Annotated in this window: 48 protein-coding genes and 1 rRNA gene; 23 read left to right on the plus strand and 26 right to left on the minus strand. The window is 71.8% G+C overall.

Annotation, left to right across the window (positions count from 1 at the left end):
• Both ACH41F_RS17140 and ACH41F_RS17145 read right to left on the minus strand, forming a co-directional pair.
• A 16S ribosomal RNA gene (locus tag ACH41F_RS17140) occupies positions 1 to 85 on the minus strand; the annotation flags it as partial.
• 558 nt (positions 86 to 643) lie between these two features.
• Positions 644 to 1,651 carry a stage II sporulation protein M gene (locus tag ACH41F_RS17145; RefSeq protein ID WP_391231567.1) on the minus strand — a complete coding sequence of 336 codons (1,008 nt, stop codon included), beginning with the start codon at positions 1,649 to 1,651 and terminating at the stop codon, positions 644 to 646.
• A 130-nt stretch (positions 1,652 to 1,781) separates the two neighbouring features.
• Here ACH41F_RS17145 and ACH41F_RS17150 point away from each other — a divergent pair, with 130 nt between their 5' ends.
• Positions 1,782 to 2,789: an RDD family protein gene (locus ACH41F_RS17150; RefSeq protein WP_398836417.1), complete on the plus strand. Its 1,008-nt coding sequence runs from the start codon at positions 1,782 to 1,784 to the stop codon at positions 2,787 to 2,789.
• 31 nt (positions 2,790 to 2,820) lie between these two features.
• Here ACH41F_RS17150 and ACH41F_RS17155 read toward each other — a convergent pair whose 3' ends face one another.
• Both ACH41F_RS17155 and ahcY read right to left on the minus strand, forming a co-directional pair.
• Positions 2,821 to 3,435: a hypothetical protein gene (locus ACH41F_RS17155; RefSeq protein WP_398836420.1), complete on the minus strand. Its 615-nt coding sequence runs from the start codon at positions 3,433 to 3,435 to the stop codon at positions 2,821 to 2,823.
• Between the two features lie 208 nt (positions 3,436 to 3,643).
• Positions 3,644 to 5,101 carry an adenosylhomocysteinase gene (gene ahcY / locus ACH41F_RS17160; protein ID WP_398836422.1) on the minus strand — a complete coding sequence of 486 codons (1,458 nt, stop codon included), beginning with the start codon at positions 5,099 to 5,101 and terminating at the stop codon, positions 3,644 to 3,646.
• Positions 5,102 to 5,584: 483 nt separating this feature from the next.
• On the opposite strand from ahcY, the gene ACH41F_RS17165 reads away from it, so the two are divergent.
• Together ACH41F_RS17165 and lepB are read left to right on the plus strand one after the other, a co-directional pair.
• Complete coding sequence (locus tag ACH41F_RS17165; protein WP_398836424.1) at positions 5,585 to 7,687, plus strand: fructose-specific PTS transporter subunit EIIC; 2,103 nt, start codon at positions 5,585 to 5,587, stop codon at positions 7,685 to 7,687.
• Positions 7,688 to 8,065: 378 nt separating this feature from the next.
• Positions 8,066 to 8,746, plus strand: coding sequence for a signal peptidase I (gene lepB / locus ACH41F_RS17170; protein ID WP_391231573.1), 681 nt, complete (start codon positions 8,066 to 8,068; stop codon positions 8,744 to 8,746).
• A gap of 100 nt (positions 8,747 to 8,846) precedes the next feature.
• Here lepB and ACH41F_RS17175 read toward each other — a convergent pair whose 3' ends face one another.
• From ACH41F_RS17175 to ACH41F_RS17200, 6 genes are all read right to left on the minus strand, one after another.
• Positions 8,847 to 9,830, minus strand: coding sequence for a cation diffusion facilitator family transporter (locus ACH41F_RS17175; RefSeq protein WP_391231574.1), 984 nt, complete (start codon positions 9,828 to 9,830; stop codon positions 8,847 to 8,849).
• Between the two features lie 124 nt (positions 9,831 to 9,954).
• Complete coding sequence (gene manA / locus ACH41F_RS17180) at positions 9,955 to 11,106, minus strand: mannose-6-phosphate isomerase, class I (RefSeq protein ID WP_398836428.1); 1,152 nt, start codon at positions 11,104 to 11,106, stop codon at positions 9,955 to 9,957.
• 41 nt (positions 11,107 to 11,147) lie between these two features.
• Complete coding sequence (locus tag ACH41F_RS17185) at positions 11,148 to 12,275, minus strand: SIS domain-containing protein (protein ID WP_391231576.1); 1,128 nt, start codon at positions 12,273 to 12,275, stop codon at positions 11,148 to 11,150.
• Between the two features lie 125 nt (positions 12,276 to 12,400).
• Positions 12,401 to 12,571, minus strand: coding sequence for a Trm112 family protein (locus ACH41F_RS17190; protein WP_391231577.1), 171 nt, complete (start codon positions 12,569 to 12,571; stop codon positions 12,401 to 12,403).
• Between the two features lie 190 nt (positions 12,572 to 12,761).
• Positions 12,762 to 14,126: a phosphomannomutase/phosphoglucomutase gene (locus tag ACH41F_RS17195; RefSeq protein WP_391231578.1), complete on the minus strand. Its 1,365-nt coding sequence runs from the start codon at positions 14,124 to 14,126 to the stop codon at positions 12,762 to 12,764.
• 179 nt (positions 14,127 to 14,305) lie between these two features.
• Positions 14,306 to 14,728, minus strand: a complete 423-nt coding sequence (locus ACH41F_RS17200; RefSeq protein WP_391232324.1) for a DUF3499 family protein — start codon at positions 14,726 to 14,728, stop codon at positions 14,306 to 14,308.
• A gap of 291 nt (positions 14,729 to 15,019) precedes the next feature.
• Here ACH41F_RS17200 and ACH41F_RS17205 point away from each other — a divergent pair, with 291 nt between their 5' ends.
• Entirely contained in the window at positions 15,020 to 15,472 is a 453-nt protein-coding gene (locus tag ACH41F_RS17205) for a metallopeptidase family protein (protein ID WP_391232325.1), read from the plus strand.
• 4 nt (positions 15,473 to 15,476) lie between these two features.
• On the opposite strand, the gene ACH41F_RS17210 is transcribed toward ACH41F_RS17205, so the two are convergent.
• From ACH41F_RS17210 to ACH41F_RS17220, 3 genes are all read right to left on the minus strand, one after another.
• Positions 15,477 to 17,003 carry a DUF5719 family protein gene (locus tag ACH41F_RS17210; protein ID WP_398836432.1) on the minus strand — a complete coding sequence of 509 codons (1,527 nt, stop codon included), beginning with the start codon at positions 17,001 to 17,003 and terminating at the stop codon, positions 15,477 to 15,479.
• A complete protein-coding gene (locus ACH41F_RS17215) occupies positions 17,000 to 20,632 on the minus strand; it encodes a glycosyltransferase (RefSeq protein WP_391231580.1) in 3,633 nt (1,210 codons plus the stop codon). Before ACH41F_RS17215 ends, ACH41F_RS17210 begins: the two co-directional genes overlap by 4 nt.
• Positions 20,633 to 20,848: 216 nt before the next feature.
• Complete coding sequence (locus tag ACH41F_RS17220) at positions 20,849 to 21,112, minus strand: WhiB family transcriptional regulator (RefSeq protein ID WP_020137941.1); 264 nt, start codon at positions 21,110 to 21,112, stop codon at positions 20,849 to 20,851.
• A 594-nt stretch (positions 21,113 to 21,706) separates the two neighbouring features.
• Between ACH41F_RS17220 and ACH41F_RS17225 the strand changes: the two genes are divergently transcribed.
• The 4 genes from ACH41F_RS17225 (at position 21,707) to ACH41F_RS17240 (ending at position 25,601) form a co-directional block, all read left to right on the plus strand.
• Positions 21,707 to 22,213, plus strand: a complete 507-nt coding sequence (locus ACH41F_RS17225) for a cysteine dioxygenase (RefSeq protein ID WP_398836436.1) — start codon at positions 21,707 to 21,709, stop codon at positions 22,211 to 22,213.
• A gap of 33 nt (positions 22,214 to 22,246) precedes the next feature.
• Complete coding sequence (gene cofD, locus ACH41F_RS17230; RefSeq protein ID WP_391231582.1) at positions 22,247 to 23,206, plus strand: 2-phospho-L-lactate transferase; 960 nt, start codon at positions 22,247 to 22,249, stop codon at positions 23,204 to 23,206.
• Positions 23,203 to 24,504 (plus strand): coenzyme F420-0:L-glutamate ligase, encoded by a 1,302-nt coding sequence (locus ACH41F_RS17235; protein ID WP_391231583.1) that lies wholly within the window; start codon positions 23,203 to 23,205, stop codon positions 24,502 to 24,504. Before cofD ends, ACH41F_RS17235 begins: the two co-directional genes overlap by 4 nt.
• A gap of 92 nt (positions 24,505 to 24,596) precedes the next feature.
• Positions 24,597 to 25,601, plus strand: a complete 1,005-nt coding sequence (locus tag ACH41F_RS17240; RefSeq protein WP_391231585.1) for a DNA-3-methyladenine glycosylase family protein — start codon at positions 24,597 to 24,599, stop codon at positions 25,599 to 25,601.
• A 138-nt stretch (positions 25,602 to 25,739) separates the two neighbouring features.
• Here ACH41F_RS17240 and ACH41F_RS17245 read toward each other — a convergent pair whose 3' ends face one another.
• Positions 25,740 to 26,822 carry a sugar phosphate nucleotidyltransferase gene (locus ACH41F_RS17245; RefSeq protein ID WP_398836440.1) on the minus strand — a complete coding sequence of 361 codons (1,083 nt, stop codon included), beginning with the start codon at positions 26,820 to 26,822 and terminating at the stop codon, positions 25,740 to 25,742.
• Positions 26,823 to 26,976: 154 nt separating this feature from the next.
• Positions 26,977 to 28,413, minus strand: a complete 1,437-nt coding sequence (locus ACH41F_RS17250; RefSeq protein ID WP_391231587.1) for an N-acetylmuramoyl-L-alanine amidase — start codon at positions 28,411 to 28,413, stop codon at positions 26,977 to 26,979.
• Positions 28,414 to 28,541: 128 nt separating this feature from the next.
• On the opposite strand from ACH41F_RS17250, the gene ACH41F_RS17255 reads away from it, so the two are divergent.
• The 5 genes from ACH41F_RS17255 (at position 28,542) to ACH41F_RS17275 (ending at position 36,381) form a co-directional block, all read left to right on the plus strand.
• On the plus strand, positions 28,542 to 29,297 hold the full coding sequence (locus ACH41F_RS17255) for a TIGR03089 family protein (protein WP_391231588.1): 756 nt from the start codon (positions 28,542 to 28,544) through the stop codon (positions 29,295 to 29,297).
• A 170-nt stretch (positions 29,298 to 29,467) separates the two neighbouring features.
• Positions 29,468 to 30,811 (plus strand): LCP family protein, encoded by a 1,344-nt coding sequence (locus ACH41F_RS17260; protein WP_391231589.1) that lies wholly within the window; start codon positions 29,468 to 29,470, stop codon positions 30,809 to 30,811.
• A gap of 231 nt (positions 30,812 to 31,042) precedes the next feature.
• Positions 31,043 to 32,791 carry an LCP family protein gene (locus ACH41F_RS17265; RefSeq protein ID WP_391231590.1) on the plus strand — a complete coding sequence of 583 codons (1,749 nt, stop codon included), beginning with the start codon at positions 31,043 to 31,045 and terminating at the stop codon, positions 32,789 to 32,791.
• Between the two features lie 177 nt (positions 32,792 to 32,968).
• Positions 32,969 to 34,576 carry an LCP family protein gene (locus tag ACH41F_RS17270; RefSeq protein ID WP_391231592.1) on the plus strand — a complete coding sequence of 536 codons (1,608 nt, stop codon included), beginning with the start codon at positions 32,969 to 32,971 and terminating at the stop codon, positions 34,574 to 34,576.
• A gap of 260 nt (positions 34,577 to 34,836) precedes the next feature.
• The gene (locus ACH41F_RS17275; protein ID WP_391232326.1) at positions 34,837 to 36,381 is read left to right on the plus strand and encodes an LCP family protein; all 1,545 of its coding nucleotides are present in this window, start codon (positions 34,837 to 34,839) and stop codon (positions 36,379 to 36,381) included.
• 133 nt (positions 36,382 to 36,514) lie between these two features.
• On the opposite strand, the gene ACH41F_RS17280 is transcribed toward ACH41F_RS17275, so the two are convergent.
• On the minus strand, positions 36,515 to 37,543 hold the full coding sequence (locus ACH41F_RS17280; protein WP_391231594.1) for a glycosyltransferase: 1,029 nt from the start codon (positions 37,541 to 37,543) through the stop codon (positions 36,515 to 36,517).
• A 127-nt stretch (positions 37,544 to 37,670) separates the two neighbouring features.
• Between ACH41F_RS17280 and ACH41F_RS17285 the strand changes: the two genes are divergently transcribed.
• The 3 genes from ACH41F_RS17285 to ACH41F_RS17295 all read left to right on the plus strand — a co-directional run bounded on the left by ACH41F_RS17285 (position 37,671) and on the right by ACH41F_RS17295 (position 40,215).
• Positions 37,671 to 39,113: an LCP family protein gene (locus ACH41F_RS17285; protein WP_391231596.1), complete on the plus strand. Its 1,443-nt coding sequence runs from the start codon at positions 37,671 to 37,673 to the stop codon at positions 39,111 to 39,113.
• Between the two features lie 169 nt (positions 39,114 to 39,282).
• Positions 39,283 to 39,642, plus strand: a complete 360-nt coding sequence (locus ACH41F_RS17290; protein WP_391231597.1) for a four-helix bundle copper-binding protein — start codon at positions 39,283 to 39,285, stop codon at positions 39,640 to 39,642.
• 72 nt (positions 39,643 to 39,714) lie between these two features.
• Positions 39,715 to 40,215 carry a CbrC family protein gene (locus ACH41F_RS17295; RefSeq protein ID WP_391231598.1) on the plus strand — a complete coding sequence of 167 codons (501 nt, stop codon included), beginning with the start codon at positions 39,715 to 39,717 and terminating at the stop codon, positions 40,213 to 40,215.
• A gap of 72 nt (positions 40,216 to 40,287) precedes the next feature.
• On the opposite strand, the gene ACH41F_RS17300 is transcribed toward ACH41F_RS17295, so the two are convergent.
• Positions 40,288 to 41,580 (minus strand): LCP family protein, encoded by a 1,293-nt coding sequence (locus ACH41F_RS17300; RefSeq protein WP_391231599.1) that lies wholly within the window; start codon positions 41,578 to 41,580, stop codon positions 40,288 to 40,290.
• A gap of 119 nt (positions 41,581 to 41,699) precedes the next feature.
• On the opposite strand from ACH41F_RS17300, the gene ACH41F_RS17305 reads away from it, so the two are divergent.
• Positions 41,700 to 42,248 (plus strand): hotdog domain-containing protein, encoded by a 549-nt coding sequence (locus ACH41F_RS17305; RefSeq protein ID WP_391231602.1) that lies wholly within the window; start codon positions 41,700 to 41,702, stop codon positions 42,246 to 42,248.
• 61 nt (positions 42,249 to 42,309) lie between these two features.
• Here the strand turns inward: ACH41F_RS17305 and ACH41F_RS17310 are convergent, their stop codons facing one another.
• Entirely contained in the window at positions 42,310 to 43,467 is a 1,158-nt protein-coding gene (locus tag ACH41F_RS17310) for an acyl-CoA dehydrogenase family protein (RefSeq protein ID WP_391231603.1), read from the minus strand.
• Positions 43,468 to 43,658: 191 nt separating this feature from the next.
• On the opposite strand from ACH41F_RS17310, the gene ACH41F_RS17315 reads away from it, so the two are divergent.
• Entirely contained in the window at positions 43,659 to 45,002 is a 1,344-nt protein-coding gene (locus tag ACH41F_RS17315) for a nucleotide sugar dehydrogenase (protein ID WP_391231604.1), read from the plus strand.
• A gap of 216 nt (positions 45,003 to 45,218) precedes the next feature.
• Here the strand turns inward: ACH41F_RS17315 and ACH41F_RS17320 are convergent, their stop codons facing one another.
• Complete coding sequence (locus tag ACH41F_RS17320; protein ID WP_391231605.1) at positions 45,219 to 45,719, minus strand: CGNR zinc finger domain-containing protein; 501 nt, start codon at positions 45,717 to 45,719, stop codon at positions 45,219 to 45,221.
• A gap of 95 nt (positions 45,720 to 45,814) precedes the next feature.
• On the opposite strand from ACH41F_RS17320, the gene ACH41F_RS17325 reads away from it, so the two are divergent.
• Together ACH41F_RS17325 and ACH41F_RS17330 are read left to right on the plus strand one after the other, a co-directional pair.
• On the plus strand, positions 45,815 to 46,174 hold the full coding sequence (locus ACH41F_RS17325) for a VOC family protein (RefSeq protein ID WP_391231606.1): 360 nt from the start codon (positions 45,815 to 45,817) through the stop codon (positions 46,172 to 46,174).
• Between the two features lie 49 nt (positions 46,175 to 46,223).
• Positions 46,224 to 46,604: a VOC family protein gene (locus tag ACH41F_RS17330; RefSeq protein ID WP_391231607.1), complete on the plus strand. Its 381-nt coding sequence runs from the start codon at positions 46,224 to 46,226 to the stop codon at positions 46,602 to 46,604.
• Between the two features lie 24 nt (positions 46,605 to 46,628).
• Here ACH41F_RS17330 and ACH41F_RS17335 read toward each other — a convergent pair whose 3' ends face one another.
• From ACH41F_RS17335 to ACH41F_RS17355, 5 genes are all read right to left on the minus strand, one after another.
• The gene (locus ACH41F_RS17335; RefSeq protein ID WP_391231608.1) at positions 46,629 to 47,747 is read right to left on the minus strand and encodes a membrane dipeptidase; all 1,119 of its coding nucleotides are present in this window, start codon (positions 47,745 to 47,747) and stop codon (positions 46,629 to 46,631) included.
• A 100-nt stretch (positions 47,748 to 47,847) separates the two neighbouring features.
• Entirely contained in the window at positions 47,848 to 48,207 is a 360-nt protein-coding gene (locus ACH41F_RS17340; RefSeq protein ID WP_391231609.1) for a MerR family transcriptional regulator, read from the minus strand.
• A gap of 151 nt (positions 48,208 to 48,358) precedes the next feature.
• Positions 48,359 to 49,537 (minus strand): membrane dipeptidase, encoded by a 1,179-nt coding sequence (locus ACH41F_RS17345; RefSeq protein WP_391231610.1) that lies wholly within the window; start codon positions 49,535 to 49,537, stop codon positions 48,359 to 48,361.
• Between the two features lie 5 nt (positions 49,538 to 49,542).
• Positions 49,543 to 50,070, minus strand: coding sequence for a 5-(carboxyamino)imidazole ribonucleotide mutase (gene purE / locus ACH41F_RS17350; RefSeq protein WP_391231612.1), 528 nt, complete (start codon positions 50,068 to 50,070; stop codon positions 49,543 to 49,545).
• Positions 50,067 to 51,206, minus strand: coding sequence for a 5-(carboxyamino)imidazole ribonucleotide synthase (locus tag ACH41F_RS17355; RefSeq protein ID WP_391231613.1), 1,140 nt, complete (start codon positions 51,204 to 51,206; stop codon positions 50,067 to 50,069). Before ACH41F_RS17355 ends, purE begins: the two co-directional genes overlap by 4 nt.
• Before the next feature lie 162 nt (positions 51,207 to 51,368).
• On the opposite strand from ACH41F_RS17355, the gene ACH41F_RS17360 reads away from it, so the two are divergent.
• Positions 51,369 to 51,875, plus strand: coding sequence for a GtrA family protein (locus ACH41F_RS17360; protein ID WP_391231614.1), 507 nt, complete (start codon positions 51,369 to 51,371; stop codon positions 51,873 to 51,875).
• Between the two features lie 37 nt (positions 51,876 to 51,912).
• On the opposite strand, the gene ACH41F_RS17365 is transcribed toward ACH41F_RS17360, so the two are convergent.
• Positions 51,913 to 53,184, minus strand: coding sequence for an ATP-binding protein (locus ACH41F_RS17365; protein ID WP_391231615.1), 1,272 nt, complete (start codon positions 53,182 to 53,184; stop codon positions 51,913 to 51,915).
• A gap of 115 nt (positions 53,185 to 53,299) precedes the next feature.
• Positions 53,300 to 53,977 carry a response regulator transcription factor gene (locus ACH41F_RS17370; RefSeq protein ID WP_030603615.1) on the minus strand — a complete coding sequence of 226 codons (678 nt, stop codon included), beginning with the start codon at positions 53,975 to 53,977 and terminating at the stop codon, positions 53,300 to 53,302.
• Positions 53,978 to 54,368: 391 nt separating this feature from the next.
• Here ACH41F_RS17370 and ACH41F_RS17375 point away from each other — a divergent pair, with 391 nt between their 5' ends.
• A complete protein-coding gene (locus ACH41F_RS17375; protein ID WP_391231616.1) occupies positions 54,369 to 55,865 on the plus strand; it encodes an oligopeptide:H+ symporter in 1,497 nt (498 codons plus the stop codon).
• A 119-nt stretch (positions 55,866 to 55,984) separates the two neighbouring features.
• A complete protein-coding gene (locus ACH41F_RS17380) occupies positions 55,985 to 56,797 on the plus strand; it encodes an alpha/beta hydrolase fold domain-containing protein (RefSeq protein ID WP_391231617.1) in 813 nt (270 codons plus the stop codon).
• Positions 56,798 to 57,182: the final 385 nt, after the last annotated feature.

Raw genomic sequence — 57,182 nt, forward strand, 5'->3', positions numbered from 1 at the left:
CCACCGAAGTGGTTCATCGTTCGACTTGCATGTGTTAAGCACGCCGCCAGCGTTCGTCCTGAGCCAGGATCAAACTCTCCGTGAATGTTTACCCGTGATCGGGTGCACACATCACGAGAGCGGAACAACCACCGGAATAAGATGATCGTTCTCAGCGTCCTCGCTGTGTTTTTTCAAAGGAACCTCGTCCCAGCCAAGTGGCTGGAGACGGGGTATCAACTAAATCTGGCGTTGATTTTTGGCACGCTGTTGAGTTCTCAAGGAACGGACGCTTCCTTTGTACTCACCCTCTCGGGCTTTCCTCCGGGCTTTTCCCTTCGGTCTTGCGTTTCCGACTCTATCAGACCGTTTCCGGTTCCGATTTCCTCGGTGCTTTCCAGGTTCCCGCTCTCGCGTTTCCCTTTCCGGCGACTCCGACTTTATCAGAAGTTCCGGACCGGACTGACCGGCCACTCATTTCCGATTTCATCGGGAGGGGCTTCTTCGAAATCGACGTTTCGAGAAGCAGACAGACACTCACACTCGCCGACCGGATCAGATCCAGTTCCAGGCAACTGTTCGAATCTACCTCCCCGCTGGCACCGTGTCAACGGCTCCTGTGGGGCGAAGAGGACAGTAGCAGCTCAGCAGCCCCGGATGCACATCAGGCGGCCATGGGGACAGCCGCGCTGCGTTCGGCTGCCTCCAGGTCGCCCGTGTGCCCGGCGCGAACCGCTCGTCCACCGAGGACGTAGACGTAGGTGAGGAAGGCGAGTTCGGCGACGACTCCGATGGTGATGCGGGCCCAGGTGGGCAGGCCGGAAGGGGTGACGAAGCCTTCGATCGCGCCGGACACGAAGAGGACCAGGGCGAGGCCGATCGCCATGCCTATCGCCGCTCGGCCTTCCTCCGCGAGGGCGGCTCGTCGCGTGCGTGGCCCCGGGTCTATGACCGTCCAGCCAAGGCGCATGCCGGTTCCCGCGGCCACGAACACCGCGGTCAGCTCCAGCAGACCGTGGGGCAGGACGAGGCCCAGGAAGGTGTCGAGGCGGCCGGCCGAGGACATCAGACCGAAGCCGACGCCGAGGTTGAGCATGTTCTGGAAGAGGATCCAGAGCACCGGGAGCCCCAGGAAGACGCCGAGGATCAGGCACTGCGCGGCGGCCCAGGCGTTGTTCGTCCAGACCTGCGCGGCGAAGGAGGCCGCGGGATGGCTCGAGTAGTACGACTCGTACTGACCGCCGGGGCGCGTGAGCTCGCGCAGCTCGCTGGGGGCGGCGATCGTGGCCTGTACCTCCGGATGAGTCCCGATCCACCAGCCCAGGGCGACTGCCACCGCCGTGGAGAGAAGGGCGGTGGGGACCCACCAGTGGCGCGCTCGGTAGACCGCCGCGGGGAAGCCGTGTGCGAGGAAGTGGGTGACGTCGCGCCAAGAGGGGCGGCGGGTGCCTGTCACGGCACTACGCGCGCGTGCCACGAGCTGGCTGAGCCGGCCCGTGAGCTGAGGGTCGGGGGCGCTGGACTGGATCAGTGAGAGGTGGGTGGCCGTACGTTGATAGAGAGCGACGAGTTCGTCGGCCTCGGCACCGGTGAGCCTTCGCTGGCGTCGGATCAGGGCGTCGAGGCGATCCCACTCCGCGCGGTGAGCGGAGACGAAGACGTCGAGGTCCATCGGTTCGGCTGCTCCTCGGCTGTTCGTCGGCGACTCGTCGTGGTGGTCAGCTTGTCGTACTGCGACGCGATGCGTCCTCAGCTTGGCAGACTGGCCCATCTCAGGGCGGGTCAGGGGAAGGGCGGCGGGCGTGAGTGAGCTGGTGACGGGCGAGGCGGTGGCGCTGGAACTGCGTCCGGCGCGGCTGCCGAGCAGGGCGCTGGCCGTGCTGCTCGATCTGCTGGTGGGTGTGATCGTCTATGTGCTCGTGACCATCGCGCTGGTGGCTTCCACCGCCTCTCTGGACGAGGCGGCGCAGTTCGCGGTGTCTCTGGCGGCGTTCGTGCTGGTCCTGGTGGGTGGTCCCATCGCGGTCGAGACGCTCAGCCACGGTCGATCGCTCGGCAAGATGGCGTGCGGGCTGCGTGTGGTGCGGGACGACGGCGGGCCCATCCGGTTCCGGCACGCCCTGGTGCGGGGCGGGATCGGTGTCATCGAGATCCTGCTGACCTTCGGGGTCGTCGCCTGTATCGCGTCCCTTGTGTCGGCGCGAGGGCGGCGGCTCGGGGACGTGTTCGCGGGGACTCTGGTCGTACGGGAACGGGTGCCGGTCTCGCACGCCGGGTTCCTGCCTCCGCCGCCGCCTTGGCTGGCCGGGCGTTTCTCCGCGCTGGACCTGTCGGCCGTTCCGGATGGTCTGTGGCTCGCCATCCGGCAGTACCTCGGGCGTATGCAGCAGCTCGACCCGCAGGTCGGCGGGGCGATGGCCGAGCGGCTCGCCTCTGATCTGTCGGCGCGTACCGGCACCCCGGCGCCGCAGGGTGTGCCGGCGGCGGCGTATTTGGCGGCGGTGGTGCAGGAGCGCCAGGTCCGAGAGGCTCGGCGGTCCTTCAGCGGTGGCTCGGCGGGTGCGGGCGGGACGACTGCCGCGGTGGAGCCTGGGGTCGGTGCGGCGGGGGTCTATGGAGCACGGCCCTCTCAGCCGGTTCCGCCGGTTCCGCCGGTTCCGCCGGTCACGGCTCCGACCGCTCAGGCCGGCGTCCACGGCTCAAACCCCGTGTCCCAGGGGCCCTCTCCCGACGCCAGACCGGCGCCCGCCTCGTCCCGGGGTCTGCCTTCGTCCGAGCGTCCTGGCACCGGATTCGCGCCCCCCGCCTAGCCGTAGGGCGGCCGGGCCTTCTCCTCCTCCGCTACGCGAACGCGGACGGTGGTGATTCGAGGTCCTCCAGCTCGATGCCGGGGGCGGAGAGGACCACGTCCCCGGCGATGTGCACGATGTGCTGCTCGCCCGTGTCCAGGGCTGTGACCTGGTATTCGTCCACGGTCAGGGGGCCGTTGTCAGTGGCGTGTGCTTCGCTTTTCACCAGTGCCCAGGACTGGTCCACGGTGCGCGGGGCGAGGACCGGGTCGGTGAAGGCGACGAGTCGTACGCGGGTGGCGGACGCGGAAGGGGTGAGGCGTAGGAGACGGGCGGTGGCGATGAGGAAGGCGGGGGATGTGCCGGTGAAGGCGTGGGCGCGGACGTTGCCTTCCGTGGCGTGAGTCCCGGTGGGATCCGTGCGGACCCAGGTGACCCCGTCGAGGGCTGCTCCGCGTACCTGCCAGCTCGTGGCGTGCAGTTCGAGGCGGATGGGTCGGCCGAGTTCGTCGAGGGCGAGGTCGACGGAGCCGGAGTGGTCGCCCGCGGGGGTGGTCAGCTGGGCGACGTAGCGCCAGCCGGAAGGTCCGGGGGCGCAGTGGAAGTGCTCTTCTGCGAGGGGGGTGTGATCGTGCGGATCGTGGAGCGAATAACGGCCGCGGGGCATGGGGGTCCTGGGTCTTGACGGGGCTGGTCCGGGTGTGACGGCGCGGACTGGTCGGGTCGCGGCGGCCAAAGGGGCAGGCCCCCGGCACGGGGGTGCGGGGGCCTGCCTCGGAGGACCTGCTGGTGATGAGCGCGTCAGCGCACCGGCGCGCTCATCACGGGATCACTGCTCAGCGGGATCGGTACTCAGCGGGTGCTGAGCCGACTGCTCAGTAGCGGTAGTGGTCCGGCTTGTACGGGCCGTCGACGTCGACACCGATGTACGAGGCCTGCTCGGGACGCAGTGTCGTGAGCTTCACGCCGAGCGCGTCGAGGTGGAGCCGGGCGACCTTCTCGTCGAGGTGCTTGGGCAGCGTGTAGACGCCGATCGGGTACTCGGCCTGCTTGGTGAACAGCTCGATCTGGGCCAGCGTCTGGTCCGCGAAGGAGTTGGACATCACGAACGACGGGTGGCCGGTGGCGTTGCCCAGGTTCAGCAGACGCCCCTCCGACAGCACGATGATCACCTTGCCGTCGGGGAAGGTCCACGTGTGGACCTGCGGCTTGACCTCGTCCTTGACGATCCCGGGGATCTGCGCGAGGCCGGCCATGTCGATCTCGTTGTCGAAGTGACCGATGTTCCCGACGATCGCCTGGTGCTTCATCCTGGCCATGTCCGAGGCCATGATGATGTCCTTGTTGCCGGTCGTCGTGATGAAGATGTCGGCCTTGTCGACGACCTCGTCCAGGGTCGTGACCTGGTAGCCGTCCATCGCGGCCTGGAGGGCGCAGATCGGGTCGATCTCGGTGACGATGACCCGGGCACCCTGGCCCCGCAGCGACTCCGCACAGCCCTTGCCGACGTCGCCGTAACCGCAGACGACCGCGGTCTTGCCGCCGATGAGGACGTCGGTGGCGCGGTTGATGCCGTCGATCAGGGAGTGCCGGCAGCCGTACTTGTTGTCGAACTTCGACTTGGTCACGGCGTCGTTCACGTTGATCGCCGGGAACAGCAGGAGGCCGTCGCGCTGCATCTCGTAGAGGCGGTGGACGCCGGTCGTGGTCTCCTCGGTCACGCCGCGGATCTCCGAGGCGAGCTGGGTCCACTTCTGCGAGCCGTTGGTGATGGTGCGGTTGAGGAGCTCGAGGATGACGCGGTGCTCCTCGTTCTCCGCGGTGTCGACCGAGGGGACCTTGCCGTCCTTCTCGTACTCGACGCCCTTGTGGACGAGGAGGGTGGCGTCACCGCCGTCGTCGAGGATCATGTTCGGGCCGCCGGTGGGGGTGTTCGGCCAGGTCAGCGCCTGCTCCGTGCACCACCAGTACTCCTCCAGGGTCTCGCCCTTCCAGGCGAAGACCGGGACGCCCTGGGGGTTGTCGGGCGTGCCGTTCGGGCCGACGGCGATGGCGGCGGCCGCGTGGTCCTGGGTGGAGAAGATGTTGCAGGAGGCCCAGCGGACCTCGGCGCCCAGGGCGACCAGGGTCTCGATGAGGACGGCGGTCTGCACCGTCATGTGCAGGGAGCCGGTGACGCGGGCGCCGGCGAGCGGCTGCGCCTCCGCGTACTCCTTGCGGATCGCCATCAGGCCGGGCATCTCGTGCTCGGCGAGGGTGATCTCCTTGCGGCCGAACTCGGCCAGGGAGAGATCGGCGACCTTGAAGTCCTGTCGGTTGTCGACAGTCGTCATGGGGAGCTGCTCCTCCGGGTTGGGGCGAGTGGGTAGGGCTGGTCTGCGCGGCGACGGACACAGGGGTGCCCGAGAAGAGGGCACAGCATGCCCGCGTGCGCGCAGCGCAGTCCGTCGGAGGCCCTCTCTCCCTCGGCCGGTCCGCATCGGGACCGCCCGACCGCCATCAGCAGCGACGTCTGGCTCCGTCCCAAGCTACACCGGTACGCCCGGGCGCCCCCAGTCCACCGTCGAACCCGTCGAGCGGAGCACGAGGCGGTCACGAGAGGAGGACGTTGTGAGCATGACATCGATAACAGGACACCCACGATCGCCGGCCCAGGAGCCAACAGGTCATGACAATCCGGGAGGTTCGAGCCTTTGAGCACGGCAACGCGTGCTGCAGGATGCAGGGGATCGGCGCCGTGAATCGGCACCATCTGATCGGTCTTGCGGGGCGTCCGGGACGGCGTTCCGCGCGAACAACGGCGTTAGGAGATCGACGTGACCAGTTCGGCCGACCCTCCCCCCACGGGCGACGGCAGTGACGAGCAGCGGCGGTTGAAGCTGCTCGCGGTGACCGCCTGCCCCACCGGCATCGCGCACACGTACATGGCGGCGGAGAAACTCGCGCAGGCCGCCGAGAGCCGCGGCATCGACATGAAGGTGGAGACGCAGGGCTCCATCGGGGCCGAAAACATCCTCGATGACAACGATGTCAGCACCGCTGACGGCATCATCGTCGCGGCCGACAAGGATGTGGACCTGAGCCGTTTCGTGGGCAAGCGGGTCCTGACCGTCGGGGTGGCGGAGGGGATCCACCATCCCGAGCAGCTGATCGAGCGGGTGCGGTCGGCGCCCGTGCACGTGTCCGGCGGGGCCCCGAGGCCGTCGGCCGGCACCGGCAAGGAACGCGGCGTCACCTACAAGGCGCTGATGAACGGCGTCAGTTACATGATCCCGTTCGTGGTGGTCGGCGGGTTGCTGATCGCGATCTCGCTCTCGCTCGGCGGGCACACGGACCCCTCCGGCGGTCTGGTCATCCCGAAGGACTCCTTCTGGATGGATGTGAACAACATCGGCGTCATCGGCTTCACGCTGATGGTGCCGATCCTGTCCGGATACATCGCGTACGCCATCGGAGACCGCCCCGCCCTCGTGCCCGGCATGATCGGTGGCTGGATAGCCAATACCGGCTCGCTGTACGACTCCGAGGCGGGCGCGGGCTTCATCGGCGCCATCGTGACCGGGTTCCTCGCCGGGTACCTGGTGTTGTGGATCAAGAAGGTCAGGGTCCCGAGGTTCGTACAGCCGATCATGCCGATCATCGTGATCCCGATCGTGGCGACCACGGCGCTGGGACTGTTCTTCATCTACGTCATCGGCAGGCCCATCTCCTGGGTGTTCGAGCACCTGACCGACTGGCTGAGCGGGATGACCGGCACCAGCGCGATCCTGCTCGGCGCGATCCTGGGACTGATGATCGCGTTCGACATGGGCGGGCCGGTCAACAAGACGGCGTTCCTGTTCGGGGCCGGTCTCATCGCGACCGGCAACCAGACGGTCATGGGCATGTGCGCGGCCGCGATCCCGGTCATGCCGCTGGGTCAGGGCCTCGCCACGCTGGTGCGGAAGCGGCTGTACACCGAGCAGGAACGCGAGACCGGGCTCGCCTCGCTCTTCATGGGCTGCTTCGGCATCTCCGAGGGCGCGATCCCGTTCGCGGCGGCGCGCCCCGCGCAGGTCATCCCCGCCAACATGCTGGGCGGTGCGGTGGCCGGCGCGATCGCCGGGGTCGCCGGGGTCGAGGACGCGGTCCCGCACGGCGGACCGATCGTGGCGGTGCTGGGCGCGGTGAGCGGCGTGCCGATGTTCTTCGTGGCCGTGGTGATCGGTTCGCTGGTGACCGCGCTGACGACGGTCGCCCTCGTCGACCTCGCCGAGCGGAAGCGACGCGGGGAGACGGTCACCGGCGTGCCGTCGGCCGGGCCTGAGCCGGTGCCGGCCGGGACGGGCGCGGGCGCGGTGCCGACCGGGGCGGGCGCGGTGCCGGGTACGGGTACCGGCGTCGCCGTCGCGCAGAAGGTCGTACGAGAGCCTGCGGCAGTGGCCGTCGAAGGTGCGGCGCCCCGCGGCGAGGACGACCCGACTGAGGTCCTCTCCGGTTATCTGACCGAGGAGACCGTGAAGGTCGAGCTTGACGCGCGGGACAAGGAGGCCGCCGTCCGGGAGATGGCCGGGCTGCTGGCGCGCAGCGGCAAGGTCGCGGATGTGGACGAGCTGGTGGCGACCGCGCTGCGGCGTGAGGCGCAGGGGACGACCGGGCTCGGTGAGGAGATCGCGATCCCGCACGCCAAGACGGACGCGGTGACCGCGCCGGTCGTGGGGTTCGCGCGGTCCGCCGAGGGCATCGAGTGGGGCTCGCTGGACGGCACCCGGGCCAGGCTGGTGTTCATGATCGCCGTACCGGAGGCGGCCGCGGGTGACGAGCACCTGCGGATCCTGGCGCTGCTGTCGCGGAAGTTGATGGACGCCGGGTTCCGGGAGCGGCTGACGGCGGCCTCGGACGAGCGGGCGGTCCTGGAGGTGCTGGGCGAGATCCGGTAGGCCGACGGGACCCTGCGGGGCGTGTCCTTCGGGGCACGGCCCGCGGGGGCCGGTACCCGCGGGGGCCGGTACGCGCGGGGCCCGACACCCCGGGGGTCCGACGCCCGCAGGGCGGTACCCGCAGGGCCGGTATCCGCAGGGGTCGACGCCCGCAAGGGCCGGTACCCGCATGGGTCGACGCCCGCAGGGGCCAACACCTCCAGGGTCCGAGGCCCGCAGCGATCGGTATCCGCAGGACCCGACACCCCAGGGTCTGGGGCACCCCCAGGCTCTGGCACCCCAGCTCCGACGCCCCCAGGGCCCGACACCCGCACCGTCCGTTCACACCCCGCCGCTACTCTCTCCGCCGCAGGTGGTCCGCGTGGCGAAGGAGTGGTGATGGGCAAGGCTCGGGGGCTGGGGATCGCGGCTGTCGTGGTGGGGCTGGTGGGTCTGCTGTCGGTGCTGGGCGGGATCGGGTACGGGCGGTACGCGTTCGGCGGGACGGTCGTGTCGAGCGAGAGCATGACGCCGACGTACGGGCCGGGCGACCGGATCGTGTACGAGCGGATCGACGCGGGCGAGGTGCGGCGCGGCGACGTGGTGGTGTTCTCGGATCCCGAGCGGTACGGCTCCGAGGGGCTGGTGATGGAGCGGGTCGTCGGTGTCGCCGGCGACCGCGTCGTGTGCTGCACGGGGGAGGGCTCCGGCTCCCGGCTGTCCCTGAACGGGAAGCCGCTGCGGGAGCCGTACGTGCAGGACGGGGACGCCCACGGCGGTTACCCGGACTCCTACGACGTGCGGGTCCCCGAGGGGCGGCTGTTCGTGCTGGGCGACCACCGTGCCAACGCTCGTGACTCGCGGGCCTTCCCCGAGGACCACGGCGGCACGCTTCCGGCGTCCGCGGTCCGGGGCCGGGTGCTCGACGACCACACGGTGCCGACGGCGCTCGGGGCGGCGATGATGATCGGCGTGGTGCTGGTGCTGGTCGCCGCCGGGCTCGGGATCGCCGCCCTGGTCGTACGGCGGAAGGCGCGGGCCGCGGTGCCGCCTCCGCCGCCCTGGGCCTTGCAGGGCTGAACGACGCGGCAGAGCCCCGGGACGAGGACGCGTGTCGTACGGCGAAGGGGCCCGCCGGGATTCCGGCGGGCCCCTTTCGTGGCTGGCGGTGGTGTGCGGATCAGTGTCCGGCGGTGTCGTGCTGTGCCGGTCCCCCGGGCGTGGCCTCGCGGTCCGGGCCCTTGGCGGCCTCGGCGCGGCTGTAGATGTCGGGCTCGAGGTAGATGACGCGGGCGATCGGGACGGCCTCGCGGATGCGTGCCTCGGCGGCGTTGATGGCGTTCGCGACCTCGCTCGCGGTGTCGTCGTGCTCGACGGCGATCTTGGCGGCGACCAGCAGTTCCTCGGGGCCGAGGTGGAGCGTGCGCATGTGGATGACGCCGGTGACGGTGTCGCCGTCGACGATCGCGGCCTCGATCTTCCGGACCGCCTCCAGACCCGCGGCCTCGCCCAGCAGCAGGGACTTGGTCTCCGCGGCCAGGACGATCGCGATGACGATGAGCAGGACGCCGATGCAGAGGGTGCCGATGCCGTCCCAGACGCCGTCGCCGGTGGCGAGGGCGATGCCGACGCCGCCGAGGGCGAGGACCAGACCGACCAGCGCGCCGAAGTCCTCCAGCAGCACCACGGGCAGCTCGGGCGCCTTGGCGTGGCGGATGAAGTCCCTCCAGGACTGCTTGCCGCGCAGGCCGTTGGACTCCTTGATGGCCGTCCGGAAAGAGAAGCTCTCGGCGATGATGGCGAACACGAGGACGCCGACCGGCCAGTACCAGTGCTCGATCGCGTGCGGGTGCTTGATCTTCTCGTAGCCCTCGTAGATCGCGAACATGCCGCCGACCGAGAAGAGCACGATGGAGACGAGGAAGGCGTAGATGTAGCGCTCGCGGCCGTACCCGAACGGGTGTTGCGGGGTGGCCTCTCGCTGGGCCTTCTTGCCGCCGATCAGGAGCAGGCCCTGGTTGCCGGAGTCGGCGAGCGAGTGGACGGACTCGGCGAGCATCGACGACGAGCCGCTGAAGAGGAACGCCACGAACTTGGATGCCGCGATCGCGAGATTGGCGGCCAGTGCCGCCACGATCGCCTTGGTTCCGCCTGACGCGCTCATGAGTTCGCGTTGTCCCTTCCCTACGCTGTCCCGGGTGCCCCTCGTGGGCTTTGCCCGGCCTTTGCCGGGGGGCCATTGTTGCAGCCCTGGCCGCATCCGCCGCGTCAGCTGTCCACAAGTGCGGTCATACGATCACGCCGGCGCGGAAGACCGTACCGGTACCCGTCACCTCCGCCTTTTCACCTGCGGGAACGAAGACCGACTGACCGGGGCCGAGCCGGTGTTCGCCGGCCCGGACGGAACCGGCCGTGCAGAGCAGGATCTGCGGGGTCGGGCGGGTCAGGTCGTGGGCGGCTCCGCCCTCGGGCAGGACGTACCGCGACAGCCGGAACTCGTCGATGGGGGTCTCGTAGACCTCCTCGCCGTCCGGGGACGCCTCGGGGCGCAGCACCCCCGGGTCGGCGGCCTCGAAGCGGACGACGCGCAGGAGTTCGGGCACGTCGACGTGCTTGGGGGTCAGACCGCAGCGCAGGACGTTGTCGGAGTTGGCCATGATCTCGACGCCGAGGCCGCTGAGGTAGGCGTGCGGGATGCCGGCGCCGAGGAACAGGGCCTCGCCGGGCTGGAGTCGGACGTGGTTGAGGAGCATCGCGGCGATGACGCCGGGGTCGCCCGGGTAGTGGTGGGCGATGTCGGCGTACGGGGCGTACGCGCCGCCGAGGCGGGCACAGGCGGCCGCGGTCTCGCCGACCGTACGGGCCATCTCCTCGCGGTCCGCGCCGAGTACGGCCGTCAGGACCTCGCGCAGCGCCGCGTCCTCGGGGTGGGCGTGCAGCAGATCGACGTACGGCTTGAGGGAGTCGACGCCGAGGCCGGCGAGCAGGTCGGCGGTCTGGTCCGGGGCGCGGAAGCCGCACAGGCCGTCGAACTCGGTGAGCGCGCAGATGAGTTCGGGCTTGTGGTTGGCGTCCTTGTAGTTGCGGTGCCCGGCGTCGATCGGGATCCCGCGGCGCTCCTCGTCCGCGTATCCCTCCTTCGCCTGGGCGAGGTCGGGGTGGACCTGGAGGGAGAGGGGAGCCCCGGCGGCGAGGACCTTGAGGAGGAAGGGCAGGCGGGGGCCGAACCTGGCCACGGTCCGCGCGCCCAACTCCCCTTCCGGATCGGCCTCGATGACCTCGACGAGCGTCCCGCGCGCGGTGCGCGAGGGGGCGCCGGGATGGGCGCCCATCCACATCTCCGCCTGCGGCTCACCGCTCGGGGCGACGCCGAGCAGCTCGGGGATGGCCGTGGTGGAACCCCAGGCGTAGGGGCGGATCGTGTTGTCGAGGCGGTCCATGGGGTTCTTTCTGTACGGCGGTCAGAGCGTCCCGAGCATGATCAGGCGCCGGAGGCGAGCGCCAGGTAAACAGCGGCGAAATCCGTGACGGCGATCAGTTCCGCGAGGGTCTCCAGTTCGCCGCCCTCCTCCGGTTCCAGCTCGCTGATGGGGGTGTCGTGGCTCAGGGCCAGGTCACGGGCGGCGGGGGCGGCGCTGAGGCCGCCGAGGGGGCGGTCGCGCAGCAGCACCACGCGCGCGTGCAGCGCGGGTGCCTCCTCCACGCGGTCGCGGAAGAAGTCGTCGGGATCGGCGCTGGCGGCCAGCGGTCCGGCGAGCAGGGCGCTGTGCGCGGCGAGCGCCTCGGGCAGCTCGGCGACGAGCGCGGGGCGGCCGGCGAGCTCGGCGAGGGCGGCGGCGAAACGACGGCCCGCGGGTCCCGCCGAGACGCCCTCCGTCCAGACCACCGGGAGCGCGTCGGCGAGTTCGGCGGCCAGGGTCTTGGCGGGGTTGCTGTAGGTGGCGATGGCCGGCCCGCAGCGTTCGGCGATGTGGTCCAGGCGGTCGGCGACCTTCTCCAGGGCGTCCGGCGGCGCGGTCAGCAGACCGGTGCGGTCGAGGATCGCGAGCAGCGGGGTGAGCAGCGCCCACAGCACGCCGGGGGCGGACGCGGCGAGGGCTTCCCGCTGCTCGTACGGGGCCGTCGCCAGCGGTACGAAGAGGCCGTGGGCGCCTTGGACGGCCTCGCTGAGCGGGGTCCCGGCGGGGGCCACGGCGACGACCGCGCAGCCGCGCCGGTAGGCCTGGTCGGCGAGCAGGGACAGACCGGGTTCGGTGCCGTCGGGGGTGGCGATCAGGAGCAGGTCGACCGAGCCGGTCCAGCCCGGCAGCTCCCAGCGCAGGGCGCCGGCCGCGGGGGCGACGCCGGTGGGCGCCAGGCGGGTCACGGGGCTGCCGGCGCCGGCGAGGGTGCCGAGGAGGGCGGCGACGTGGGTGGCGGCGGCGCCGGGGCCCGCGATGAGGACCGCGCGCGGGCGGCCGTCGGGCTTGAGGTCGTTGACGCCGGCCTCGGCGGCGTGCCGGAGCGCGGTGCGGACGCGGGCGCCCGCCTCGGCGGCGCCGCGGAGCAGGCCTCGGCGGTCGGCCTCCGCGAGCGCCTCGGGGGTGTCGAGCAGCGATTCGTCGAGCATGGGCGGAAGCCTCCTGGGTTCGACGGGGTCGTCGGTACGCGGGTCTCGCGGTCGCCGGGGCGCGGTGGTGCCGGTTCGGCGGTGCCGTGGCGTCGGGTCGTGCGTAGCCGGGTCGCCGGTGCCGCTTACGCGGGGCGGCGGGCCTCGTCGACGAGGAGGACGGGGATGCCGTCGCGGACGGGGTAGGCCAGGCCGCAGTCCGTGCTGGTGCAGATCAGCTCGGTGTCCTGCTCCTTGAGCGGGGCGTGACAGGCCGGGCAGGCGAGGATCTCCAGGAGGCCGGCTTCGAGCGGCATGGGGTGTCCCTTCGGGGGCGGTGCGGATGCCTGTGCGTGCGTGTGCGGATGTGCCTGGTCAGGGTACCGCCGGTGAGGGGGTGGGCGCGGGGGGTCGGGGGGCGTGGGGAGTTGGTCGGGGCGCGGTGGGGCGGAGCGGGGCGCGGTGGGGTGTGCGGGCGCGGTGGGGCGAGGGCGCACGCCGGTCGCATCAGGCCCTGATGATCCCCAGCACCTCGTCCCGTACCTTCGCCATCGTCGCCTCGTCCCGCGCCTCCGCGTTCAGGCGCAGCAGGGGCTCCGTGTTGGACGGACGGACGTTGAACCACCAGTCGGTGGCGGAGACGGTCAGGCCGTCCAGTTCGTCGAGGGTGACGTCCTGCCGGCCCTCGTACGCGGAGCGGATCGCCGCCAGGCGGCCCTTCTGGTCCGCGACCGTGGAGTTGATCTCGCCGGAGCCGGTGTAGCGGTCGTACTCGGCGACGAGGGCGGACAACGGCCCCTCCTGGCCACCGAGGGCGGCGAGGACGTGGAGGGCGGCGAGCATGCCGGTGTCGGCGTTCCAGAAGTCCTTGAAGTAGTAGTGCGCGGAGTGCTCGCCGCCGAAGATCGCGCCGGTCCTGGCCATCTCGGCCTTGATGAAGGAGTGGCCCACACGCGTGCGCACGGGTGTGCCGCCCTTCTCGCGGACGACCTCTGGGACGGACCAGGAGGTGATCAGGTTGTGGATGATCACGCCTTCGCCGCCGTGCCGGGCGAGCTCGCGCGCGGCGACGAGCGCGGTGATCGCGGACGGGGAGACCGGGTCGCCCTGCGCGTCGACGACGAAGCAGCGGTCGGCGTCGCCGTCGAAGGCGATGCCGAGGTCGGCGCCCTCCTCGCGGACGCGCTTCTGGAGGTCCACGAGGTTGGCGGGGTCGAGGGGGTTGGCCTCGTGGTTGGGGAAGGTGCCGTCCAGTTCGAAGTACATCGGCACGACGTCCAGGGGCAGGCCCGCGAGGACCGTGGGGACGGTGTGGCCGCCCATGCCGTTGCCCGCGTCGACGACGACCTTCAGGGGGCGGATGGCGGTGAGGTCGACCAGGGAGCGCAGGTGGGCCGCGTAGTCGTCCAGGGTGTCCCGCCGGGTGATCGTGCCCCGCGTCGCCGCCGGGGCCGGGCCGCCCGACTCGCTCCAGCCCTCCGCCAGCTCGCGGATCTGGGCGAGGCCGGTGTCCTGGCCGACCGGGGCGGCGCCCGCGCGGCACATCTTGATGCCGTTGTACTGGGCCGGGTTGTGCGAGGCCGTGAACATCGCGCCGGGCAGGTCCAGGGCGCCGGAGGCGTAGTACAGCTGGTCGGTGGAGCACAGGCCGATCTCGGTGACGTCGACGCCCTGGGCGGCCGCCCCGCGCGCGAAGGCCCGCGACAGACCCGGGGACGAGGGCCGCATGTCGTGGCCGACCACGATCGCGCTCGCGCCGGTCACCTGGACGAAGGCGACCCCGAAGAGCTCGGCCAGCGTCTCGTCCCACTGGTCGGGTACGACACCGCGCACGTCGTACGCCTTCACGAGCTGTGACAGATCAGCGGCCACGGCCTAACCCTTCTCAACGTCCTGTCGGTCGCCCCAAACTACCCGCCCCCGCCGGCGGTCCGTGCCGGGCGCCCGGCGCTCGGCACCTGGGCAGGTCAGCACCCTGGCATGCGTAAGAACACAGGAAGTCGAAGAGGCCCGGCGAACCCGGTCGTTCGATGCCGCTCGGTCGGTCCGGCTCAGTTGTCCGGTGAGCGCAGCACCCGCAGATGGCCGCGGCGCGCGACCTCCATCGGGTCCGCCGAGCGGCGACCGCCGGCCTGGGCGGCGCGCTCCTGCGGGCGGGCCGCCTCGCGGACCGCGTTGGCCAGCGCCTCGAGGTCGTCGCCGCTGGGACGGGCGGGGGCCGAGCTGTCGAGCAGGCGGACGACCTCCCAGCCGCGCGGGGCGGTGAGGCGCTCGGAGTGCTCGGCGCACAGGTCGTAGCAGTGGGGTTCGGCGTAGGTGGCGAGCGGGCCGAGGACCGCGGTCGAGTCGGCGTAGACGTACGTCAGCGTCGCGACGGCGGGGCGGCCGCAAGCGGTGCGCGAACAGCGACGTACAGGGCTCACGACGTTGGACGGTACCGCACTCTTGAGCGGGCCGCGACGACTCTCTCTCAGGTCACTCCACTGTGTCGTGGCGTGAAACGTCCCACTCGCCCCCTTGGGCACACCTTGCTGACCTGCATGGACACCGCGTTCCGCGGTCTCGGGCGGCCTCCGGTCCGATCACCAGTCGGTACAAACAAGGTCAATTGACGGGAGATCGACGGTCTCGGAGAGATATGGAATCGAGTTCAACCTTGGCTGGAATGGTCATCCTGCGACATGCCGTGCGCGGTGGCCGAAGACCGCCCGCACCCCGCGTGGACCCGGGCACCCGGCCCCGCCGGGGACTACGCTTCACCGGTGATGGACAACCCCGTACCGCCCCGTGCCGCCGGCCCCGGGCCCCGCCGACGTGATCGCCACGGCCGGGGCATGCGCGGCCCGATCGCGCCACCCCAGGTCCCGCTCGCGGCGAGCCGTGCCGAGGCGTTCGCGGACCTGGTGCAGGACTCCGTGGAACGCCTGGAACGACGGTGGCCGCAGCTCGCCGACATCGATTTCCTGGTCCTGGAGGTCCCGCACCTGGGCAGCCCCGACGGCCGGACCTGGAACGACGAGGCGGTCCCGCTGGGCGGCGCCGTCGCCGCGCGCGAGGGCCGCCCCGCGCGCGTGGTCGTCTACCGCCGTCCCGTGGAGATCCGCACCAAGGGCCGCGAGGAACGCGCGGCCCTGGTGCACGAGGTGGTCGTCGAGCAGGTCGCCGAGTTGCTGGGGCTGACCCCGGAGACGGTCGACCCGCGCTACGGCGAGGACTGAGCGGCTACTTCAGCAGCACCGACAGGTCCTGGTCCGCCTCCGGCACCCGGACCATGCCGCGGTCGTCCGGCAGGGTCTGCACCGTGAAGCCGGGGGCGCCGTCCTCGGTGGCCGCCAGGGTCCGTGCCGCGTGGACGGGACCGCCCGACACCGGCTCGACGGTCAGCGCGAACGTGCCCTTCAGCCCGCTCGGGACCGGCAGTTCGACGTCCTGTGTGGTGCCGCCCTTGATCGTGTACGTCCTGGAGACCGCCTTGCCGCCGTCGCTGCCCGCCGACGCCGTCACCTTGACCTGTGCGGAGCGGCCGGGGGCGACGAGGGAGAGCGTGGCGCCCTTGGCGCTGTTGTCGGCGGCCGTGGCGCGCCGGCCGATCGCGTGCGTGGCGGGGATGAACGCGGTCTCCTGCTTGTCGCCCTTGCCGCGGGTGACCCGGACCGCGGCGACGACCGGCACGGACTGGTCGGTCGGCGTCAGCACCAGCGAGCCGGCCTCCCCGCGCATGACGTCACCCAGGTCGACGGCGGTCGTCATGCCCGCCTTGACGTGCAGCGTCTCGTTCCCGGCCGGCGTGATCAGACCGGAGGGGGAGGCGAGCCGCACCTTCAGGTCGGCGTCCGCGTCCCCGGGCGTGAAGGCGACCAGGCGTACGTCGGTCGCGTCCTTGGGGATGCCCGGCAGGACCAGGCTGGGCGCCGGGTCCGTGGCCGCGGCCAGCCAGTCGCCGCCGATCTTGTCGTCGAGCGCCTGGACGGCGGCCCCGACCCGTCCGCTGCGCACGTTGACGTGCACGGTGAGGTTGGTCTGCCGGTCGCTGACGAGCGTGGACAGCAGGATCGGCTCGCTGGAGTGCGGCGGGACGGTGATGTCCTCGCCGGCCGGGGCCGCCAGGGCGCCCTCCTTGCCGTACAGCTCGACGTCGACGACGGCCGCCGAGTCGTCGGGGTTGGTCAGGTGGACGTAGTCGGTGCGGTCCGCGTCGGTGCTGGCGCCGGGGAACCAGAACTCCGTGTCGGCCGGGGCGCAGGCGACGCCCTGGAGGCCGCGTCCGGTGCCCGCGGCGACCTCGGTGGTCTCCTGCACGGTCCAGCCGGGGGCGAGACTTCCCGTGGCGGTGCCGACGAGCGCGGGCGCGTCACCGCCGGAGGTGTCACCGGTGACGGGGGTGCCGGGCTTCTCGGGCGTGAGGACCGGCTTGGCGGTCTTCTTGCCGCCCTTGCCGCCCTTCTCGCCCTTGTCGTCCTTGTCCTTCGCGTCCCCGCCGTCCCCGGAGTCCTGTGCCGCGGCGGCGAGTTCGGCCTTGCCGGCGTTGCCCGCGCCCCGGGTGACGGGTGTGAAGGACGTGTACGAGGTCTCGGCGAGGTCGGAGATGCTCGGGCTCGGGCAGAGCAGGCTCGTGCGCTCCACGGGCAGCTCGGCTGCCGCCTTGGCGGTGTCCGGGCCGGACGCCTCGGGCGCGGTGAGCGTGGCGAACCCGGTGACGGCGGCGAGAGCGGTCGCGCAGGCGATCAGGGACACGGTGGTGCGGTTCACTGCTGGCTCCCGTCGGGACGCTCGCCGTGCTGCTGCGGCTGCGCCGGGTCGTACGTGGCGTCGTAACCCTGCTCGTACGGCTGCCCGTACTGGTCGTACGACGGCTGCTGTCCCTGGCCGCCGTAGGCGTAGGGGTCGTACTGGCCGCCCTGGTACGGGTCCGCGTAGCCCTGCTGGTCGTAGCCGCCCGCCGGGTACTGCTGGGCGGGCTGGTACGGGTCGCCGGCGTAGGAGGTGTACTCGGCGTTCGTGTGGCTCGCCTGCTCCCAGTCGCCGTAGGACTGCTGCTGCGGGACCGGCACCGGGGTCTCCCGCGCGTCGGGAGCGTCGGGCCGGTCGCCCTGGGGGGCCTCGTCGGCCTCCGCCTGGGCGCGCAGGCGGCGGGCGCGGCGGCCCTCGCCCTCCGTCGCCTGGGCGGGGATCGCCCGCTCCTCCTCGGGGAGGTCGTCGTCGATGTCGCGGCGGCGGCCCGGCAGGGCGAGGACCACGAGGACGAGGGCGAGGAAGCCCTGGGCCCACAGCCAGGCGGTGTGGGTGATCGGGTCGTCGTAGGTGACGTCCAGGGTGCCGCCGGAGGCGGGGAGTTCGAAGCCCTGGGCCCAGCCGTCGACGGTGGTCGGGGTGAGGGGCTTGCCGTCCAGGGTGGCCGTCCAGCCCTCGGCCGCGCTGTCGGCGAGGCGCAGGGTGCGGCCGTCGGCGCCGGCCGGGATCGTGGTGTGGATGTCGACGGGGCCCGCGGCGACCGGTGTCGGGGTGCCGGAGCCGGAGACGATGGTGGCGCGGGCGACGTCCTGGTCGACGCGCCACAGCGCGCTGCCGTGCCGCTGGCTGAGCCGGGTCAGGCCCGGGGTGGCGTCCAGGACGCGGGTCACCTCGCGCGGGGCGCCCTTGTGGATCAGCACGTACCGCACCGCGAACTTGCCGAGCTCGTCGGACTGGTCGGCGCCGGAGCCGGCGACCAGGTTGGCGACGACCTTGTCCAGGCGGCCGTTCTCCCCGTCGGAGGCGGCGAGTTCGGCGTCGCCGAGGCGGACGCCGGAACCGCGGACCAGGGTGTAGCCGACGTGGGCGGCGGAGTCGCTGTCGAGGACGAGGGTGCGGGCCCGGTCGCTGTTGCCCGCGTCCTCGGCGACGAACGCGGGCACCTGCACCGGGTCGCGCCGCTCCAGGGGGCCGTCGGCGCCGCGCAGCATCCAGCCGGCGGCGATGAGCAGCGGGCCCGCGGCGGCGGCGAAGGCGATCAGCGCGGCGACCGGCTGGCGCCAGCCGAAGCTCTGCTCGGCGACCCGCGCGCGTGCCCCGTCCGCGCCCAGGACGGCGGCGGCCAGCAGGGCGAGGCCGTAGACGAGGGTCGCCGGGCCTGCCCAGGTCGAGCCGTTGGACAGGACCGCGAAGACCAGGCCGACCAGGGCGACCGCCCAGGCCGCCCAGATGCCGGGCTGCCGCTCGGAGCGCAGCAGGGCGGCCAGCGCGGCCAGGACGACGCCGATCAGCATCAGGCCGCTGACCGTGCCGGGGCCGCCGGGGCTCGCGCCGAGCAGGTCGGTCGCGGAGGCCGCCGACGAGCCGTACTCCAGGCCCGCCTCGTCGAAGAAGCCGAACGGCAGCAGTGTCAGCGACCAGGGCGCGAGGATCAGCAGGGGCGTGCCGAGCTGGGCCAGGAAGCGCGGGCCGTAGGCGGCGATGTCGGCGCGGCGCACGGCCAGGACGCCGAGGGCGAGGATCAGCGCGATGGGCCACACGATCGGCGTGAACGCGGTGGTGATCGTCAGCAGCAGGGCGTAGGCCCAGGTGGCGCGCCAACTGCCGCGCGTGTCGGGCGACTTCGTGAGGCCGGCGGCCGCGACGCCCGCGCGGGCGATGAGCGGCAGCAGGATCGCGAGGACGGCGGTGCCGAGGCGGCCGCCGGCCAGCGCGCCGGTGGCGGCGGGCAGGAAGGCGTACACGACGGCCGCCCACGCGCGCAGGAGCCGGGACTCGACGAGCGGGCGGGAGGCGAAGTAGGCGGTGACGCCGGCCAGGGGGACCGAGCAGACGAGGAGGACGGTGATCGCGACGCCCGTCGAGCCGAACAGCACGGAGGCGAGCATCGCGACGAGCGCCAGGTACGGCGGGGCGGGGGTGGTGCCTCCGGTGCCCACCGCGTGCCAGGAGTCCAGGTAGCGCGACCACAGCTCGCCGGAGTCGGCCGGGGCGGGCAGCAGGGCGCCGCCCGCGAGCGCGCCGCCGCCGAGGAGCGCGCGGCAGGCGGCCAGCGAGACGAGCAGCAGCACCAGGAAGAGCACCGGTCCCGGCTTGCGGGCGATGCGCTTGACGCGTGCGAACTGCTCGATCTCCAGGAAGTCGGCGTCGTCGCCGCCGGGTCCCGACTCGACCGCGCCGCCGTGCCGCCCCGCGCCCGAGGTGGCCTCGGGGTCGGAGCTGCCGAACAGGTCGCCCGCGACCTGTTCGACGGTGGCCCGCACGGTCGCGCCGGGCGGCGGGAACAGCGGCCGCAGCTCGTCCTTGTCGACGACCGGCGTACCGCGGCTGCGGCGTCCGGCGATGATCCGCTCGGGCCGCAGCAGGGTGCCGAGCAGACCGCGGATCTCGTCGAGGGCCTGTCCGGGGACCTTGCCGACGAGGTAGGCGACCGTCCTGAGCACGGTGCCGACGACGAGCCGCACCAGGATCCAGGGCAGCAGGGCGGTACGGCTGTTGACGAGCAGGGTGTAGGCGGCGCCCGCCTTGTCGACCTTGTGCGGGGAGGCGGCGGTGCGGCCGACGCAGTCGACGGCGCGGCGCTCGCGGGAGGCCGCCTCGGCGTGCCGGACGACGGCCTCGGGGGCGACGAGGACGCGGTGGCCGGCGGACTGGGCGCGCCAGCACAGGTCGACGTCGTCCCGCATCAGGGGCAGCCGTCGGTCGAAGCCGCCGAGTTCCTCGAAGACGTCGCGGCGCACGAGCATGCCGGCGGTGGAGACGGAGAGCACGGGCCGTACCTGGTCGTGCTGGCCCTGGTCCTGTTCGCGGCGGTCCAGGCCGGTCCAGCGGCGGCCGGAGTGGGCGATGGTGACGCCGACCTCCAGGAGCTGCCGCTTGTCGTACCAGCCGCGGAGCTTGGGGCCGACGACGGCGACGTCGTCCCGGCCGAGCTCCAGCTCGTTGTCCACGACCCGCAGCAGCTGGGCCAGGGCGTCGGGTTCGGGGGCGCTGTCGTCGTGCAGCAGCCACAGCCACTGCACCGGCTCTCCGTGCGGGAGTTCCGGCAGGTCGTAGGCGTCGTCGCGCCACGTGCGCGTGACGGGGTCCCAGCCGCTGGGCCGCTTCAGATAGGGCAGCTCCTCCGGGGTCAGGAGGGGCGCGCTGCGGTTGGCCTCCTCGACGGCCTGGCCGAAGCCGGTGCGGCGGGCGAGGTGGAGGACGCGGTCGGGGCCGAGGGCCTCGGTGACCAGCCGCGCGGAGTCGTCGGCGCTGCCGGTGTCGGCGGCCACGGCGAACTGGACGGGGCGCTCCTGGCCGAGCAGCCCGGCGAGCGCCTCGGGGAGCCAGCGGGCGCCGTCGTGGGAGACGAGGACCGCGGTCACCACATGACGCGGGAACTCAGGAGTGGCAGCGTCGTGGGCTGCCGTGTGGCTGTGCACGGACATCGAGGTACGGGCCCCGGTTCGGTGGACTGCGGTGGACACCTGTGCCGTGTGGGGGCGGGGTGTCTCGGACGAGCGACCACACTATCGGCTGCCCATGACGACGGCCCGCCGCCTGTGGACAACCCACCCGCGACGGGCCGTAAGTCCCGTATGTGCGTGCGACGCCTTGCCGCGCTTCCCGCGCGACGTCCTGACGGCGTGCGCGTGCCGTCGGTCTCAGACGGCGGCCTTCTTCAGGCGGCGGCGCTCCCGCTCCGACAGACCGCCCCAGATGCCGAACCGCTCGTCGTTGGCGAGGGCGTACTCGAGGCACTCGGAGCGGACCTCGCACGACAGGCAGACCTTCTTGGCCTCGCGGGTGGAGCCGCCCTTCTCGGGAAAGAAGGACTCGGGGTCGGTCTGGGCGCACAGCGCGCGCTCCTGCCAGCCGAGTTCCTCGTCCGCGTCGTCGACCAGCAGTTGCTGCACCGTCTCGGTCATGTGCGCCCCTCGTCTGTTTCGCGTCCCCGTGCGGTGGCCGTTACCGATTTCGGCTGAACGACACGAGTGAAATTACAAGTGTGCTGCTCCGGGCGAGTCAAGCCGAGATCTGCTATTGGGCCCCTTATTCACTCTGCGGAACCAAGGCCTAGCGGAAAGTGTTCAAATCGCCATAAACCTTGACAAGCAGACGGGGCCCGGGAGGGCTGTCGCCCCCGCAGGACCTGTACCAAGGAGGACGCCCAGGACTTCGTTCCCGTTCCGCGCGCCCGGTGAAGCGCCTTGTGTCCCCGAACCCTTCTGAACAAACCTTTCACCTCTCAGATGAACCGGATGAGGTGAAACCGGTCCCACCTACCGGTGTCGAGTTGACAGTGCCGGTGTGAACCGCTGTCCTTGTGGGCATGCTCGCGAACTTGGCACTCACCTCGACCCGCACCGCCGGGTCCCACGGTGCTGCCCGCGCTCGCTGTAGCTGTTGCTGTCGCTGTTCCAGCTGTTGAGCCCCACCCGCTCCGGCTGAAGGCCGCGTCACCGCGCGTGACCCGGCTCCTCGTTCCCTCTGACCTTCTTTCACTGAGGAACCACGCACCCATGAACAGCGACAACGACCTCCAGATCGCCGGTGACCTCCTCGAGGTCCAGCACCTCCTTCAGCCGCCGCGCGAGCACCCGGCCACCGTCGCCGAGTTCGTCGGCCTGGCCCGCGCGATCGCCGCCGACCGCTCGGAGTGGGAGCACCTGGTCCGCTACGACGCCACCACGCGCTGGTACCACCGGCTGCGCACCGGCCCCGGCTACGAGGTCTGGCTGCTGACCTGGGTCCCCGGTCAGGGCAGCGGGCCGCACGACCACGGCCGCTCCTTCGGTGTGCTGACCGTCCTGGACGGCGAGCTGACCGAGCGCACCGAACGGGGCACGCGCACGTTGGCGGCCGGCGCCCAGCGGGTCTTCGCACCCGGCTATGTGCACGAGGTCGTCAACGACACCCTGGAGCCGGCCATAAGCCTGCACGTCTACTACCCGGGCCTCACCGAGATGCCGATGCACACCGCCCCGCACTGCGAGGCGCGCACCGAGCCGCGTCCGGTGACCGCCTGACGCGTTGTCGTACCCGCCTGCGAGACTTGAGCCATGCGAATCGTGGTTCTGGCAGGCGGCATCGGCGGTGCCCGTTTCCTGCGCGGTCTGAAGCGGGCCGTGCCGGACGCGGACATCACGGTCATCGGCAACACCGGGGACGACATCCACCTGTTCGGGCTGAAGGTCTGCCCGGACCTCGACACGGTGATGTACACGCTCGGCGGCGGCATCAACGAGGAGCAGGGCTGGGGCCGCGCCGACGAGACCTTCCACGTCAAGGAGGAGCTCGCGGCGTACGGCGTGGGCCCGGAGTGGTTCGGGCTCGGTGACCGGGACTTCGCCACGCACATCGTGCGCACCCAGATGCTCGGCGCCGGCTATCCGCTGAGCGCGGTCACCGAGGCGCTCTGCGACCGCTGGCAGCCGGGCGTCCGGCTGATCCCGATGTCCGACGACCGCGTGGAGACCCATGTGGCCGTCGAGGTCGACGGCGAGCGCAAGGCGGTCCACTTCCAGGAGTACTGGGTGCGGCTGCGGGCCTCGGTCCCGGCGGAGGCGATCGTGCCGGTGGGCGCGGAGCAGGCGAAGCCGGCCCCCGGCGTCCTGGAGGCGATCGCCGAGGCCGACGTGATCCTCTTCCCGCCGTCCAACCCCGTCGTCTCGGTCGGCACCATCCTCGCCGTGCCCGGCATCCGCGAGGCGATCGCCGAGGCCGGGGTGCCGGTGGTGGGCCTGTCCCCCATCGTCGGGGGCGCGCCGGTGCGCGGCATGGCCGACAAGGTGCTCGCCGCGGTGGGCGTGGAGTCCACGGCGGCGGCGGTGGCCGAGCACTACGGGTCGGGACTGCTGGACGGCTGGCTCGTCGACATGGTCGACGCGGGCTCCGTGGAGCGGATCGAGTCGGCGGGGATCCGCTGCCGGGCCGTACCGCTGATGATGAGCGACCTCGACGCGACCGCCGAGATGGCCCGGGCGGCACTCGCGCTGGCCGAGGAGGTGCGGGTCTCGTGAGCACGGACGGCTTCCGCGCGTGGGCCGTGCCCGGCCTGCCCGAGGTGGCGGCGGGCGACGACCTCGCCAAGCTGATCGCCGCGGCCGAGCCGGGGCTCGCCGACGGTGACGTCCTGCTCGTCACCTCGAAGATCGTCTCCAAGGCGGAGGGCCGGATCGTCCGGGCCGCCGACCGGGAGGCGGCCATCGACGCCGAGACCGTCCGGGTGGTGGCCAGGCGCGGCGCCCTGCGTATCGTCGAGAACCGGCAGGGCCTGATCATGGCCGCGGCCGGCGTCGACGCCTCCAACACCCCGGCCGGCACGGTGCTGTTGCTGCCCGAGGACCCCGACGCCTCCGCCCGGACGATCCGTGAGGGGCTGCGCGAGCTGCTCGGCGTCGACGTCGGCGTCCTCGTCACCGACACCTTCGGGCGCCCCTGGCGCGCGGGACTCACCGACGTCGCGATCGGCGCCGCCGGTGTGCACGTCCTGGACGACCTGCGCGGCGGCACGGACGCGTACGGCAATCCGCTCAGCGCGACGGTCGTCGCCACCGCCGACGAACTCGCCGCGGCCGGTGACCTGGTGAAGGGGAAGGCCGCCGGGCTGCCCGTGGCGGTGGTGCGCGGGCTGGCGCACGTGGTCGCCGAGGAGCACGGCGAGGGGGCGGGCGCCCTGGTGCGCGGCGCGCGCGACGACATGTTCCGGCTCGGCACCTCCGAGGCGATCCGCCAGGCGGTGACCCAGCGCCGTACCGTGCGGGCCTTCACGGACGAGCCGGTCGACCCCGGTGCGGTGCGCCGCGCGGTCGCCGCCGCCGTGACCGCGCCGGCGCCGCACCACACCACACCGTGGCGTTTCGTACTGCTGGAGTCCGAGGAGTCGCGGACGCGGCTGCTGGACGCGATGCGGGACGCCTGGGTCGCGGACCTGCGGCGCGACGGCAAGACCGAGGAGTCGATCGCCAAGCGGGTCAGGCGCGGGGACGTGCTGCGCAACGCGCCGTACCTGGTGGTGCCGTGTCTCGTGATGGACGGCTCGCACCACTACGGCGATCCGCGTCGCGACGGGGCCGAGCGGGAGATGTTCGTCGTCGCGACCGGGGCCGGGGTGCAGAACTTCCTCGTCGCGCTGGCCGCCGAGCGGCTGGGGTCGGCGTGGGTGTCCTCGACGATGTTCTGCCGGGACGTGGTGCGCGAGGTGCTCGAACTGCCGCAGGACTGGGACCCGATGGGGGCGGTGGCCGTCGGCCATCCCGCCGAGGAGCCACGGCCGCGGCCGGACCGGGACGCGGGGATGTTCATCGAGGTGCGGTGAGAGCGGCACATCCGCACCCCTGGTGCCTCTACGCTCGTAGGACTCTCACCGGGCCCTCACAGGCCCGCTCCGCCTCACCCGGGACTTCCATCGTGGCAGGACGCTTCACCCCCCGGCCCACGCGTACGACCGTGCGCGGCGGGCATGTCGGGGTGCCGTCCGGGGTGCCGCGGCCGGTGCCGGCCCCGGGCCGGACGCGCACGTACGTGCCGGACGGGCCCCTGGATCTCGGGCTGGTGCTCGGTCCGCTGCGGCGGGGACCCGCCGACCCCACCTTCCGGGCGATGCCGGACGGGTCGGTGTGGCGGGCCAGTCTCACGCCCGCCGGTCCGGGGACGCTGCGGGTGTCCGCGGTCGGCGGCGAGGTGCGTGGGGAGGCGTGGGGGCCGGGGGCGGAGTGGCTGCTCGACGGGCTGCCCCGGCTGCTGGGCGCGGGCGACGACCCGTCCGCGTTCGCGCCGCGGCACCGGCTGCTGGCCCTGGCGCAGCACCGGCGGCCCGGGCTGCGGCTGACGCGCACGGGGCTGGTCCTGGAGTCGCTGATCCCGTCGGTCCTGGAGCAGAAGGTGACGACCGACGAGGCGTACCGGGCCTGGCGGCTGCTGGTACGCAAGTTCGGCGAGCCGGCGCCGGGGCCCGCGGCCGGGGGGCGCCTGTGGGTGATGCCGGCCCCGCGGACCTGGGCGCTGATCCCGTCCTGGGAGTGGCATCGCGCCGGCGTCGACAACAAGCGCGCGTCGACGATCCTGCGGGCGGTGCGGGTCGCCGCGCGCCTGGAGCAGGCGGTCGGGATGGCTCCGGCCGAGGCGCAGGCCCGGCTGGAGGTCGTGCCGGGGATCGGGCCCTGGACGTCCGCGGAGGTGGTGCAGCGCAGCCACGGGGCGGCGGACGCGGTGACCGTGGGGGATCTGCATCTGCCGGGGATCGTCGGCTGGGCGCTGGCCGGGGACCGGGACGCGGACGACGCCGTGATGCTGTCGCTGCTGGAGCCGTACGCCGGGCAGCGGCATCGGGCGGCGCGGTTGATCCTGCTGAGCGGGCGGACGCCGGGGCGGCGGGCGCCGAAGATGCCGCGGGTGGACATCGGGCGGTGGTGAGGGCGGGGTGCGCGCCGGCTGTCCCTGGGTGTTCTCGCCCCCGCCGCCCCTGCCCGTCCCGACCCTGGGGGCTGCCGCCCCCAGACCCCCGCTTCGGCCCTGGACGGGCCTCGTCCTCAAACGCCGGACGGGCTGGAATCACTGGTCCGAGGAGAACCGCACCGCCCCCGCCGGGATCCGCGCGTCGCACCACACCCGCGCGCCCTCGCGCAGTTCGTTGTCGGCGCCGATGACCGCGCCGTCGCCGATGACCGTCCCGGTCAGGACCGAGCGCTCGCCGACGCGGGCCCGGGTGCCGATCAGGGAGTCCGTGATCACCGCGCCCGGCTCGATGACCGCGCCCGGCAGGATCGTGCTGCCGAAGACCCGGGCGCCCTCGGCGACGAAGGCGCCCTCGCCGACGACCGTGCCGCCGGTCAGCTTGGCGTCGGGGGCGACGGTGGCCGTGGGCAGGACGAGACGGTCGCCGCAGCGGCCGGGGACGGCCGGGGAGGGGGCGCGGCCCAGGACCAGGTCCGCGGAGCCCCGTACGAAGGCCGCGGGGGTGCCCAGGTCGAGCCAGTACGTGGAGTCGACCATGCCCTGGAGGTGGGCTCCGGCCGACAGCAGGTCGGGGAACGTCTCGCGCTCGACCGAGACCGGGCGGCCCGCCGGGATCGTGTCGATCAGGGAGCGGCGGAAGACGTAGGCACCGGCGTTGATCTGGTCGGTGACGATCTCCTCGGGGGTCTGCGGCTTCTCCAGGAAGGCGAGGACCCGGCCGGTGGCGTCCGTGGGGACCAGGCCGTACGCCCGGGGGTCGGTGACCTTCGTCAGGTGCAGGGAGACGTCCGCGCCCGTCGACTCGTGGGTGGCCACCAGGGCGCGGATGTCGAGGCCGGTGAGGATGTCCCCGTTGAACACCAGGATCGGGTCGTCGGGCGCGGAGTGCAGACGGGAGGCCACGTTGCGGATGGCGCCGCCGGTGCCGAGCGGCTCCTCCTCGGTGACGTACTCGATGTGCAGGCCGAGCGCTGAGCCGTCGCCGAAGTACGGCTCGAAGACCTCCGCCAGGTAGGAGGTGGCGAGGACGATGTGGTCCACGCCCGCCGCTCTCGCCCGGGCCAGCTGGTGGGTGAGGAAGGGGACACCGGCCGCGCGGACCATGGGTTTGGGCGTGTGGACCGTGAGCGGGCGCAGTCGCGTGCCCTTGCCGCCGACCAGGAGGATCGCTTCTGTCACCTGTGTCTCCGCTTCCTGCCGGTGACCGGCCGAACTGTCTTTCGGCCGGTCAGTGTATGCAGACCGTGGTGCGGCGCCTTCGACGGCGGTGCGGTGCGTCCGCCGCGTGCCCCCGGACGGCGGTGGAGGTGCCTGGGCGTGGCCCCGCGGTTCGTCAACGTCCCTGGTAGCGGGCCGCGGTCGAGCGGGCGGTGCCGAGTTTGCGGTAGAGCTCCCAGCCGGGGCACGCGGTGGAGAAGCCGTCCCGGTGGCCGGAGATCACGTTCAGTCGTACTTTCTTACCCTTTCGGTAGAGATTGCCACCGCCCGACTTCAGGTACGTCTTGCCGCGCGGGTTGGCGCCGAAGAGACCGAGCTTCCAGGCGGTGAGCCGGGCGACCGCCTTCACGGACGCGGCGGACGGGCGGCTCGCGCCGAAGGTGCCGAGGACGGCGATCCCCATGCTGTTGGTGTTGAAACCGAGAGTGTGTGCGCCCAGGACCGGCTTCGCCACGCCACCGGCCCGACCCTCGTAGATCTTCCCGCACTTGTCGACGACGAAGTTGTAGCCGATGTCGCGCCAGCCCATGCTCCTGACGTGGTAGCGGTAGATACCGCGGATGACGGAGGGCGCCTGCGAACACCGGTAGCCGTTGCCGGTGGCGGTGTGGTGCACGAAGGCCGCCTTGACCTTCGTGGTGTAGACGAACTTCTTCTCGCGCAGCTTCTCGTCCGCGCCCCAGCCGCGCCGGGTGACGATACTCGGGCGCGGCCCGATGAACGGCTTGGCCCTCTGCTGCTCCGTCAGTGCGGCGCCCCGCAGGGCCAGGAGCTCCCGTTCGGTCCGCGCGCGGTCGAGCGCGGGGATCTCCAGGGCGCCGAGGGGGGCGAGCCCGGCGTTGGCGGCGGAGGCGGCGTTCACGGCGGAGGCGGCGGTGGACTCGCCGCCGAGGGGGCCACCGACGGCGCGTGTGCCGCCCGCCGGCGCGTGTCGTTCGGGCGCGGCCCGGCCGGGGTCCACGAGTTCCAGGCGCAGCCCGGACGGCAGGGCGGCGGCGCCCGCGGCGCGCGACTCCCCGCGCGCCTCCTCACCGGCTCCCTCCACCGCCCCCTCCTGCGGGTGCGCGACGGCACGCACGCGTACCTCCACGCCGTCCGACTCCCCCACCCACAGCGGTGCCGTCGCCCCCCGCACCCGGCCCGAGGCGCGCTCGGCCGCGTCGGGGTCGGCGCCGTCCTCGCCGTAGTGCGTCTCGACGTCCTGCCAGCCGGACCAGGTGCCGGACGCGAGCGCGCGTGTGCGTACCTGGACGCGGCCGTGCAGGGCGGTGTCCGGGTTGTCCCAGACGACGCCGACCAGCGAGAAGGGGTGCACCGCGCGGGCCGGCAGGCCCTGTTCGGCGGCGGAGCCGAGGACGCGGTCGGCGGCGAGCGGGGTGAGGGGCAGGGACTGGGTGCTGCCGGGGACGGACAGGGAGCGGGCACCGCCGGCGACGGGCGCCTCCGCGTTCGGCACCGGCCGCGCGACGGTCGCGGCGGCGGGTGAGGTCAGCGGAAGGGCGAGGGCGGTCGCGCACGTGACACCGATCGAGGAAGCAAGAAATCCACGCATGCCAACGATCCTGGACAGGACGGGACATTTCCGCCATCGGGGAACTGACGGGTCGTCGGCTGACGTTGGGCCGAACCGGCGACCCGGACCCTCGCTGCGCGACGCCGCCCCCGCGTACCCTTGCACGGGTGACGACCACCGACCGCACCCCTGCCGACCTGCTGCGTTCCGCGCTCGCCGCGGACGCCGGACGCCCCCTGGTGACCTTCTACGACGACGCCACGGGCGAGCGCGTCGAACTCTCCGTGGCGACCTTCGCCAATTGGGTGGCCAAGACCGCCAACCTGCTCCAGGGCGAGCTGTCCGCGGAGCCCGGCGACCGGGTGGCCCTGCTGCTGCCCGCGCACTGGCAGACCGCGGTGTGGCTGCTGGCCTGTTCCTCGGTGGGCGTGGTCGCGGACATGGGCGGCGACCCGAAGGCCGCGGACCTCGTGGTGAGCGGGCCCGACACACTGGACGCGGCCCGCGCCTGCTCCGGTTCGCGGATCGCCCTCGCGCTGCGCCCGCTGGGGGGCCGCTTCCCGCAGACCCCGGACGGCTTCGCCGACTACGCCGTCGAGGTACCGGGCCAGGGCGACCGGTTCGCCCCGTTCGCGCCCGTCGACCCCGACGAGCCCGCGCTGATCGTGGCGGGGCGGGAGTTCAGCGGGGCGGAGGTCGTCGAGCGGGCCACCGCGGAGGCCGCCGGGCTGGGGCTGACGGGCCCGGGGGCACGGCTGCTGTCGGGACTGCCGTACGACACCTGGGAGGGGCTGCGCGCCGGGTTGTACGCGCCGCTGGCCACGGGCGGGTCCGTGGTGCTGTGCCGGCACCTGGAGCGGCTGGGTGAGCAGTCGCTGGCGCAGCGGGTCGAGAGCGAGCGGGTGACCGCCACGGCTCGGTGAGGGCCGGGGGTGCCGTCCGGCCATGAGGGGTGCCCGCGGTTCCGTGGGGCGTCCGGTGCCTCCCCTCCCCCGTTCGGCCCCTCACCGCTCCCCTCGGAGCCGGCATCCGCGCCATGGTCGTAGGAGCAGCCGCACCACACGCTCGTACGCCATGAGGGGTGGATTCCGCCGTGACCGACACCGCAGGTACGCCCTCCCCAGGCACCCTCGGTCCGGGGACGGGGGCGTCCGCGTCGGGGCGAGGGCTGACGCGGCGGCGGCGCAGGCGGTGGCTGCGGTACGGGGCGGTCGGGGCGGGGCTGGTCCTGGTGGCCTCCGTGGGGGCCGGGTGGGCGGTGTACGCCAAGCTCGACGGGAACATCAGGGCGGACGACGCGGCGGCCGCGGAGCTCGCCCGGTACGAGAAGGAGCGGCCCACCGCCCTCGTCAAGGACGCCCAGAACATCCTGCTGATCGGGTCCGACTCGCGCTCCGGCGACGGCAACGCGCGCTACGGGCGGGACTCGGGGACCGAGCGGTCGGACACCACCATCCTGCTGCACCTGTCGGCCGGCCGGCGCAGTGCCACCGCCGTCTCGCTGCCGCGCGACCTGATGGTGGACGTGCCGGGCTGCCGGCGCCCGGACGGCAGCCGGACCGAGCCGATGTTCACCATGTTCAACCACGCCTTCCAGGCGGGCGGTTCGGCCTGCACGATCCGGACCGTGGAGAGGCTGACCGGGGTGCGCGTCGACCACCACGTGGTCATCGACTTCCACGGCTTCAAGGACATGGTCGACGCGGTCGACGGCGTCCGGATCTGCCTGGCCGAGCCCATCCGCGACCAGGCCGCCCGGCTGCGGCTGCCCGCGGGCAGGGTGACGCTCGACGGTGAGCAGGCGCTCGGCTATGTGCGGGCCCGCAAGTCGCTCGGCGACGGCAGCGACACCGACCGGATGGACCGGCAGCAGCGGTTCCTCGCGGCGCTCGTCAACAAGGTGCAGAGCAATCACGTCCTGCTCAATCCGGTGAAGCTCTATCCGGTGCTGGACGCGGCGACCTCCTCGCTGACCACCGACCCCGATCTGGCGAACCTGCGCGGCCTGTACGACCTCGCGCGCGGGCTGCGGGACATCCCCACCCGCCGCGTGCAGTTCCTGACCGTCCCCCGGGAGCCGTACGTCCACGACGCCAACCGCGACCAACTCGTGCGGGCCGAGGCGGTGACGCTGTTCGAGCGGCTGCGCACGGACGCGCCGGTGGTGGTCGGCGAGGAGACTCCGCGGGATTCCGCGACGAAAAGCCCCAATTCGAGCGACGTTTCGCAAGAAGAAGCGGATGCCCCCGCCGAGTCGTCCGACGACGACCACGAAGAGGACCGCGACTACGAGGAGTACTTCGACAGTTACTACGACGACCACGGCCGTTACTACGACGGAAAGCCGGGCGCCAAGCGGCCCGACGAGCCCGTGGCGGCCGTCTCGCCCGCGCCGACTTTCCGCGGGAACACCGCCGCCGAGGACACCTGCGAGTAAAGCGCTGACCAAGCCGACGCACAGGTGTCCAAGGAAATGGGGCGGATTGACCAGTTGTAGGGACGTGGAATTTGTCACCGTCGTCGCTTGACGCTGAACTGGGCGGATAGTGTGAGCGATCCTGTGCATCCGACTGCGAGGGCTTCCTCGGGTCGGGCACTGTGTGACCGAGACCCGAGCGCCTTTGAGGGGGAAGGCGCCGCGTGGCCCCGACGGAGGACTCAGACAACCGTGGACGCGCAAGGCCGTGGGCGGGCGGACGACATCGACCCCGCAGACCAGTGGGTACTCAATCCGCGCACTGGCGAATACGAACTGCGACTGACTCCTTCCGCACCGCAGTCAGCGGTGCCGGGACCCCGCAGAGCCGCACCCCGCTCCCGGGGCGCGGACGCCCCCGCCAAGGCCGCCCGTGGCCGGTCGGCGGCACCGGGACGTACGGCGCCCGCCGAGGCGCCGGGCCGGGACGTGCCGCCACCGCGCAGACGCCGTGGCGCGCCGCCCGAGGAGCCGCTGCCGGGGCGCCGCAACCGGCGGCCGGTCAAGAAGAAGGCCAGGGCGAAGAAGGCCGTGCTGTGGACCGGGGGCGTCATGGCCTTCGTCCTGGTCGGCACCGCCGGGGCCGCCTATCTGTACCTCAAGCACCTTGAGGGGAACGTCACCACCGAGGACGTCGGCAACGTGGCGGACGACGGCTTCAGCAAGGACGAGGCCTTCAACATCCTGATCATCGGCACCGACAAGCGGACCGGGTCGGGCAACGAGGGCTACGGCGACAAGGGCAGCGTCGGGCACGCCGACACCAACATCCTGCTGCACGTCTCCAAGGACCGTACGAACGCGACCGCGATGAGCATCCCCCGGGACCTCATCGTCGACGTGCCGGACTGCGAGGGCGAGGACGGGGTCATCGCCGGCACGCAGAACGTCCGCTTCAACACCAGTCTCGGGCAGGACGGCCGCAACCCCGGCTGCACCATGAAGACGGTCGAGGAGCTCACGGGCATCGACGTCAACCACTTCGCGATGGCCGACTTCAACGCGGTGAAGACGCTGACGACCGCCGTGGGCGGCGTGGAGGTCTGCCTCGCCAAGGACGTCGACGACCCCGACTCGCATCTCAAGCTCTCCGCGGGCAAGCACACCATCGAGGGCGAGCAGGCGCTCGCCTTCGTCCGCACCCGGCACAGCTTCGGCAACCAGGGCGACCTGGACCGCATCAAGGTGCAGCAGCAGTTCATGAGTTCGCTGATGCGCAAGATGACCTCCGGCGACACCCTCACCAGCCCGACCAAGCTGATCAAGCTGGCCAACGCCGCCACCAAGGCGCTCACCGTCGACACCGGCATCGGCAAGGCCAGCACGCTCAAGGACGTGGCGCTGGAGCTGAAGAAGGTGCCGATGAAGAACCTCACCTTCACCACCGTCCCGGTCAAGGACAACCCGGCCGAGGTGGTCAAGGCGACCGTCGTCGTCGACGACGCGAAGGCCCCGAAGGTCTTCAACATGATCAAGAACGACATCTCCTTCACCGCGGTCAAGGCCAAGGAGAAGAAGGAGAAAGCCGCGGTCGCCGCCCGCCTGAAGGGCACCAAGTCGGACGCCTCCGAGGTGCGGGTGCGCATCCTCAACGGCGGCGCCCCGGGCGGCAGCGCCCAGGAGGAGCTCACCTACCTCCAGACCGAAGAGGGCGTGACCAAGTCGGAGAACGCGGGCAACGCCGACAAGGGGCAGGCGAGGACGACCCTGGAGTACGCCCCCGACCAGGCGGACCAGGCGCGCAGGCTGGCCGCGATCATGGGGCTGTCGGGGTCGGCGCTGAAGCCGGGCGAGAGCGTCACCAACTCCCAGGGTCTGCCGACGATGACGCTGACGCTGGGCGAGGACTTCAAGGGGGCCGGGGTGAAGTTGAACTCCTCCTCGGCGGAGACCCCGGACGTCCAGAAGACCACGGCCAACGAGGTCAAGTGCGCGAGCTGAGGTGAGCGCGGACAGAGGTCACGTGCGCGCCGAGTCGAGCGCGGACGAGGTCACCTGCGCCGGCTGAGTTGAGCGCGTGTTGACCATGTGAAGTGTGACCTGGCAGGCCTGTCGTACGTCTAACAGGGCGTACGGCAGGCCTGTTCAGTGCTGCGAGGGTGGGGAGGGGACGGAAAGATGACCCAGAACAGTGTGCAGGGGGAAGCAGCGCGACGGGGTGTTCCGCAGGCTCGGGCGGGGTCCGGGGAGGGCGGCGGGGACAGACCTGGCAGACGCCGGGCACGGCCGCGTCGCAGGCACCGCGTGCTGAGATGGTCCGCGACGACACTGGCGGTGCTGATACTCGGCACCGCCGGCGCCGGGTACCTGTACTACCAGCACCTGAACGGCAACATCGACAAGGGCGAGCGCAGCAGCGGCGACTCCAAGGCGAGGAAGAGCGCGCCCAACTCCGCCGGGCAGACCCCGCTGAACATCCTGCTGATCGGCTCCGACAGCCGCGCCTCCGACGAGAACGTGAAGCTCGGCGGGAGCAAGGACACCCGCTCCAACCCGCCGCTGGGCGACGTGCAGATGCTGATCCACCTGGCCGCGGACCGCAGGAGTGCCGCGGTGGTGAGCATCCCGCGGGACACCCGCGTCGAGATCCCCAAGTGCACGGACCCCGAGACGGGTGAGACCTATCCGGCGACCAACGACATCATCAACCGGTCGCTGGCGCGCGGCGGTGCCGGCTGCACCCTGGCCACCTGGCAGAACCTCACCGGGGTCTACATCGACCACTGGATGACCATCGACTTCGCGGGCGTGGTGAGCATGGCGGACGCCGTCGGCGGCGTCGAGGTCTGTGTGAACCAGAACGTCCACGACCGCCCGCTGCCCGGGGTGCCCGGCGGCTCCGGTCTGCGGATGGAGGCCGGCCGCAAGGAGATCAAGGGCAAGCAGGCGTTGCAGTGGCTGCGCACCCGCCACGCCTTCTACAGCGACCTGGGCCGCGCCAAGGCGCAGCACATGTACATGAACTCCATGATCCGCACGTTGAAGAGCCAGAACGTGTTCACCGACAGCGGGCGTCTGATGGATCTCGCCGAGGCGGCCACGACCTCCCTGAAGGTCTCCGAGGAGATCGGCTCCGTGAAGAAGCTGTACGACCTGGGCAAGCAGCTCAAGTCGGTGCCGACGGACCGGATCACCATGACGACGATGCCGAGCGTCGAGGACACGGCGGACCGCAACCACCTGCTCCCGGCGCCCGGCGGCGCCGAGAAGATGTGGCAGATGCTCCGCGACGACGTGCCCTTCGACGACAACGGCACGGGCAAGAAGCAGAAGAAGGCCAAGGAGAAGCTCTCCGAGGACCCGGCGGCCGCCGACGACGAGATCGGTGTCGTGGTACAGAACGCCACCAGGTCCAGCACCCTCGCCCCGGTCTCCGGCCGCGCGCGGACGATCAGCGGGCTGCTCCAGGAGAAGGGCTTCGCCCGGGCGTCGGCGGACACCTCGGCGACGCTCGCCGAGGACCGGACCGTGGTGCGCTATCCGAGCGCGGACCTGGAGGGCGACGCCCAGCGCATCGCCAAGTCCCTCGGGATTCCGCTGAGTTCGGTGAAGAAGTCGACCGAGGTCTCCGGCGTCACCCTCCTGGTGGGCGCCGACTGGCGCGAGGGCACGACCTATCCGAAGGAGTCCGCCCCGAAGGCCGGGGACCTCCCGAAGGACGCCGACGAGATCAACGGCGCGGACAGCGGTCAGTGCATGGACGTGTACAAGCCGTATCGCTGGTGATCTTCCGAGGGTGGCCCGGGCTCCCCACAGCCAACTCCTAAGTGTGCGCGGAAGGATGAGGCCTCCTCACGTCCCCGGCATCGGACAGCGCCTCGACAGCGCATTCGACAACGGTTCTCGCGTACGCTTCCGACGAGGCGGACCAGGCACACAGCCGGCCGCCGGGCTTGGGGAGGCTCGGCAGTCCGTCCGGCGCAGGGTGGGGAGGCAAGGAGTTGGCGCAGAGCGTGCGCGGAGAGGTGCCCGCGGTCGAGGACACGATGTCCCTCACACCGCGGGAACCCAAGCCGCCGGCCGCACACGGCAAAGGAAGCCGCGGCAAAGGACGCCGGGGGCGGCGGGTGTTGCGCTGGACGGCGATCGTGCTGGCGGTGGTCGTACTCGGCACCGCGGGCGCCGGGTACCTGTACTACCGGCACCTCAACGACAACCTCAGGAAGGACGACCTGAACCTCGGTGACGAGGAGAACAGGGCGGCCAGGACAGAGGCGAACGCCGCCGGGCAGACCCCGCTGAACATCCTGCTGATCGGCTCGGACGCGCGGGACAACGAGGAGAACCAGAAACTCGGCGGCGCCAAGGACACGTACAACACCGCGCCGCGCGCGGACGTCCAGATGCTGCTGCACCTCTCGGCCGACCGCAGCAACATGTCGGTGGTCAGCATGCCGCGCGACACCCTGGTCGACATCCCGGAGTGCACCGACCCCGACGACGACAAGGTCTACTCGGCGCTCACCTCGGCGATGACCAACGACTCGCTCGGCCGCGGCGGCCCCGGCTGCACGGTGGCGACCTGGGAGAAGCTCACCGACATCCACATCGACCACTTCATCATGGTCGACTTCGCGGGCGTGGTGTCGATGGCGGACGCGATCGGCGGCGTACCGGTGTGCGTGGACGCCAACATCCACTCCCACACCTCCAACGGCCACGGCTCCGGCCTGAAGCTGAAGAAGGGCACCACCCCCATCAAGGGCGAGCAGGCCCTTCAGTGGCTGCGCACGCGGTACGGCTTCGAGGACAACACGGACATCGCGCGGGCCAAGGCCCAGCACCAGTACATGAACTCGATGGTCCGCCAGCTGCGCGAGAACGCGACCCTGAGCAGCCCGAACAAGCTGCGCAAGCTCGCCGAGACGGCCACCGAGGCGCTCACGGTGGACGAGGGGCTGGGCAGCGTCACCAAGCTGTACGACCTGAGCAACGAGCTGCGCAAGGTCCCCACCGAGCGCATCACCATGACGACCATGCCGTGGCAGTACGCCTCGGACGGCAACCGGGTGGTGCCCAAGCCGGAGGAGGCCAAGAAGGTCTTCCGGCTGGTCCGTGAGGACATCGCGCTCGACGGCAAGGACAAGAAGAAGGACGAGACCTCCGACGACCCGGCCGCCGCCGACGGGGAGATCGCCGTGCAGGTCCAGAACGGCACCCGCACCAGCACGCAGGCGGCGGTGCCGGGACGGGCGAGCGACGTGACCGAGCTCCTCGTCGGCAAGGGCTTCGGCGCGGCCACCTCGGACTCCTCGGTGGCACCCAGCCGGGCCACCACCATCGTCCGCTACCCGAGCGCCGACCTGGAGGGCGACGCCCAGCGCATCGCCAAGTCCCTCGGGATTCCGCTGAGTTCGGTGAAGAAGTCGACGGACGTCTCCGGGGTCACCCTGGTCGTCGGCGCGGACTGGCGCTCGGGGACGACGTACAAGGCGGCGAAGAAGGACGACTCGCTGCCCGAGTCGGAGGACACCTTCAACGGCGCGGACACCAAGGCCTGTATGCACGTCAACCCCGACTACACCTGGTAGCGGCCGAGCCGTACATCGTCGGCGCCGGGCATGTCCTGGCCGCCGACCCGCGGCTGAGCCGCACCGGCCGTCAGTCATGGCGAAGGCCCCTTCCCCGGTGTCCGGGGAAGGGGCCTTCGGTCGTCCTCGGCCGCTACGCCTCCGTCAGCACCGCCGGCCGTCGCGAGGCGATGACCTTGCGGGCCAGGGACCTCGGGCTGGTCAGAAAGCCCCAGCCCCACGACATGTGCATGGTGGCGAGGGCCACCGGGATCTGGAGCCGCGCCTTCAGCGGCAGGCCCTTGCCGGCCGGGAGGGAGCCGAGCACGATCCCCGCGAGATAGCCGCCGGGGATCACGAATCCGAGCGGGGTCAGGGTCGCGCCCACCACCAGGCCCGCCGCGATCGCGCACACCGCGGCCGGCGGGGCGAGGTAGCGCAGGTTGATGGAACCGGCGTGGTAGCGGGCGACGACGTGCCGCCAGCGGCCGTAGTCCTTGTACTGCTTGGCCAGCGCCCGCACCGACGGCCGCGGTCGGTAGGACACCTTCAGCTCCGGCGAGAACCAGATCAGCCCGCCGGCCTCCCTGATCCGGAAGTTCAGCTCCCAGTCCTGGGCGCGGATGAACTCCTCGTTGTAGCCGCCCTGTTGCTCCAGGGCCTGGCGGCGGAAGACACCCAGGTAGACCGTCTCGGCGGGGGCGGCCGCGCCACCGGTGTGGAAGGCCGCGTTGCCGACGCCGATCTTCGAGGTCATCGCGGCGGCGACCGCCTGCTCCCAGGCGTTCTCGCCCTCGGCGTGCATGATGCCGCCGACGTTCTGCGCGCCGGTCTCCTCCAGGAGCCGTACGGCGGTGGCGATGTAGTTCGGCGACAGCATGCCGTGGCCGTCGACCCGGACGACGATCGGATGGCGGGAGGCCTTGATCGCGGCGTTCAGGGCGGCGGGCGTGCGGCCGGTCGGATTGGGGACGGTGTGGACGCGCGGGTCCTCCCGGACGAGCTCGGCGGCGATGTCGTCCGTACGGTCCGTGGACGGACCGAGGGCGATCACGACCTCCATCTCGCCGGCGTACTCCTGCGCGAGGATCGCTTGGACGGCTCCGCGCAGATGCCGCTCCTCGTTGAGGACCGGCATGATCACAGACACGGCGGGGAGCTGCACGTCGGGCTTGGCGTTCATAGGGGGCTCACGTTACCGCGAACGGGGGACACCGATGCGCCCCGCCCGGGGCGGTGCCGGTGGTCGCAGATCGTATGGGCCTACGGTGCTGAAGATCCCACGTACGGCCCCAGCGGAGGTGCCCCCCATGTCCACGCCGCCCCGCCGCTCCCCCGCCGCCACCCGGCCCAGGCGCCCGCCCGTACGACGGCGGAAGCCGCGTTGGGCCGCCCGCGCGATCACCACCCTCTCCGTGGTGATCCTCGCCTCGGCCGGGATCGGACACGGGGTGCTCTCCAGCCTGGACGACGACATCGCGCGCGTGGACCCCTTCAAGGACATGAAGAACCGGCCCCGCGCCGGCCACGGCATGAACGTCCTGCTCGTCGGCACCGACGGCCGGGACAAGATCACCGAGGCCGAGCGGCAGAAGTACCGGCTCGGCGGCGCCCCCTGCCACTGCACCGACACGATCATGATCGTGCACATCTCGGAGGACCGGGAGCGGGCCAGCGTGGTGAGCCTGCCGCGCGACTCGTACGCCATGACGCCCCCGCACACCGACCAGACCACCGGCGAGGAGCACCACGGCCACCCCATCAAGATCAACGCGGCGTACGCCGAGGGCGGCCCGAACCTCACCGTGCGCACCGTCGAGAACATGACCCACGTGAAGATCGACCACTACCTTGAGGTCGACTTCACCAGCTTCATGAAGACCGTCGACGTCGTCGGCGGCGTGAAGATCTGCACCGCGGAGCCGCTCAAGGACTCCTACACCGGCCTGGACCTCCCCGCGGGCACCCACACCCTCATGGGCGGCGAGGCCCTCCAGTACGTCCGCTCCCGGCACATCGACGGCGCCGCCGACCTCGGCCGGATGAAGCGCCAGCAGCGGTTCATGGCCGCGCTGATCGACCGGGCCACCTCCTCCGGGATCCTGCTCAACCCGATGAAGTTCCGGGACATCACCCGGGCCGTGCTGGGCTCGGTCCGCGCCGACAAGGGCTTCGGCACCGACGAACTGCTGGACCTGGGCCGGGCGATGCGCAGCTTCTCCCCCTCCTCCTCGGAGTTCACCACGGTCCCCATCGGGCAGATGGGCTACGCCGTGCAGGGCGTCGGCTCCACCCTGAAATGGGACCCGAAGAAGTCCGGCCGCCTCTTCGAGGCCCTGCGCGAGGACCGGCCGCTGGCCGCGCACAGGCCGAAGAGCGAGGCCGTACGCGTGGCGGTCGCCCCGCAGCAGATCCGGGTGCAGGTCGAGAACGGCACCGCCACCGGCGGCCTCGGCCGACGCGTGGACGCGGAACTGGCCGCGACCGGCTTCCGCACCACCCGCCAGCCCGTGAACGCCGCCGACCGCACCCTCGCGCGCACGGTCGTCGCCTACGACCCCCGCTGGGACCGCTCCGCCAAGTCCCTCGCCGCCGCCCTCCCGGGCAGCGAACTGCGCCCGGTGAAGGGACAGGGGCCGGTACTGAAGGTGGTCGCCGGGGCCGACTTCCAGAAGGTGCGCAAGGTACGGGCGGACGATCCGTACCAGGGAGAGTTCGGGGTGGTGACGGGGGACGAGGTGGGGTGCCTGTAAGCACGCACCGACCTTCCCGCCCCTTCCTTCCGAAATGGCCTGGTCCGCGCGGGTGCGCCGGTTACGTCGCGGATTGGTGCCGTCCGCCCGATGGCGCCCGGCGCCCGGCAGGCGTAGGACGGAAGGCGACGGGGCCCGCCCCGGGCTCCCTCACCCCCGAGGAGAAGCCATGACCCAGCCCGGAACGACCGCGATGAGCAAGGCGATGCAGGACTGCGTCGAGGCGTGCATGTCCTGCCACAGCGTGTGCGAGGAGACCATGAGCTCCTGCCTGCAGATGGGCGGCCAGGCCCAGATGCAGATCATGCGCGCGCTGATGGACTGCTCCGAGATGACCCGGATGTGCGCGGACATGATGATGCGCCGCTCACCGATGTCGGCCGAGATGTGCGCGATGTGCGCCAGGGCCTGCGAGATGTGCGCGGAGGCGTGTATGGCCATGCCGGACGACGAGCAGATGATGCGCTGCGCCGAGGCGTGTCGCCGCTGCGCGGAGATGTGCCGGACGATGGCGGGCGCCACCATGTGACACCGGTCCCGAGTCCGCTCCAGGGGCACCCTGCGGGGTGCCCCTGAACCGTGGTGGGGCAGGCTGCTCCTCATGACCGCCTTGCCCGTGTTCCGCTACCACCCCGACCCCCTCGCCACCGGCTCGGTGGTCCCCTCCGACGCGGTGTGCGACTGCTGCGGGCAGCGGCGCGGCTTCGCGTACGCCGGGCCGGTGTTCGCGGTCACCGATCCCGCCGGCGCCCTGTGCCCGTGGTGCCTGGCGGACGGGAGCGCGGCCGAACGGTACGAGGCGCAGTTCACGGAGGCCGAGGGGCCGGTGCCGATGGCCGTACGGCTGGAGGTCGACCGGCGCACCCCCGGCTTCCACGGCTGGCAGCAGGAGCGGTGGCTCACGCACTGCCAGGACGCGGCGGCGTTCCTGGGCCGGGCGGGCGCGGCGGAGGTACGGCGGCACCCGGACGCCCTGGCGGACCTGGTGGCGGAGTTCGGCGAGGAGTTCTGCGCCGCGCTGGACGCCGACGGGCAGCCCACGGCGTACCTCTTCGCCTGCCTGCACTGCGACCGGCGTCTGGCGTACGCGGACTTCACGTGACCGGCCCGTGGCCGCCGTACGAAAGGCCTGGCGGTGCGCTCGGCACCGCCAGGCCTTCGCTCCCGGGACGGTTCAGTTGCCCGAGACGGTGACCTTCTCGTCGTTCTTCAGTTCCTGAACCAGCTGCTTGACCTTCGCCTTGTCCCAGACGAGGTTGCCGCCCGAGGTGCCCGCGATCGGCATGTTCATGGACTTGCCGTCGCCGCTGTTGACGCTCTTCATGGCCCAGAACATCTCGGCGAGGTCGAACAGGCCCATGTCCTTGTCGACGATCAGGGAGTCGAGGCCGGCACCCATGGTCGGGTAGAGCTTGAACGGGTTCAGGATCGTGCCCGGGGTGGCGACCTGGTTGGCGAGGGCGGCGAGGAACTTCTGCTGGTTCTTCGTGCGGTCCAGGTCGGAGGCCTTCAGGGCGTACCGGGTACGGACGAAGGCCAGGGCCTCCTCGCCGTTCAGGGTCTGCTTGCCCGCCTCGAAGTCGGCACCGGACTTGGTGTCCTTCATGCCGCCCTTCGGGATGGTGATCTCGACGCCGCCGACCGCGTCCACGATGTTCGCGAAGCCCGCGAAGCCGATCTCGACGTAGTGGTCGATGCGCAGACCGGTGTTGAACTCGACCGTGCGGACCAGCAGCTCGGGCCCGTCCTCGGCGTACGCCGCGTTGAGCTTGGTGTGCCGGCCCGTGCCCTTGTACGTCTTGCCGGACTCGGAGCCGACGAACGACGGGATCTCCACGTCCGAGTCACGCGGCAGGGAGATCAACGTGTCGCCGTTGCTGCCGGTGTGCAGGATCATCATCGAGTCCGTGCGCTTGCCCTCGGCGGACCCGGTGTGCAGCTTCTTCTTCTCCTCGGCGGACATGCCGGCGCGGCTGTCGGAACCGACGATCAGGTAGTTCGTGCCCTCGCCCCCGTCGGGCCGGTCGATGACCTTGGAGAGGTCGACCTCGCGGTTGAGCTTGGAGTCGGCCCAGAAGTACGTGCCGATCGTCGTCACCACCACGACGGTCACGACGGTGATCGCCGTCCACTTGATCCGGCGACGCCAGTTCGGCGCGGCGCCCGGCTCACGCGTGCGGCCCGGACCGCCGGGTCCACCGCCGCCGTAGACCTGGCCGGTGTTGTATCCGCTGTCGTAGCCGCCCGCGGGCTCCTCGCTGTAGCCGCCGTTGACGTACGACGGCTGCTGCGGCACCCCGCCCGCGTGCGGCGGCGCGGACTGGCCGGGACCGCCCCCGTACGCGCCCGAGGCGGACCGGCGGACCTGGCGCATCGCGCGTGCGCCTTCCGGCTGTGCGCTCGCGCTGCCGCGTCCGTACCGGTTGCCGCGGTTCTCGTCGGACCTTGCCTCGGGCCAATCACTCATGGGGCCCAGTGTGCAGGGAACGGCTGTGCCCTTTACAAGGGTCGTAGGAAAATCAGGGCACTGCTGTTGCGAACCCAACACAAAAGTCGCTGATGTGACCTCGGCATAAGGTGGAGGCCATGACAGACCAGGCCTCCTCCACGGACTCCGACCTCCCCGGCAAGCCCACCTCGGCGTCCCGCACCACGCTCAGCCACATCATGACCCACAACGACACCAACCTGCTGGGGACGGTGCACGGCGGCGTGATCATGAAGCTGGTCGACGACGCGGCGGGCGCGGTCGCCGGGCGCCACTCCGGCGGGCCCGCCGTCACCGCGTCCATGGACGAGATGGTCTTCCTGGAGCCGGTCCGCGTCGGCGACCTCGTCCATGTGAAGGCCCAGGTCAACTGGACCGGGCGGACCTCGATGGAGGTCGGGGTCCGAGTGCTCGCCGAGCGCTGGAACGAGTCCGACCCGGCCACCCAGGTCGGCTCCGCCTACCTCGTCTTCGCCGCGGTGGACGCCGACGGCAAGCCCCGCACGGTGCCGCCGGTCCTGCCGGAGACCGAGCGCGACAAGCGCCGCTACCAGGAGGCCCAGATCCGCCGCACGCACCGCCTGGCCCGACGCCGCGCGATCAAGGAACTGCGGGAGAAGCGGGCGGCGGAGGGGTTCGAGGACTGAGCGCCCTGACAGGGGAAAGGGCGCCCGCGGAGGTCCGTGGGCGCCCTTGTCGCGTGGGCCGTTACGGCAGGTTGCGCGCCATGACGATGCGCTGGACCTGGTTCGTGCCCTCGTAGATCTGTGTGATCTTGGCGTCGCGCATCATGCGCTCCACCGGGTAGTCCCGCGTGTATCCGTACCCGCCCAGGAGCTGGACCGCGTCCGTGGTGACCTCCATGGCCACGTCCGAGGCGAAGCACTTGGCGGCGGCGCCCTGGAAGGTGAGGTCGGAGTCGCCGCGCTCGGAGGCGGCCGCGGCCTGGTAGGTCAGGGCGCGGGCGGCGGCGATCTTCATGGCCATGTCGGCGAGCATGAACTGGATGCCCTGGAAGTCGGCGATCGCCTTGCCGAACTGCTTGCGCTCCTGGACATAGCCCTTGGCGTAGTCGAGGGCGCCCTGGGCGACACCGAGGGCCTGGGCGGCGATGGTGATGCGGGTGTGGTCCAGGGTCCTCATCGCCGTGGCGAAGCCCGTGCCCTCCTCGCCGATCATGCGGTCGGCGGGGATGCGGACGTTGTCGAGGTAGACCTCGCGGGTCGGGGAGCCCTTGATGCCGAGCTTCTTCTCGGGGGCGCCGAAGGAGACGCCCTCGTCGGACTTCTCCACGACGAAGGCGGAGATGCCCTTCGAGCGCTTGGAGGGGTCCGTCACGGCCATCACCGTGTAGTACTCGGACTCGCCCGCGTTGGTGATCCAGCGCTTCACGCCGTTGAGGATCCAGTGGTCGCCGTCGCGGACCGCCCTGGTCTTCATGCCGGCCGCGTCGGAGCCCGCGTCGGGCTCGGACAGGCAGTAGGAGAACATGCCGTCGCCCTTGGCGAGCGGGGTCATGTACTTCTTCTTCAGCTCCTCGGAGCCGGACAGGATCACCGGCAGCGAGCCCAGCTTGTTCACCGCGGGGATGAGGGAGGAGCTCACGCAGACGCGCGCGACCTCCTCGATCACGATCACCGTGGCGAGGGCGTCCGCGCCCGCGCCGCCGTACTCCTCGGGTACGTGCACGGCGTGCAGGTCGTTCGCGACCAGCGCCTCGAGGGCCTCGCGCGGGAAGCGGGCCTCCTCGTCCACCGCGGCGGCGTACGGCGCGATCTTCGCCTCGGCCAGCGATCGGATGGCGTCGCGGAGCATGTCGTGCTCCTCGGACGGGCGGTACAGGTCGAAGTCAGCCGATCCGGCCAAGGTGTCTCACGCTCCAAATGCGCTGCGGTTCCGACGCTAATTACCGTTAAGTAACTCAAATTTTAGGGGTCCGCTCACGGGAGTGATACGTGAGCTTGGCGACAGGGGAAGAGTTGCCCGGGAAAACCCGCCCGCACGCCCCGACTATGCTCGGTCAGCGCATCGAACGACGCAGACCCCCTGGAGCATCCATGGCCCTCAAGATCACCGTGATCGGCACCGGCTATCTCGGCGCGACCCACGCCGCGGCCATGGCCGAGCTCGGTTTCGAGGTGCTGGGGCTCGACGTCGTTCCCGAGAAGATCGAGATGTTGCAGCGGGGCGAGGTCCCGATGTACGAGCCGGGCCTGGAGGAGCTGCTGCGCAAGCATGTCGCCGGGATCGAGGGGTCGACCGGGCGGCTGCGGTTCACGATGGACTTCGCCGAGGTGGGGGCGTTCGGGGACGTCCACTTCGTCTGTGTGAACACCCCGCAGCGGCACGGCGAGTACGCCTGTGACATGTCGTACGTCGACGCCGCCTTCGCCTCGCTGGCGCCGCACCTGACCCGGCCCGCCCTGGTCGTCGGCAAGTCCACCGTCCCCGTCGGCTCCGCGGACCGGCTCGCGGCCTACCTCGCCGAGCACGCGCCCGCGGGTGCGGACGCCGAGCTGGCCTGGAACCCGGAGTTCCTGCGCGAGGGCTTCGCGGTCGACGACACCCTGCACCCGGACCGGATCGTGGTCGGCGTCCGCAGCGAGCGGGCGGAGAAGCTGCTGCGGGAGGTGTACGCGACGCCGACGGGCGAGGGCACGCCGTTCGTGGTGACCGACTTCCCGACCGCCGAGCTGGTGAAGACCTCGGCGAACTCCTTCCTGGCCACGAAGATCTCCTTCATCAACGCGATGGCGGAGGTGTGCGAGGCCGCCGGCGGCGATGTCGCCAAGCTCGCGGAGGCCATCGGGTACGACGACCGGATCGGGAAGAAGTTCCTTCGGGCCGGGATCGGCTTCGGCGGCGGCTGTCTGCCGAAGGACATCCGGGCCTTCATGGCGCGCGCCGGTGAGCTGGGCGCGGACCAGGCGCTGACGTTCCTGCGCGAGATCGACTCCATCAACATGCGCCAGCGCGGTCAGATGGTGGAGCTGGCCCGCCAGGCGCTGGGCGGCGGCTCCTTCCTGGGCAAGCGGGTCGCGGTGCTCGGCGCCACCTTCAAGCCGGACTCCGACGATGTGCGGGACTCCCCCGCGCTGAACGTCTCCGGGCAGATCCACCTCCAGGGCGGCCAGGTCACCGTCTACGACCCCAAGGGCATGGACAACGCCCGCCGCCTCTTCCCGACGCTCGGCTACGCCGACTCGGCCGTGGAGGCGGTGCGCGGCGCCGACGTCGTCCTGCACCTCACGGAGTGGCGGGAGTTCCGGGAGCTGGACCCGGAGGCGCTGGGTTCGGTCGCGGCGACCCGGCTGATCCTGGACGGGCGCAACGCCCTGGATCCGGAGCTGTGGCGCAAGGCGGGCTGGACGTATCGCGCGATGGGCCGGCCGAGGGCCTAGGGGCGACGCCGGCTGGTGGCGGTGCGGGGCGACTCCGACTGGTAGCGGTGCGGGGGGCGTCGACGGCACGGCCGCGGTCCAGGTCGAGGCCGGGGCGGCCGCCGCTGCGAGGTGACGCCGGTTCGGCCGAGGCTCAGTCGGCCGAACCGGCGTCTTTCCGCATTCTGCCCCACTTCGCCACCCGGGGAGGGGTGACCTCCCAAGTCCCGGGTGCGGCTACTTGGCCCGGTAGCGGCGCATCTTCGCGCGCGCCCCGCAGACCTGCATGGAGCACCAGCGTCCCCGGCCCGCGGGGCTGCGGTCGTAGTAGGCCCAGTGGCAGTCGTCGGCCTCGCAGGCCTTCAGGCGCAGCCAGGTGCCCGCGACCAGTGCCTCGGCGACGGCCGCCGCGACCCGGGAGAGCAGCGGGCGCCCGTCGGTGGCGGTGAGCGCGGCGGAGCCGTCGCCGTCGTCGACGGTGACGACGAGCGGGGCCGCCGCGAGCAGCTCGCCCAGCGGGGTCACCGTGCGGTGCGGGGGGTGGCCGGCGTGGGCGAGGAGGGTGGCCCGGAGTGATTCGCGCAGTTCACGGGCGGCTTCGAGGTCGTCGTCCGGGACGCCGAGGCGGGTCCTGCCCTCGGCCGTGTCCAGCGCGTCGGCGCCCGACTCGATGTCGAGGGTGTTGACCAGGGACTCCACCAGAGCCAGGCCCCCCGGCGCGGCCGATCTCTCACTCATGCTTGCGACGTTACCCCTGATGCGGCAGCATGCAGTAACCGTTACCGGTTACCCGCCTCTATGGGTAACCGATCGCATGCTTCGAGGAGGAAGTCATGGCTCTCGCCAAACTGGGCGTCGTCGTCCTGGACTGTCCGGACCCGCGCGCCCTGGCCGGTTTCTACGCCGAGATCCTGGGCGGCACCGTGGAGGGGGACGGTGAGTGGGTCGACCTGAAGGTGCCCGGCGGCCAGTCGCTCGCCTTCCAGGCGGCACCCGGGTACACCCCGCCGCGCTGGCCCTCGCCCGACCACTCCCAGCAGTTCCACCTGGACCTGACGGTCGAGGACCTGGACGCCACCGAGAAGGAGGTGCTGGCGCTCGGCGCGACGACCCTGGACGCCGCCGACCGCTCCCGCACCTGGCGTGTGTACGCGGACCCCGCTGGGCACCCGTTCTGCCTGTGCGCCTGCTGAACCCCGGGGAACACCGAAGCCCCGGGCCACTGACCGAGGAGGGTCCGCAGTGACCGTGGCACGCTTCCGTTCCGTCGTGATCGACTGTCCCGAACCGCTGCTGCTCGCCCAGTTCTACGCGGCGATCGTCGGCGGCACGCCCCGCGTGGAGGAGGAGGACTGGGTGGTCCTGGAGGCGCCCGGAGTGCCACGGCTCGCCTTCCAGGCGGCACCGGGGTACGTCCCGCCGCAGTGGCCGTCCCCGGAGCACTCGCAGCAGTTCCACCTCGACCTCGACGCCGGGTCCACCTGGGACGAGGTCGACGCGGCCGAGCGGCGGGTGCTCGAACTCGGGGCGCTGCCCCTGCTCGTGGCGGACAAGGAGGACTTCCGGGTGTACGCCGATCCGGCGGGGCATCCGTTCTGCCTGTGCCGGATCGAGCACCCGTAGGGCGGCGCCGCTCGGCCTGGTGGTTCAGCCGTCCAGGTCGGAGATCTTCGCCGTCGACGGCTCGCGGCGCTCCTGGGCCGCGCGGGCCGTGAAGTCGGCGCCGCGCAGGACGCGTTGGACGTTGCCCCAGGTCAGCAGGGCGATGTCGGACTCGGACCAGTCGCGGCGCAGGAGCTCGGCGATGAGGTGCGGGTAGCAGGAGGCGTCGGTGAGGTCCTGCGGGTGGGCGGTGCCGGCGTCGTAGGTGCCGGACAGGCCCACACACTCGGGCCCCGCGAGGGTGCGCACATGGTCGAGGTGGTCGGCGACGTCCCGGACGGACGGGCCGGTCTGCTCGGCGGTGAGCGGCACCATGCACAGGCCCTTGGCGGCGCCCAGGGCGACGAGCAGCTCGTCGGGGAGGTTCGCGGGGTGGGGCCGCAGGGCGCGGGCGGCGGAGCGCGTGCACACCAGCGGCGCCTTGGAGACGGCGAGGGCGCGGCGGACGGTGTCGGCGGAGGCGCCGGAGAGGTCGGCGAGGACACCGAGGCGGTTCATCTCGCGCAGCACCTCCTCGCCGAACCGGGTCAGTCCCGCCTCGCTCGCCCAGCTCACCCCGGACAGCGTGAGCACGCGCAGGCCGAGGGCGTGCAGGGAGCGCAGGATGCCGAGCGAGTCGCCGAGGGCGGGGGCGCCGGCCGGACCGAGCAGCACGGCGACCCGGCCGCAGTGCCGTACGTCGGCGGTCTCCCCGGCGGTCCGGGCCAGCCGCAGGCCCTCGGGGTGGGCCCGTACGACGGTCTTCACCAGGTCCAGCTGTTCCAGGGTGGCGCCGACGGCCCGGTCGCCGCCGATGCTCTCGGGCAGGTGCAGCGACCAGAACAGCGCGGCGACGTGGCCCTCGCGCAGGCGCGGCACGTCCGTGTCGACGGCGCTCTCGCCGAGTTCCAGGTCGTACCAGGGCAGGTGGCGCAGGGCCCAGGGCAGTCCGCTGTAGCCGTCGGCGACGGGGTGTGCGTCGAGGATCGCGTGCGCCCGCTCCAGGGGTGCGGTGTCCGGGTCGGAGACGGGCGTGTAGGGCGCCGGGGCGGCGAACGGGTCGGGCAGGGCGTCGAGCTCGCCGACCTCGCTGGTGGTGTGCAGTTCGTCCTGGAGGTCTGCCATGGCGGGCTCCGTACGTCGTGATCGTCGACATGATCAGCAGTACGGTCACCGTCGCACGGGGCGCGGAGGGCTTCTCGGTGGGTGGGGCGTTCGGGGGTACTCAGCCGCCCCTGGCCACCTGGATGACCTCGTCGAGCGTGTCCCGGGAGCGGACCAGGTCGGCGATCATGCGGTCGATGCGCTCACGCTCGCGTGCGAGGTCGTCGACCAGTCTCGGGGTCGCGACGGCCGAGGGCCCGCCGTCCGCGTCCCGCATGCAGGGCAGCAGTTGCGCGATCTTGCCGCTGTGCAGTCCGGCCGCGAAGAGCTCCTGGATGCGGATGACCCGGTCCACGGCCGCCTCCGGGTAGTCCCGGTGCCCGCCGGGGGTGCGGTCGGCCCGCAGCAGCCCCTGGGTCTCGTAGTAGCGCAGCGACCGTTCGCTCACACCGGTGCGCCGGGCCAGTTCGCCGATCCGCATGGCCACCTCGTCCTGAATCTGACACGGATGTCAGCTTCCAGCGTACGGTCCTGACGAACCCGCCGGAACCCGCCGCCGGCGGGAGCATGACGGGCGTACGGGGGCGGGGCGCCGGTCGCACCGACCGCCCCGCCCTCGACGCGGCCGGCGCTCAGCCGTCCAGCGACTCGATGGTGGCGTTGGACGGCGGGCGCGTCGCCTGGAGGTCGCGCGCCACGTCCTCCGCCGCGCCGAGCACCCGTACCGCGTTCTGCCAGGTGAGCTTGGCGAGGTCGGACCTGGACCAGCCGCGGTCGAGCAGCTCGGCGATCAGGTTCGGGTAGCCGGAGACGTCGTCCAGGCCGTCCGGGGTGAAGGCCGTGCCGTCGTAGTCGCCGCCGATGCCCAGGTGGTCGATGCCGGCCACCTCGCGCATGTGGTCCAGGTGGTCGGCGACCGTGGACACGGTGGCGATCGGGCGCGGGTGGCGCTCCTCGAAGGCGCGGTGCACCTTCATCGCGTCCGGGGTGGTCGCGAGGTGGTGGAAGCCGTGGGCGCGCATGTTCTCGTCCGCGGCGGCGGTCCAGTCGACCGCGGCCTGGAGCACGAACTTGGGCACGAACGTCACCATCGCCATGCCGCCGTTGCCGGACAGCCGCTCCAGGACGTCGTCCGGGATATTGCGGGGGTGGTCGCACACGGCCCGCGAGGAGGAGTGGGAGAAGATCACCGGCGCGAGCGTGGCGTCCAGCGCGTCCCGCATCGTCGTCGCCGCCACGTGCGAGAGGTCGACGAGCATGCCCTCGCGGTTCATCTCCCGCACCACCGCCCGGCCGAAGGCCGACAGCCCGCCGACGCGCGGCTCGTCCGTCGCGGAGTCCGCCCAGTCGTTGTTGTCGTTGTGGGTGAGGGTCATGTAGCGCACGCCGAGCGCGGACAACGCGCGGAGCGTGGCGAGGGAGTTGGCGATGGAGTGGCCGCCCTCGGCCCCCATCAGGGAGGCGATACGGCCCTCCGCCCGCGCCGCCTCCATGTCCGCCGCCGTCCGCGCGGCCCGCAGGTCCGCGGGGTGCCGGTCGATCAACTGCCGTACGCAGTCGATCTGTTCCAGCGTCGCCGGCACCGCGTCGGGCAGGTCCGAGCGGACGTACACCGACCAGTACTGCGCCCCGACCCCGCCGGCCCGCAGGCGCGCGAGGTCGGTGTGGAGGTGGGCGCTCTGGTCGGCGGCGAGGTCCCGGGCGTCGAGGTCGTAGCGGACCTGTTCGCGCAGCGCCCAGGGCAGGTCGTTGTGGCCGTCGACGACCGGGAACTCGGCGAGGAGTTCCCGGGCTGTCTCCCTCGCGCTCACGGCCGTCACTTCCCGAAGCCGAAGCCGCCGTTGCCCGAGCCCTCGACCTTGGCGCGCAGCCGCCTGCCCTTCTCGGTGGCCTGGTCGTTCAGCTCCTGCTGGAACTCCTTCATGCGCCCGAGGAGTTCCTCGTCGTGGGCGGCGAGGATGCGGGCCGCGAGGAGGCCGGCGTTGCGGGCACCGGCGACCGAGACGGTGGCGACCGGGACCCCGGCCGGCATCTGCACGATGGAGAGCAGCGAGTCCATGCCGTCGAGGTACTTCAGCGGCACCGGGACGCCGATGACCGGCAGCGGGGTCACCGAGGCGAGCATGCCGGGCAGGTGGGCGGCGCCGCCCGCGCCCGCGATGATCACCTTGACGCCACGGCCGGCCGCCTCCTCGCCGTACGCGATCATCTCGCGGGGCATGCGGTGGGCGGAGACGACGTCGACCTCGTAGGCGATCTCGAACTCGTCGAGCGCCTGGGCGGCGGCCTCCATGACGGGCCAGTCGGAGTCCGACCCCATGACGATGCCAACAACGGGGCTCATTCGGTGATCGTGCCTCTCAGGTAGCCGGCAGCGTGACGGGCGCGCTCCAGCACGTCGTCCAGGTCGTCGCCGTAGGTGTTGACATGGCCGACCTTGCGGCCGGGTTTCACGTCCTTGCCGTACATGTGGATCTTCAGCTGGGGGTCGCGGGCCATGCAGTGCAGGTACGCCGAGTACATGTCCGGGTAGTCCCCGCCGAGGACGTTGGCCATGACCGTCCACGTCGCGCGCGGGCGCGGGTCGCCGAGGGGGAGGTCGAGGACCGCGCGGACGTGGTTGGCGAACTGGGAGGTGATCGCGCCGTCCATCGTCCAGTGCCCCGAGTTGTGCGGGCGCATCGCGAGTTCGTTGACGAGGATGCGGCCGTCGCGGGTCTGGAACAGCTCGACGGCGAGGTGGCCGACGACGTCCAGCTCCTTGGCGATGTTCAGGGCCATCTCCTCGGCCCGGAGCGCGAGGGACTCCTCCAGGTCCGGAGCCGGGGCGATCACGGTGTCGCAGACGCCGTTCACCTGCTGGGACTCCACGACCGGGTAGGCGACGGCCTGGCCGTGCGGGGAGCGCACGACGTTGGCGGCGAGCTCGCGGACGAAGTCGACCTTCTCCTCGGCGAGCACGGGGACGCCGGCCCGGAAGGGGTCCTCGGCCTCCTCGACGCTGTCGACCACCCACACGCCCTTGCCGTCGTAGCCGCCGCGGACGGTCTTGAGGACGACGGGGAAGCCGTCGCCCTCCGCCGCGAAGGCCGCCACGTCCTGCGGGTCGCTCACGATCCTGTGCCGTGGGCACGGCACCCCGATCGCGACGAGCTTCGCCCGCATCACGCCCTTGTCCTGCGCGTGCACGAGAGCGTCGGGCCCGGGACGCACGGGGATGCCGTCCGCCTCCAGCGCCCTGAGGTGCTCGGTGGGTACGTGTTCGTGATCGAAGGTGATCACATCACAGCCCCTCGCGAAGTCACGCAGCGTGTCGAGATCGCGATAGTCGCCGATGACGACATCGCCTACGACCTGCGCCGCGGAATCCTGAGGGGTGTCACTGAGGAGCTTGAACCTGATGCCGAGCGGGATGCCCGCCTCGTGTGTCATACGAGCGAGCTGCCCCCCGCCGACCATGCCGACTACCGGGAACGTCACACGCCTAGGGTATCGGCCGCGCCACGGCGGCCGGATTCCGCTCCTGCTATGAGCCTCTTTCCAGCTCTGTGGCCTGGTCCACGGGCAACCGGGAAGGGGGATGGTTAGCATGGCTGGGTTGACGAAACCCGCTGACCGACCCGACTGGGGGCCTGCACGACCATGGGACCAGGTTCCTCAGGACTGCGAAGGTTCTTCCGAGAGGTCGCCAAGTTCGGCGCCGTGGGAGGTGCCGGCCTGCTGGTCAACCTCCTGGTGTTCAACCTCGTCCGGCACCTCACCGAGCTGCCGGTGGTCCGGGCCAGCGTCATCGCCACGGTCGTCGCGATCGCCTTCAACTACGTGGGCTTCCGCTACTTCACCTACCGTGACCGCGACAAGAGCGGCCGCACCAAGGAACTGACCCTGTTCCTGCTGTTCAGCGCGGTCGGCCTGGTCATCGAGAACGGCGTGCTCTACACCGCGACCTACGGCTTCGGCTGGGACAGCCCGCTGCAGAGCAACGTCTTCAAGTTCGTCGGCATCGGCATCGCCACCCTGTTCCGCTTCTGGTCCTACCGCAGCTGGGTCTTCAAGGCCCTGCCCGTCAGGGAGGCCGTGGCCAGCGCCGAGTCCTTCCTGGAAGAGGCGACCGTGACCAGGCCCCGGCCCGGCCAGCGCGTGCCGTAGGGCCGGAGGGGCGGAGGGGCGGAGGGGCGGACCGGCTCTAGCGGACCGTGGGCTCCGCGTCCGCCGGCGGCTTCTGGGCCGGCGTGCGCGACAGGAAGAGGCCGAACACCGCGGGCTGGGCCTGGAGCATCTCCAGGCGCCCCCCGTCGGCCTCCGCGAGGTCCCGGGCCACCGCGAGGCCGATGCCGGTGGAGTTGCGGCCGCTGATCGCCCGCTCGAAGATCCGCGCCCCCAGGTCGGCGGGGACGCCCGGTCCCTCGTCGGTGACCTCGATGACGGCCTGGTTGCCGGTGACGCGGGTGCGCAGCGCCACCGTGCCGCCGCCGTGCATCAGGGAGTTCTCGATCAGTGCCGCCAGCACCTGGGCCACCGCGCCCGGGGTGCCGACCGCCCGCAGATGCCGCTTGCCGGAGCTCACGATGGCGCGGCCCGCGCTGCGGTAGGCGGGGCGCCACTCGGCGAGCTGCTGCTGGATGACCTCGTCGAGGTCGAAGGAGACCGCCGAGCCGGTGCGGGGGTCGCGGGCGTTGGTGAGCAGCCGCTCCACCACGTCCGTCAGGCGTTCCACCTGCGTGAGCGCGATGGTGGCCTCTTCCTTCACGGTGTCCGGGTCGTCGGTGAGGGTGATCTCCTCCAGGCGCATCGACAGGGCCGTCAGAGGCGTCCGCAGCTGGTGGGAGGCGTCGGCGGCGAGGCGCCGCTCCGCGGTGAGCATCCGGGCGATGCGCTCGGCTGAGCCGTCCAGGACGTCGGCGACCCGGTCCAGCTCGGGGACGCCGTACCGCTTGTGCCGGGGGCGCGGGTCGCCGGAGCCGAGGCGTTCGGCGGTCTCGGCGAGGTCGGTCAGGGGCGAGGCCAGCTTGTTGGCCTGCCGTACGGCGAGCAGCACGGCGGCGATCACCGCGAGCAGCGCGACCGCGCCGATGATCAGCAGGGTGCGGCCGACCTCGCGGGTCACGGACGAGCGGGGCTCCAGGACGGTGACCGTCTCGCCCTCCTCGCCCTTCTCGGTGGCGCTGATGACGTCACCGACCGGCTTGCCGCCGACCTCGATGGCCGGCTCGCCGGGGATGTGGATCACGGCGTACCGGTCCCCCGCGACCTGTTCCCTCAGCACCCGCGCGTCGACGGTCTGCTCGCCGAGCAGCCGGCTGTCCACGATGCTGGCCAGCCGGACCGCCTCGGAGTCGACCCGCTCCTGGGCGCTGTTGCTGATGGTGCGGGTCTCGACGATGACCAGGGAGACGCCGAAGACGGCGATGACGACCAGCACCACGGCGAGGGTGGACTGGATGAGGCGACGACGCACGGGGCCCCTCCGGGCGGGCTACTTCTGGAGGCCGGTGCGGGGCACCCACCTGACGGCGCGGGGAACTGCGCGACCATCCACAGTCCACCCGCACGGACAACCCGACATGCGGAAGCTAGCTCTTCTCGAACCGGAACCCGACACCCCGCACCGTGGCGATGTACCGAGGGTTCGCGGCGTCGTCGCCGAGCTTCTTGCGCAGCCACGAGATGTGCATGTCGAGGGTCTTCGTCGACGACCACCAGGTGGTGTCCCAGACCTCGCGCATCAGCTGGTCGCGGGTGACGACCCGGCCGGCGTCGCGCACCAGGACCCGCAGCAGGTCGAACTCCTTGGCGGTGAGCTGGAGCTCCTCCTCGCCCATCCACGCGCGGTGCGACTCGACGTCGATGCGCACCCCGTGCGTCGCCGGCGGCTGCGCCGGCTCCGCGGCGCCGCGCCGGAGCAGGGCCCGCACCCGGGCGAGCAGCTCGGCGAGCCGGAACGGCTTGGTCACGTAGTCGTCGGCGCCGGCGTCGAGGCCCACGACGGTGTCCACCTCGTCCGCGCGCGCGGTCAGGATGAGGATGGGCACGGCATGGCCCTCGGCACGCAGCCGACGCGCCACCTCGAGGCCGTCCATGCCGGGGAGCCCGAGGTCCAGCACGACCAGATCGATGCCGCCCTGGATGCCGGCGTCGAGCGCGGTGGGGCCGTCCTCGCGCACCTCGACCTCGTACCCTTCCCGGCGCAGTGCGCGGGCCAGCGGCTCCGAGATGGACGCGTCGTCCTCGGCGAGCAGTACACGGGTCATGAGCTGATGGTAGACCGCGTTTGACAGAACATGGGGTGTGATCGGGAGCGCGTGATTCTTACCATGGGGCGATCCGGCACGAACCTCTGTACCGGAGGTGAGGGTTGGGTAAGGACCTTAGAAAAGGTGTGTACGGTTCCCCTGGCACCTGTGATCCATCTCTCAAGTCCTTCCATTTCCGGCACTGTCCTGCCGTATGGTGAAAGACGCCTTTAGCACCACGGGGACCTTTGGCAGTTACTTCACGCCGAAGGTCTCTCTTTGTGTGCGGCCGGCTCACCGCCGGCCTGGAAGGAATGACCCCGTGGCCGGGCCCCCAGGAGGGGACGGCGACCACCGGGCGCGCCCGCCGCTCATCGCGCCGACGCGTCCCGACCAGCAAGGAACGACCATGGCGTCCAGCCTGACGAAGGACTCGGTCCGCCCGGGCACCCCCGGCCCCGAGCAGACCTTCTTCGGCCACCCCCGCGGACTGGCCACACTCTTCATGACCGAGATGTGGGAGCGTTTTTCCTACTACGGCATGAGGGCTCTCCTCCCGCTGTACCTCGTTGCCCCGGGCGGCCTCCACCTCAGTGCCGCGACCGCCACCGCGATCTACTCGGTGTACGTGTCGCTCGTGTACCTGCTCGCCCTGCCCGGCGGCTGGTTCGGCGACCGCGTCTGGGGTCCCCGCAAGACCGTCGCCGTCGCCGGTGCGGTGATCATGCTCGGCCACCTCACCCTGGCCCTGCCGTCCGCCGGCACCTTCTACGCCGGTCTCGGCCTCGTCGCCATCGGCTCCGGGCTGCTGAAGGCCAACATCTCCACGATGGTCGGCCACCTCTACGACGGCCCGGACGACCCGCGTCGCGACGGTGGCTTCACCGTCTTCTACATGGGCATCAACCTCGGCGCCTTCGCCGCGCCGCTGATCATCGGCACCATCGGTGAGAACGTCGACTGGCACCTGGGCTTCGCGCTCGCCGCGCTCGGTATGGCGCTGGGCCTGGGCCAGTTCCTGATCGGCTCCCGCCACCTCGCCGCGCGCTCCAGCGTCGTCCCGACGCCGCTGTCGGCCGAGGAGAAGCAGTCCACGCTGCGCAAGGCCGCCATCTGGGCCGCCATCGCCGCGGTCTTCTACGCGATCGTCGGCCTCTCCGGCCACTACACCCTGAACTGGATCCTGGTCCCGCTGACCCTGCTCGGCCTGATCATCCCGGTGATGGTGCTGGCCCGCATCAAGCGCGACAAGCAGCTCGACCGCACCGAGCAGAAGTCGATGTCGGCGTACATCTGGTTCTTCGTCGCCGCGGCCGTCTTCTGGATGATCTACGACCAGGGCGGCTCGACCCTGTCGATCTTCGCCGACTCCTCCGCCGACAACACCATCCTCGGCTGGGAATTCCCGGTCTCCTGGTACCAGTCGGTCAACCCGGTCCTGATCATGGCCCTGGCCCCGGTCTTCGCCTGGTTCTGGCTCGCGCTGAACCGGCGCGGCAAGGAGCCGAGCACCATCGTGAAGTTCTCCTCCGGCCTGGTCCTGGTCGGCGCGTCGTTCTTCCTGTTCCTCGCCCCGCTGTCGATCGCCGAGGGCGGTCACAAGGCGGCCGCGGCGTGGCTGGTGGCGATCTACTTCGTCCAAACCGTCGGTGAGCTGCTGCTCTCCCCGGTCGGCCTGTCGGTGACGACGAAGATGGCCCCGGCGAAGTACGCCTCCCAGATGATGGGTGTCTGGTTCCTGGCCGTCACCGCCGGTGACGCCACGACCGGTCTGCTCTCCATCGCCGGCGTCGACCTGAACAGGACGGGCATCGTCGCCCTGGAGGCCACGCTCGCCGCGATCGCCGGTGTCGCGATCTGGATGTACCGCAACCGCGTCAAGGAGCTCATGGGCTCGGTCCGCTGACATGACCTCGTAGGAACGCGTGGCGTTTCTCTCGAACGCAGGGCCGCCGCGCCACCCGGTGCGGTGGCCCTGGGTGGTTTTCCGGTCGGGCTCCGGCGCGGGGACGCACCATCACAGGCATGCGTCGTGCTCTCGTCCCGGTGGCGGCCGCCCTCGGCTTCCTGCTCTCGTCGTCCGGCGCCGTCGTGGAGGCGGCCCCCGAGACGCTCCCCTACGGCAGCCATGCCCGCCAGACTCTCACCGTGTACGGCGAGCGGGGCGCCCCCGCGCTGGTGATCCTGCACGGCGGGTACTGGGCCGAGGACGCCGACTGGAGCCGGACCGCGCGGTGGCTGGCGGCACGGGGCTTCCGGGTCTACGAGACGGACTACCGGCTCAACACCGACGCCCGCTGGCCCGCCCAGCGCAAGGACGTCCGCGCCGCGCTGCGCTGGATCGCCGCCGACTCCCCCGGGCGCCCCCTGGTCCTCGGCTCCTCCGCGGGCGGCCAGCTCGCCCTGGACGCGGCGGCCTACGGCGCGGGCGGGGCACTGGTCCGGGGCGTGGTCGCGCTGTCCCCGGTCGCCTCCCCGTACCGGGCCTGGGTCGACGGCGGCCGCCCCGGGGCCACGGCGGCACAACGCCGACTGCGCCGGGAGGCCCGCCGCCTGGTCGGCTGCACCCCCGACCGCGCGAACCCCCGCTGCCGCGCCCGCTGGAACGACCTCGCCGCCCGGACCCACGCCTCCGGCCCGGACGACGCCCCGATGCTCCTCATCCACTCCCGCGGGGACTTCGTACCGCCCGCCCACTCCACCGACGTCGCCGCGGCGGAACGCCGGTCGGGCCACCGCGACATCACCGTCCACACCGTGCAGGGCTCCGCACACGGCGGCGCCCTGATGCCGACGGCGCGAGAGACGATCCTGCGCTGGCTGCGGGGACACTCCTGAGGTCCGGCAGGCCGACCCGCCCCAGGGGTCACACCCCTGGGCACCTCGCACGGCGGAGGGTCGGGAGGCGGCGAGGGGTGGCGCCCGGCGACCGGCCCGCGCGCGTGGGCCGCGGCTTCCGCCCGGCCGGGGCGTGGGAGGGTGCCCGGTGACCGGTCCGAGCGACAGCCCGCGGCTTCCGCCCGGCCGGAGCAAGGAATAGCGCCCGGCGACCCGCCCGCGCGCAGGCCTGCGGCTTCCACCCCCGCCGGGACGTGGGACGGCGCCCGGCGACCACCACACACGCGGGCCCGCGGCGTCCACCCCACCGGGGCGCAGGACGGCGCCCGGCGACCCGCCCGCGCGCGGGCCCCCCGGCGTCCGCCCGACCGGGGGCGCGTGACTC

It is taken from the genome of Streptomyces sp. NPDC020489, assembly GCF_044386545.1.
GTDB lineage: Bacteria > Actinomycetota > Actinomycetes > Streptomycetales > Streptomycetaceae > Streptomyces.

Coding starts and splice junctions, on each gene's coding strand:
- ACH41F_RS17370 (WP_030603615.1), bottom strand. CDS start 53,977: ATGACCCGTGTACTGCTCGCCGAGGACGACGCGTCCATCTCGGAGCCG.
- ahcY (WP_398836422.1), bottom strand. CDS start 5,101: ATGACGACTGTCGACAACCGACAGGACTTCAAGGTCGCCGATCTCTCC.
- ACH41F_RS17205 (WP_391232325.1), top strand. CDS start 15,020: ATGGACAACCCCGTACCGCCCCGTGCCGCCGGCCCCGGGCCCCGCCGA.
- ACH41F_RS17340 (WP_391231609.1), bottom strand. CDS start 48,207: ATGCGGATCGGCGAACTGGCCCGGCGCACCGGTGTGAGCGAACGGTCG.
- manA (WP_398836428.1), bottom strand. CDS start 11,106: ATGGACCGCCTCGACAACACGATCCGCCCCTACGCCTGGGGTTCCACC.
- ACH41F_RS17275 (WP_391232326.1), top strand. CDS start 34,837: ATGTCCCTCACACCGCGGGAACCCAAGCCGCCGGCCGCACACGGCAAA.
- ACH41F_RS17305 (WP_391231602.1), top strand. CDS start 41,700: ATGACAGACCAGGCCTCCTCCACGGACTCCGACCTCCCCGGCAAGCCC.
- ACH41F_RS17145 (WP_391231567.1), bottom strand. CDS start 1,651: ATGGACCTCGACGTCTTCGTCTCCGCTCACCGCGCGGAGTGGGATCGC.
- purE (WP_391231612.1), bottom strand. CDS start 50,070: ATGAGCCCCGTTGTTGGCATCGTCATGGGGTCGGACTCCGACTGGCCC.
- cofD (WP_391231582.1), top strand. CDS start 22,247: ATGCGAATCGTGGTTCTGGCAGGCGGCATCGGCGGTGCCCGTTTCCTG.
- ACH41F_RS17380 (WP_391231617.1), top strand. CDS start 55,985: ATGCGTCGTGCTCTCGTCCCGGTGGCGGCCGCCCTCGGCTTCCTGCTC.
- ACH41F_RS17325 (WP_391231606.1), top strand. CDS start 45,815: ATGGCTCTCGCCAAACTGGGCGTCGTCGTCCTGGACTGTCCGGACCCG.
- ACH41F_RS17300 (WP_391231599.1), bottom strand. CDS start 41,580: ATGAGTGATTGGCCCGAGGCAAGGTCCGACGAGAACCGCGGCAACCGG.
- ACH41F_RS17175 (WP_391231574.1), bottom strand. CDS start 9,830: ATGAGCGCGTCAGGCGGAACCAAGGCGATCGTGGCGGCACTGGCCGCC.
- ACH41F_RS17270 (WP_391231592.1), top strand. CDS start 32,969: ATGACCCAGAACAGTGTGCAGGGGGAAGCAGCGCGACGGGGTGTTCCG.
- ACH41F_RS17290 (WP_391231597.1), top strand. CDS start 39,283: ATGACCCAGCCCGGAACGACCGCGATGAGCAAGGCGATGCAGGACTGC.
- ACH41F_RS17185 (WP_391231576.1), bottom strand. CDS start 12,275: ATGCTCGACGAATCGCTGCTCGACACCCCCGAGGCGCTCGCGGAGGCC.
- ACH41F_RS17285 (WP_391231596.1), top strand. CDS start 37,671: ATGTCCACGCCGCCCCGCCGCTCCCCCGCCGCCACCCGGCCCAGGCGC.
- ACH41F_RS17320 (WP_391231605.1), bottom strand. CDS start 45,719: ATGAGTGAGAGATCGGCCGCGCCGGGGGGCCTGGCTCTGGTGGAGTCC.
- ACH41F_RS17375 (WP_391231616.1), top strand. CDS start 54,369: ATGGCGTCCAGCCTGACGAAGGACTCGGTCCGCCCGGGCACCCCCGGC.
- ACH41F_RS17280 (WP_391231594.1), bottom strand. CDS start 37,543: ATGAACGCCAAGCCCGACGTGCAGCTCCCCGCCGTGTCTGTGATCATG.
- ACH41F_RS17155 (WP_398836420.1), bottom strand. CDS start 3,435: ATGCCCCGCGGCCGTTATTCGCTCCACGATCCGCACGATCACACCCCC.
- ACH41F_RS17250 (WP_391231587.1), bottom strand. CDS start 28,413: ATGCGTGGATTTCTTGCTTCCTCGATCGGTGTCACGTGCGCGACCGCC.
- lepB (WP_391231573.1), top strand. CDS start 8,066: ATGGGCAAGGCTCGGGGGCTGGGGATCGCGGCTGTCGTGGTGGGGCTG.
- ACH41F_RS17220 (WP_020137941.1), bottom strand. CDS start 21,112: ATGACCGAGACGGTGCAGCAACTGCTGGTCGACGACGCGGACGAGGAA.
- ACH41F_RS17315 (WP_391231604.1), top strand. CDS start 43,659: ATGGCCCTCAAGATCACCGTGATCGGCACCGGCTATCTCGGCGCGACC.
- ACH41F_RS17295 (WP_391231598.1), top strand. CDS start 39,715: ATGACCGCCTTGCCCGTGTTCCGCTACCACCCCGACCCCCTCGCCACC.
- ACH41F_RS17335 (WP_391231608.1), bottom strand. CDS start 47,747: ATGGCAGACCTCCAGGACGAACTGCACACCACCAGCGAGGTCGGCGAG.
- ACH41F_RS17360 (WP_391231614.1), top strand. CDS start 51,369: ATGGGACCAGGTTCCTCAGGACTGCGAAGGTTCTTCCGAGAGGTCGCC.
- ACH41F_RS17225 (WP_398836436.1), top strand. CDS start 21,707: ATGAACAGCGACAACGACCTCCAGATCGCCGGTGACCTCCTCGAGGTC.
- ACH41F_RS17190 (WP_391231577.1), bottom strand. CDS start 12,571: ATGCCGCTCGAAGCCGGCCTCCTGGAGATCCTCGCCTGCCCGGCCTGT.
- ACH41F_RS17215 (WP_391231580.1), bottom strand. CDS start 20,632: ATGTCCGTGCACAGCCACACGGCAGCCCACGACGCTGCCACTCCTGAG.